We start from the raw sequence: 42,771 nt of genomic DNA, 5'->3' as shown, positions 1-42,771 counted from the left end.
ACGGCCGATCGTCGCCGGCAAGCTCGCCTATTACGCTGATCCTGAGTTCAAAGGGCTGTTCGATCCGGCATGAAGGATGATGCGATGAACGATGACGACGCGCCCATATGGCCCGATCCCGCCGACGAAGCCCATGCCGTCGAGCAAGCCAAACGGCTCCGCGACCAGGCCGCCAAGGGCGGCTTGCGGTTTGAAGCCTATTTGCCGCCCGAGCTGGCCCTGTGGCTGCTCGACAGGATTGAACAGGGAAAATTCCTCGACCCGTCCGAAGCCGTGTTCGTGATCCTGGGCGAGCATGAGGAGCTGGAACCCCATGCCGATCTGCGCCGGGAACTGTTCAAGCACAGAATCCAGGCCGCCGCCGACGATCCACGGCCGGGGATTTCGGGCGAGGAAATGTTGAAGCGGTTGCGCGAGAAGCGAAAAGAACCCCTGCCCGAACCCGCCATATGGGAAAAGCGGCCCCGGCGCTGACGCCAGCCCCCGGCCGGCCCGCTCTCATCATCTAGGGCCGTAGGGACGGCCGGGGGCGGGTTTATGGCCTGGATGCTTGCGAGATGATATCATCCTATATAAAATGCAGTCATTGACTGCTAGAAATAAGGAAGGATAGCATGGCGACTGTAACCGTAAGAAATTTGCCTGATGCGGTACATCGCGCGCTTCGCGTGCGTGCCGCCCACCATGGCCGTAGTACCGAGGCAGAAATCCGCGAGATTCTGGAATCCGCCGCCCGGCCGCCCGAGCGGATCAAGCTCGGTTCGTTGCTAGCGTCCATCGCACGCGAGGCCGGGGGCCTGACAGATGCCGAGGCCGAGCATTTCAACCAGCTCCGCGACAAGACGCCGGCCGAGCCGATGAGGTTCGAGTGATTATCCTCGACACCAACGTCATTTCCGAGCTGTGGAAGATCGAGCCGAATCCCAACGTGCTGACGTGGATCGACGCACAGGCCGTTGAAACGCTCTATCTGTCCACCATCACGGTGGCCGAGCTGCGTTATGGCCTTGCGACGATGCCTGAAGGCAAGCGCCGCTCGATCTACCAGGAACGGTTAGAACATGAGGTTTTGCCGGCCTTCGCAGGCCGCGTGCTGCCTTTCGATCTGGAAGCCTCTCAAGCCTATTCCGACTTGATGGCGAGAGCGAGGGCAAGAGGAAAAGCTATCGGCAAGGCAGATGGCTATATCGCCGCCACCGCCGCCGTTCATAGCTTGGTGGTCGCAACGCGCGACACCAGCCCTTTCCAAGCGGCGGAGCTGAACACCATCAATCCGTGGGAAGCCGAGCCATAAGGGACGGCCGGGGCCGGCTGTTTGCACGCTTACATGATTGCAGGAAATCATGATTTCTAATGCAACACCTCAATGCCGTGCCGACGAATGACGTGCAGCAAAGCCAGCGCCGGACCTTTGGCCTGCACCTCGCCGCATTCAAGGCGCGACACATAGTCGGGCGTCATATTGAGATAGCGACCGAACGCGACCTGACTAAGCTGCTCCTGTTCGCGCACAGCTCGCACCTCCGCACCCGTCATCGGCGTTTCGTTCGGAAAGGACTTTCCCCGAAAGTGCCGCATCGTGATCTTCTTGCTGCTCGCCTCGTCCATGATCCCAAGGCGGCGAGTCTTTGTGGCCGGCATATTCGGCTATCCTATTTCCGCATTTCTTTGGGATTGCGGAGTGGGTCAAACCACTGTTTGCCGTCTTTTTCACCGTGACACGGATTCCCGAAAGCACGGCTGGACGGTGCGTCGTCTATCGTTAGGTCGGTATTGCGCACGGCCGCGCGCTCGCGCCGGTGTTCCCGCTGCTTGAACGGCTTATCGCTTTCCGCCATCGAATATCCGCAGCCGGGATTTTTCCGCTTCGAACGGGCCATGTCTGCCTCTCAAGCTATCCTTCCCGGCCATCGGCTTTCCGGCTCGATTCCATACGCTTGCGCTCATCGGCAAGGCGTCGTCGAACCTGTTCGACACTTAGGCCCCGGCTCGGATCGGCCTTCAGCTCGTCATAGGCGGCAACGCCCTCAGTGCGCAGCCAAGTTTCAAGGGCCTCGTCATGCTCTGACATTTCAGCGTCCACATTCAGCGCGCATTTCGGCTTTGAACGCTTCGTTATCAAACGGCTCCGGTTCCCCGGATTCTTCGCCCGCAATCAAGGCGGCTTCCAATGCCTCCGCTCCAAGACGCTACGACGTCGCCTCATCCATGATCCCGAGGCGGCGCTGTGCGTCTGCCATTTTCGCGATCTCGCGGGCAAGGCGACTGGTCTTTGTCGTCATGCCCGATCCCTCTCACTCTCGATACGGGCCAACAGCTCGGCCCGCTGCCGTGCAATATCCTGCTTGATAACCGCGTGGGGTGTCCATTCGGTAGCAGGGTTGTCGGCCTCCTTTATAGCAGCCTCGATCTGCTCCCGAACCAATCGTCATGCGCCGCCGTGGTCACGCAACCGCCAGCGTCAAATGGCCGACCGGATCGGCGGCCGGCCTCACGGTGATTTCGATGTCGTAGCCAAGGCGATTCAAGCAGTCCATGAGCTTGCACTCGGACAGGCTGGTGAAATCGCCACGCATCATCCCCGACACCTTCGGCTCTGGGATGCCCATGCGTATCGCGGCCTCCTGCTGGCTCAACCCAAGAATACGCATCGCCTTTCTAATCTCGATTGTCAGGCCGGATTTCACCAGGAGCTTATCGGCATCAGGCAAGCCAAGATCGGCATAGACGTTGCCGGAGCCGCGATGAACCTCGACACCCTCAACGATCCGTTTTTCCATAAGGCGGCTAGGATTCGTCGTCGTCATCCTCGATCTCCGTCAAATCCCCTTCCCGCAAATCCGCCTCGTAATCCTGGCCGCCATAATAGACGCCGTGAATGACTACGGTGTCGGTCTCAACCTCGAACGCGATCGTCACGCGGCGACGGTATCCGACTGTCCGCAGACCAGGCCGAATGTCGTCACGCCGTGCGCCCCGATGTGGGAACGTCGAGAAGCCAAGGCAATATTGGTATATAGCCGTCGTGTATCGCTCGCCGATCACCGGCGCTGATTTGTCGCCAATGTCCTTGTGCAGCTTCACGAGCTGCGCTTCTGTCCTGGGCGAGAAGATCACGCGATGCGTCATGCCCTTACCGTGCCCTCTCCTGACGCTTGGTTTCGGCCTTCAGCGACGCCAACACCTGTTCGGGCGTTCGCCCCTTCGACGGGTCCGCCTTCATTTCGTCATAGGAGGCCGCAACTTCCGTACGTAGCCAGCCCTCAACTGCTTTATCGCGCGCCACCAAGGCGCGCAGCCCGTCGCGGATAACCTCGCTGTCGCTGGCATACTCACCGGACGACACCTTATTCTTGACCATCTGAGCCATTTCGTTCGGCAACGTAACGCTCAACTGTTGTGTGCTGCGCATGGGAATCTCCCGTCATTGATCGCACTCAATAGGATTAAACACTACCACCAAACAAGACGACCAGAAACAACGATCATTTATATATGCAATAGTGCACTTGTGCACAAATGCACTACCGATCCCCAAATTTTCGAGCAGCCCCTTCCCTGCTGTAAAGCTCGTCAATGGCGCGCTTGATGAGCTGCGAATTGTCGAGGTCGAGACGCGCCCGCAGAAGCGCCACCTTCTCAACGGTGTCACGGTCGAAATAGCCGCCGATATGTTTGAGGCCAGTCCTGCCGACCGTGCGGCGCTGCTCGATCTTCGCCGCCTCGACGGCGCTCGCGGCGGATTCGCCGTCCTCTTGCTCCGGAAGCTTCATCTTCGACAGGAAATCCTGTGCGGTTGCCTTCGTCTTCGCCATATCGTTCCTCACGCTCTCTTGTGCACGACTGCATTTGTGTTCAATTGCAGTTCTGCACAAACCCAATCCCAAAGAGCCTGAAGCTCGGCAGCCGCCTTCCCTTCCGGCTCCAACTCGCACGCGGTCACGCCTTCCCGGCTCGCATCCCGGTGTACCTTGAATCGATGGATCACGGCTGGAACCATCGGCAGCTTGACCGTCTCGAACACCTGGCGGGCAATCTCTTCCTCGGCGCGGCTGTTCGGCTGCGCCATCGTCAACACGGCGGCTGCCGGCTTGTCGCTGGCGCGCGCAAGGCGCGCGGTCCTGGGAAGCTGCTCGTATGCCTCAATGTCGGGCGCGCACGGCACCAGCACCAAATCGCAATATTCGACGGCGGCGGGGGCCTCGGTGCTTCTGGCGGGTGGTGTGTCGATGACGACAAGGTGGCATCCAGCTTCCTCCGCCTGCTTCAAACGCTTCGGCAAGTCGATCTCGGTCGCGAACCGAACGACGGGCAGGGCGTCATTGCGGCGCTCGGCCCATTGCGTCGTTGATTGCTGCGAGTCCATATCCAGCACGAGGACATTGAGGCCGGCTTTCACGCCTGCAACGCCAAGGGCTTTTGCGAGCGTCGATTTTCCGACGCCGCCCTTCTGCATGGCGATAGCTACGGTTTTCATGTGCAATACCGCATTTTTGCAAACGCTCCCTTGTGCACAATTGCAGGAGCGAACAATGTCATATCGCCTCGCTTCCGGTCAATCGAAAACAAACAATTGACGGAAATTGCAATTGTGCACACCTGCACAAGAGAGCACCAGCCTCGCCCCCGCCTCCCTCTCGAAAGCCCATGCGACGTTGGCCGCAGGCGCCAGCGTTGCGGGTTTGGTGGTGAGGGTGCCGTTCCCGGTCCGCCCTATAAGCGGACCGGAACCGCCGCAGGGCCGCGAAAGCGGCCCGAACAGCGGCGTCCGCTTATGTTTGCATAGCAATAATAGATTGAGATGGGGATTCAGTCTGCTTGGCGGACTCACGCTCCTGCAACGACTTTCCAAGGGCTGCGAGTGCCCGGCCTAGCGCCGTATCGCCCGCCTCGAACAGCGCCAGCTCATCGAGGGGCAGGGCCTTCCTGTAGGCGTCCAGCTCGGCCGCCCGCGCGGTCTGGGCGGCAACATGGTCGTCGGGCGGGGGAGGGGCCTTGCCGAAGCGCCCGAGAAGCCGCAGCGCCCTTTCCGGCAGGGACAGCCGGTAGGCGTTGCTCGCCTGCTGCACCTGGGGGCCTGATCCTTCGCGGCCGGTCGGCTCGTAGCGCCGCAGCCAGTCGAGAAAGCCATGTGCGCGCAGCGCCTTCAACGCCCGCACCACGGCGTCACGCGAGCGCCGCACCTTCCCCATGATGGTGTCGATCGACGGTTCCAGCCGGCCGGTGCGGAAATCGACCAGGTTCACGAAAAACTCCAGCACCTCGATCGCCACCGATCCGAGCGGGCCGGCGCGCTCGCCCTTCTGGCGCTCGGCCAGCTCGTAGCGTTTGGCGGCCAAAAGCACCTTCTGCACCTCCTGCCGGTTGGTCGGCCGCCATATGCGGACCTCGGAGCGGCCCTTGAAATGGCTATCCCGGCGAACCGGCGTCGGGCAGCGCGCCGGGGGAGGGGGCATGACCAGGCTGAATGCTCCCTGTCCCGATCCCCTGAGCGCTGCCCTGCGCTCATGGGCTAGGGTGGATAGTTCCCCGGCCTCGTCGTCGGAAAGTTGGCCCGCGCCGTGCCGGGTCCAGATTTCTCGCATGATTTCATCTAGCGCGTTTGCGCGCGCGCAGCCAATCGCGGCCGCGATTTGCGTCCTCAACATATGCCTCTCGTCCTTCTATTCGGAGGACATGACGACTGTGGACGGCAGGCACGGCTTTCCCGTTCCTGCAAGAATCAATCTTGCGGATTGGAGTGCTCTAGCGTAGATAAGGGGGAGAACACGTTGGCCTCCGATCTACGGTGTGTCTGACGGCCTATAAAACGCTCGACCGCGCCAACGGTCGGGCGTTTTGCCGTTATGCCCCTTGCTGCTTTTCGATAAGTAACCTCAGGGCTTCCTCGATGATGGGCGCGCGGGATGCCACGCCCCGTTCCTCCTTGATCCGGTCAAGTCGTGCGACCAGATCGGCGGGAAGATCGGTGTTCACATAGATGCGGCCAGCCGCCCGCAACCGCTCCCGATGGGCGGACACTCGTTCGCGGGTAGGTGGTCGTTCTGCGCGAGCCATTGTTACAGGAAACACCGATTCTCGGTGATTCTACAACCCCTTGAATCCAAGCCGCTGAAATTGCGCGGTTTGGGTCCTTCCCGCCGGCGCTGCCGGCTCACGATCTCGGCGCGACTCGGGCAGGCAAGATAAACATGCTTTCCTGTAAGCATGTAACCATCAGCCCCCTCCCGCAAACGACCCCTTCTTCGCGACTACAGTGATCAAAGACATCGTTATTCTCGAATATGAATTCGCGCCTTCAGAAGACTCTTCGCTGAATTTCCCGACATTGCCGGATTGGCGACGGGGGGCGAGCACCATCAGGACCCGGATAATAGCCTGCAATCAGCAGCCGTTCTTCGTCCGCCAAGCTTCGTAAGCCTTCTCGTGCTCTTCCTTGGTGCAGGGATAGAGGCCAATGATGCCGGCACCGTCAAGCACCTGTTCGAGAACGAAGGTCTCGTAGCTTTCCATGCGCATACATTCCTCGGCGATCTCCTCAGCAAGATGCGCGGGGATAACCATCACACCATCGCCATCGCCGACTAGGACGTCGCCGGGAAAGACGGCCACGTCACCGCAGGCGATCGGTACGTTGATGTCGAGCGCCTCATGCAGCGTCAGGTTGGTCGGTGCCGACGGATTGGCGCAATAGGCCGGCATGTCGAGCGCACCGATACCCTCGGCATCACGAAAGCCGCCATCGGACACGATGCCGGCAGCCCCACGCAGTGCAAGGCGGGTGACCAGGATCGACCCAGCCGTGGCGGCGCGAGCGTCCTTACGGGCGTCCATGACGAGGACATGGCCCACCGGGCAGGTTTCAATCGCAACGCGCTGCGGGTGGTCCGCATTGCGGAAGACGGTGATCGGATTGCGATCCTCGCGCGCCGGAATGTAGCGCAGCGTAAAGGCTTGACCGACCATATTCTCGGCCTTGTGGGAGACGGGAGAAACACCTTGGATAAACTGGTTGCGTAGGCCACGCTTGTAGAGAGCAGTGGCGATCGACGCGGTCGAGATTGCCTTGAACTTGGCGCGGATTGCGTCAGACAGGATGTAGTCGGTCATGCGTGGTCCTCAAAGATGTCGGGTTCATCGCGATGAGGCCCGAAGTTAGATTGCAGGAAATCGAAGCAGCCCTTAGGCGTCTTTTGCGCGAATGCCTAACTCAGACATGGCGTGGTCTACGAGATAGCCTGCAATCGGGATCGCCGAGGTCGCCGCCGGGGACGGCGCATTGCAGACATGAACGGTGCGCCACGTTCTCTTGATAAGGAAATCGTGTGCTAGCGATCCATCCGGCAGCACTGCCTGCGCCCGAATGCCGGCCGGGTGGGGCTCGAAGGCGTCGACGGAAATAGACGGGCAATAGCGCTGGCACAAGGCGGCATAGCGCCGCTCGCTGAGCGAGTTCACCATCTCCGTAATACCGGCCCTGAGATAGGTCCGCAGCAGGCGACGGAAGCCCTTATAGGCAGCGAGACCGCCCATATAGCGTAGATCGATGTCCGACTTACGGTATCCCTCCCGCGCGAGCGCCAGCACCGCGTTGGGGCCCACCGTCACGTAGCCGCCAATCATGCGGGTGAGGTGGATACCTAGAAAGGGCAAAGCCGGATCAGGCACGGGATAGATCAGGTGCCGCACGATATCATTGTATCGCGCATCGAGACGAAAGTACTCGCCGCGAAAGCTAATGATCCGAAAGTCGACGTCGACACCGCACAGGCGGGCGAGCCGGTCGGCCTCCAGCCCGGCACAGACGACAACTTGCCCGGCGCGCAGGACCCTGTCCTGTGTAACCACCACGACCTGATCCGCTTCTTCCCGGATATCGAGCACCTTGGCGGATCTGTGGACTTCGGAGCCCGACCTAGCTATGCCCGCCGCCATGGCCTCGGCGATGGCCGTGTAGCTGACGATGCCGGTATTCTTGACCAGCACGGCAGCCCGGCCAGTAACATTGGGCTCGCGCTCGCGTAACGCCACGGCATCAAGCCTCTCCAGCGGCAGCCCATTGTCAGTCCCCTGCTGATACAGCGTCTCCAGCCTGCCTAGCTCGTTGTCGTCGGTGGCGACGATCAGCTTTCCACAAAGCTCGAAGGGGATGCCCTCACGCTCGCAGAACTCGATCGTGGCGCGATGTCCCGCCTTACACAGGCGTTCCTTGAGGCTGCCTGGCCGGTAATAGATGCCGGCGTGGATCACCCCGCTATTGCGGCCCGTCTGATGCGCTGCGAGCGCCGGCTCCTTCTCCAACAGAACCACCCGCAGATCGCCGTTCCGCGACAGCAGCTCGCGACACAAGGCGAGCCCGACGACTCCGCCGCCAACAACGACGATATCTGCCCTCGTATCCGGCTTAGCCATTGTTCGCCTTACGCGCGCGGAGCTCGGTCAGCGTCGTTCGCGTGGTGATCTGCTCGACCTCGGTGACCACCTCAATTAGCGCGGCTCGCTTCGCAGCCACGGCCCGCTCGAATGCCGGGAAGAACGCCTCCGTGGTGCTAACCCGCTCGGCATATGCCCCCATCACTTGCCCCATGCCGACGAAATCGGGGTTAACGAGGTCGGTACCCGATACGCGGCCCGGATACTCGCGCTCCTGATGCATCCGGATGGTGCCGTAGCTGCTGTTGTTGAACAGAATGATGATCGGTTTTCCGCCATGCTGCATTGCTGTCGCGAGTTCCATGCCGCTCATCATAAATCCGCCGTCGCCGACGCAGCCGATCACTAGTCTATCAGGATACGTGATCGACGCCGCCACTGCGGCTGGCACTGCGTACCCCATGGATCCGCAGGTGGTACCGAGCTGCCGATTTGGCCGGCCGTAACGCAGGAAGCGTTGTGGCCAATGGGTATGGTTTCCCGCATCGAGGGTCAGGATGAAGTCCTCGGGTAGCCGGTCACCAAGGGCTGAAAGCACCTGCCCCATGTCCAGCCCGCCCGCCCCTTCCGGCGAGGCATTAGCACGGAGGAAGTCGGCGTTTGCCGCCTGCCGCCATGCGGTAAGTCGCTTTGTATCCAGCCACTTTGCGCCGCGCAGTGCTGACGCAAAGGCTTCGGGCGGCAGGTTCAAAGCGAGATCTGGCTGGTAGACGCGTCCCAATTCGTCGGCCCCTGGATGCACATGCACCAGCACTTGGCGGACCGAGGGCGGGAGTAGCGAGTAGCTCTGGGTCGTCATTTCGCCCAAACGAGCGCCGACTACCAACAACAGATCCGCATCCTTCACCCGCCGGATCAGTTCGACTGGTCCGGATGTTCCGAGGTCTCCAGCAAAATTGGGAGAGCGATTGTCGAAAACGTCCTGCCGCCGATACGATGTCGCCACCGGGAGGCCATTGGCCTCAGCGAAATGCCTGAAATCGTCGCAGGCCTGTCTGGTCCATCCCGAGCCGCCGACGATCGCAAGTGGCCGCTGGGCTGCGGACAGCCGCTCTCCTACCGCCCTCAATTGCTCCTCGGAAACCCCAAACGCGATGGGCTCGACACGCCTAGCGTCAGGTACGACGAGCTTCTCTGCAAGCACGTCCTCAGGAATCGCCAGTACCACCGGCCCCGGCCGCCCTGAAGTAGCTACACGGAAAGCCCGGGCGAGATATTCTGGAATGCGCTTGGCGCTGTCGATCTGGGCCACCCATTTCGCAACTCGCCCGAACATCTGCCGATAATCGATCTCCTGGAAGGCCTCGCGGTCCATCGTTCCACTGTCAACCTGCCCGATGAACAGTATCATCGGCGTCGAGTCCTGATGGGCGATGTGAACGCCGACCGCCGCATGGCACGCGCCGGGTCCGCGGGTGACGAAGCATATCCCCGGAAGATTGGTCAGCTTGCCGTAGGTCTCCGCCATGTTAGCAGCGCCCGCCTCGTGACGCGCATTGACGAGCGCGATTTCGTCGCGCCGATCATAGAGCGCATCGAGAACCGCAAGATAGCTCTCCCCCGGAACGCAAAACACACGGTCCGTACCATTGATGATCAGCTGATCGACGAGGATCTGACCGCCGGTTCGACTGCGTTCGGTCCCTTGCATTCGATCGATGTTTTCCAAAATTTTCATTAAAGCCTCTTCCTGGCCGATAAGTCACTCAACTTGTTGAGCCGGCACGTCAAGGACGGCATCCGGGCTCCCGGATGCGACGACATGACGGCGATTACTCAAGACGGTACGGCGCGGGTCTTGCTTCGGCCGACCGGTGGGTATCCACATCGATGCCGTCCAGTTGCAGCTGCTCGGCATAGTGACAGGCCACCTGTCCGGTTCCCCCAGCCAGCGTTCGCAGCTGCGGCTCCTCCTGGCGGCAGCGGTCGCTCGCGAAGGAGCAGCGGGTATGAAAGCGGCATCCGCTGGGAGGATGGGCGGGGCTGGGTGGATCCCCCTTGAGGATGGTTCGATACTGGCCTCGGAACACCTCCGTCGCCAAGGGCGGCATGACGACCAAGATCCTCGCGCTGACCGATGCGCTGGGCAATCTCGTGCGCTTCGACCTGCTGCCCGGCCATCGCTTCGACACGGTTGGCGTCGAGCCGCTGCTTGTGGGCATCAATTTCGGCGGCCTGATCGCTGACAAGGCCTTCGACAGCGACACCATCATTGCCGATCTCAACGAACGCGGCGCAAGGATCGTCATCTCACAGCATCAGCGCCGAACGCGGAAGCTGCCGCTTGATCGCGAACTCTACAAGTGGAGGCACCTGATCGAGAACTTCTTCTGCAAGCTCAAGGAGTTCAAGCGCATCGCAATGCGAGCCGACAAAACCGACCACAGCTTCAAAGCGATGATCTACCTTGCCGCCGCACTCATCAATTCCAGATGAACCCCCACAGGCCTGCATTAGTCCGGGTGACGATGAGGGCAATCCTAAAAGTTGTCAACCCTATTATCTTATAACATGTAAGGAGCGTGACGCTTTCCCTAGATGACGGTGCTTGCTGGCAGAAGCACCAAGAGAACACGGGGCACAAATCTTCCTCCACCAAGCTCTGCATGCTGCGACCTGCAACTGCCTACAGCGGCGAACAGACTACCATGCTCAACTTTTTGTTTCATGCTATAAGCTGGTATAATCAAAGTCGGCGAAGTGCCGAGCCTTGGAAACAAGCCGGAGTACTCAATGGTCGACGTGCAGCCAGACGGTCATTTCCACAACTTTGCCGCTGCAAAAAAACGTAAGCTCTCCGACGAAATTTATAACCAATTGATTCAACAAATCTCCGCGTCGGAGTACAAGGCGGGCGATCGGCTGCCCACCGAGGGTCAGCTCGCCGCTGCATTCAGGGTATCTCGCCCCGTCGTCCGCGAAGCGCTGCAGCGCTTGCAAGAAGACGCCATCATCTCCTCGCGCCGCGGCGCCGGAACATTCGTCAATCGACTACCACCCAGCGAAATAGGGGCCGGGCCGGCGCCGGTAAACTTGGCGCTCTATATGCGGACATTCGAGGTGCGGTTCTGTATCGAGCCGGAAATCTCGCGCTTAGCCGCCCGGCGGCGCACGAACGCGTCGCTGGCTTCGCTGTCCTCGGCGCTGGCCAAACTAGAGGCATCGCTGACCCAAGGCAGCGACAGCGCCGAAGCGGATTTCAATTTCCACCTCCAGATTGCACAGGCGACTCAGAACGAGCTGTTCACACAGTACCTGCTAGCGCTCAAGCACCACATGATCAGCTCGATCTCGATCATGACGCGCATAACGAGAATCCGCCCACGGGAGCGCAGTGCCAAGGTGTTCAGAGAACACCAAGATATCTTCGATGCCATCCTGGCTCGCGATGAGGACGGCGCGCGCACCTGCATGATGTACCATCTATGGCAGGTCCGAGGGCGCATAACCGACGCGTCGCGATAGCCTCGGAGGAGTTGCGGATCGATGATGCCGTCCTCCAAATCCGCCATTATCGAACCTGGTGTGGTCATCGTCAAATCAGTTCGATCCGGCTCCGGCCCCATTTGTGATTATGAACGCGAGCGGCAACTTCACAGGCAGTTTCCAACCATTATACTACGCACGCAGATGGGGCATAAAGGATCCATTCCGGAATCTCGGCATGGCAGAGCGTCACGCCGTAGAAGAACCGCAACGCGCACACCGTCTGGTTTAGGCCGGCCACAAGATTGAGGATCGTCATGTCATCAATCATGCGCCGACGAAGCGGGCTCAACTCGGCCATCTTTTGATCCTTCTCAAGATCGCGCTTCAATAGCCGTAATCCTTCAAAATAGAAGCGTCACCCGCAAACCGTCCCACCTAATGCCGCGTCAGCGGCCTCGTTCAATCCCTCATGATTCAAACCGCCAGAAAACCGCTCGAAGGTTGACGATTCATGTCCGTCAGCCGGCGGCGTGCTTGGCTCAGATGATAGCGCATGCAAGTCGCCGCGAGATCGCCGTTCCGCATGGCAATGGCCACGACGATCTGGCGGCATGACTTTCCGGCGCTCCGGGGATCCCAGTGACGTGAGACCGAGACTGGTGCTGATGAATCCCTTTATTTCGCTCCTGTCAGATGGAGTTACAAATTAGCTTGATAACTTTCCGGCTACTATCTAACCTTCCCCTGCTGACCGGAGCGAGGAGGAGGCAGGCGCACTGCCTCGCTTCGGCTGGAGGAGGAGCTTGCATGTTCGAGGACTTGATCTCCGCTGCGGCGAGGAACGGCCGGGCTTTGTCGATTGACCGCGGCCGTCAGCTGTTCGTCGACGATCTGCTGATCGACTTCACCTCGCTGGTGCGCAGCCACCATCGTCCGGCCGTCTCGGCCGACTCTCCTGTGATGCGGCCGGAAACGGCTCTCGAACGCAATAATGGCGTCATGCCGGCCACGGCCCTGTTCAGCGACGGTGTCTTTTTCGATCCCGAGGATCGCCTCTACAAGATGTGGTACATGGCGGGCTATGACGACGCGCTCGCCTACGCCCATAGCGCGGACGGCATACACTGGACGCGCCCGGACTTGGCGGGGCAGGCGGGCACCAATCGCGTTCTGCCCCATGTTCCAGGTTATCGCCGGAACGGCTGTACCGTGTGGCTGGATCATGAGGCCTCCAGCCGCGACGAGCGGTTCAAGGCTTTCCTCTATTATCGGCGCACCGATGGCCATTGGCCGCGCGGCAACCCCGATCCCCTTCCGACCGAGCCCGAAAAGGGTTACATCTACACGTCCCCCAACGGCACGGACTGGACCTTCCGCGGCCAGACCGGTCCCTGCGGTGACAACTCAGGCATGTTCTATAACGCACTTTCCGGGCAGTGGGTGTGGAGCATCCGCTCCAAGACCTGCAACTATGGGCGCTCACGCAGCTATGTCGCCCATCGTGACTTCGTCGCCGGGGCGAAGTGGACTTATGACGACATCAAGCTGCTGGGTACGGCCGATCGGTTCGATCGACCCGACCCGGGGCTGCACTGGCGGCCCGAGCTCTACAAGCTCGATTGCGTTGCTTATGAAAGCATCATGATCGGCCTGTTCGGCATTTATTTTGGCCCCCCCAATGAGGAGGCCTATGCCGCGGGCGTGCCCAAGACGCTCGATCTCTTTTTGGGGACTAGCCGCGACGGGTTCGACTGGCAGCGGCCGAGCCGGCAAGCCTTCCTGCGCTGCTCGCGCACGCCCGACACCTGGAATCGCGGCTATCTTCACGCCGCCGGCGGCATCTGCCTCGTCATCGGGGACACGCTGCGCTTCTATTTCACTGGCTTTTCCGGGGTATCGCCCGCCCAAGGCGGCGGTCCCTATGCCGATGCGACGATCGGCTACGCCACCCTGCGGCGAGACGGCTTCGCCTCGATGGACGGGCCAGGACGAACCATGCCCCTAGTCGGTATCCGGCAGATGATCGCCAAGGATGTCTCGCACGATCCCGCAGAGGCCCATCCTGGCCTGCTGATCACCAAACCGGTCGTGTTTTCCGGCAACTGGATGTTCGTTAACGCTGCCATCGCCAATGGCGGAAAGCTGCGTGTCGCGGTGCTCGACCCATCTGGCCGGCCCTTGGACGGCTTCGGCTTTGAGGATTGCGAGCCGCTGATCGCCGATTCCACCAAACAGGCGGTGCGCTGGCGCGTCGGGGCCGACTTGGCGGGGCTGGCGGGTCGACCATTGCGCTTCGCCTTCAGCCTCGATGCGGGCTCGCTCTACAGCTTCTGGGTCAGCACCGCGCCGAACGGCGCCAGTAACGGCTTCGTGGCGGCCGGTGGGCCTGGTTTTACTGGCGCAACCGATACGACCGGTAGCTAGGACTACCGGGATCTCACCGTCTGGCCCCATGCCCTGTGCGGGACGGGATCGAGAACAAAGGGGAAGGAACGGATGAAATACACATTTTTATTGTCGGTACTTTCGGTGGGCATGTTCGCGGGGATGGCGCAAGCGCAGGACAATCAGCTTGTGATCATATCTGCGAGCGCACACGAAACCGCCATGCGCGGTGTCGGCGCTGCCAACGGCGTGGACACGCTGGCTCCGTTCGAGGAGACGAACGGGGTGAGGATCATCATTAACGCCGTGCCCAGCGGCGAGGTGCAAGACGCCCTGCCGCGTCTCGGTACCCTCAACCGGTCGGTCGAGGATCTGATCTTCGTCTCACAGGGCACCGCCAATCCGCGCATCGCCGCCTTTCTCGAACCGCTCGACGACTATCTTTCCACCAAGCCGATAAAGGGCTTCCCGGACAACTGGATCAACGCCCCGGTCAAAGCTGGGACGATCAATGGCAAGCACTACCTGCTGCCCCTGCGCTGCGGCGTGTTCATCATGTGGAACAACACCCAGTTCATGGCTGAGCGCGGAATTGCGGCGCCGCCGAAGACGGCTGAAGAACTCTACGAGGCGGCCAAGCGCGGCACCTTCGAGAAACCCAATGGGGAAAAGGTCTTCGGCTTCGGCGTCCGTGGCATTATGAACCAGCTTCCGGGCACTCTCGCCACCTTCGCCGCCATGTTCGGCGGACAGATCGTCAGCGATACCGGCGAGGTGGTCGTGAACAGCCCCGCGGTCGTGGAAGGGGTCAACCTGCTGCGCCGCATGTACGTGGAGGGCTTGATGCCGCCGAACTGGTCTACTGTGGACGTGGATCAGCTTTTCACCGACGGGCGCCTCACCATGGTCATGGCCCCCGACAGCAACGGCACCCGCTATCTGAGCGGAGGCAATCTGGCGGCGGACAATATCCGCCCCTCCCATATCCCCCTGGCCGAAGCGGCCCGCACCGGCGAGCGGGACTATAGTGCCAGCAACATGTTCTACTGGGGTGTCGGCATCCTCAAGGGTTCGACCGACAAGGACATGGCCTATGACCTGCTGCGCCATCTGGCCTCAGCCAAGGTGGAGCAGCAGATGATCGTCAACGGCAACGCGCCATGCACCTATTCCACGCTCGCAAAAATGGGCGAGACGAATCCTGCGACCGCGGTCGGTGCCGATACCCTGGCCATCTCCGCCGCTCCGCTTCCGGGTCATCCCCGGCTCGGCCAAGCTACCGACCAGCTCGGCAAGGCGGTCCAGGAAATTGTCATCAATGGTGCCCCTGTCCAGGAAACGCTCGATCGGCTCGCCGCTGAGCTCAGGGAGACTTTGAATTAACCTGTCTGCAACATGGCCCGCTCGCCGCGAGACGGTGGGCGGGTCCGACCTCCGAGGAGCAAGTGAGACGAGATGCCGATGATCGACAGGCGGGGCCTTGCCCGCAGCCGCGGGACAGGGGACCGAGGCGGCCGCTGGTGGCGCCGGAATGGGCTGGCACTCGCGCTTCTCGCCCCAACCACTCTTTTGCTGGTCGCCTTCATAGTCGTGCCGGCGTTCAGCCTGCTGTGGACCGCGCTCACCGACTATTCGCCTGGCCTCGACCCGAATTTCGTAGGCATCCGCAACTTCGTCTCGCTTGTGGACAATCCCAGCTTCCAGGTCGTGGCGATCCGGAACATCGCCTATGTCGTGGTGGTGGTCAGCCTACAGCTGCTGGTTGGCCTGGGCATCGCTATCCTCCTCGACAATCAGCTGCCGCTCCGCGCACTGTGGATGGCTATCCTCATCGCTCCCTTTGCGGTTAGCCCGATTGTTGCGGTGGTGAGCTGGAAATATCTGCTCGATCCTTCCTACGGGCTAGCCAACTATATCTTCTCCGTGCTCGGCCTGCCTAGCGTGCCTTGGCTCGCCAATCCAGTCACCTCGATGATCGCGGTGGTGATCGTGGCTGTCTGGAAGGGATTTCCCTTCATCGCGATCATCCTCTTCGCCGCGCTGCGCTCGGTGCCCGTAGAGCTCAAGGAAGCGGCCCGGATTGATGGTGCCAGCACGTTCCAAATCTTCTGGTCGGTCAAGCTGCCGCTGATCGTGCCGGCGATCTCCATCGTTGCCCTGTTCGAGACGATCTTTGCGGTGCGCGAGTTCGACATCATCCAAACCATGACCGGCGGCGGGCCGGGAGGATCGACAGCCCTGTTCTCCCATTATCTGTACCGGACCGCCTTTGGTAACTTCGATTTCGGCATGGGCGCGGCCGTCGGCTGGATCATGCTGGCGGTGACGCTGGTGCTCGCCTTCGCCATCATCTGGCGCACCTATAAAAACATGTACGACACGCAGGGAAGCACCAAATGACCCGCAACCCGCTGGGCTGGCTTGGAATCTATTGTCTGCTGGCAGTGGCCGTGACGTGGGCCGCCTTTCCGATCGCCTTCATGGTCAGCGGCTCATTCAAGCCGCCCAACCTCATCTGGTCATATCCGCCCACGCTTGTTGCCCTGCCGACAACCACCAATTACGAGGCCATTTCGAGGCTCTTCCCCTCTTTCTGGCGACATCTGTGCAACAGCGTCGTGGTCACGCTGACCACGACCGTCATCACCATGGTCATGGCGTTAGGCGCGGCATTCGTTTTTTCTCGCCTGCGCTCGGGGTGGCTACGTTTTCCCGCCTTCCTGATGATCCTGGTCCGCATGTTCCCGCCAATCATCATTATCATCCCGCTGTTTCCGGTCTTCAATGCGCTGGGCTGGCTGGACACTCTGACGCCGCTCGTGATGGCGGGCGTCGCCTTCGCAATCAGCATCGCGACCCTGCTGCTCAAGACTTTCGTCGACGACGTCCCCGTAGAGCTCGAGGAAGCCGCGATGATCGATGGGGCCTCGCGCCTGGGCGCCTTTGTGCGGATCACCGTACCGCTAGTGATGCCCGCCGTGGCCGCCATCGCCCTCGTCGTTGCCATTGGTACCTGGAACGAATTCCTGTTCCCGCTGGTCTTTACGTCTTCAGCGGCGCGGACGGCGCCGGTCACTATCGCCATCGCCATCGACAATGAGGACGGGGTGGCGTGGGGCGCGGTGATGGCCATGGCCAGCGCTCATCTGGCGCCGGCCCTTGTCCTCGTGCTGCTGCTACACCGCCAGCTTATGCGAGTGATGACCGGCGGTGCAGTGAAGGGGTGAGGACCATGGATGGAGCAGCGGTCGCTATTCGGGCTGTCGGAGCATCTTGAGAAGCTGAGCAAAATCGGTGACCCGCTGGAGGTTCTGGAAGGACTGGGCTACGGCGACACCAGAACGGCGCAGCCGAGAACCGACCGCCAAATCTGATCCCGGAACTGTCCGGGAATTAGCGAAACCCGCAGGCGGCGCGCTCCGACGCTCAAAGGCGGCATCCTCGACCGACCGCAAACCCGCAATCCGGATCCAAAACCTAACCGTCCGCTCATTCCGCAAGGGTAATGCGGGTCTCCAGATGGTTCATTATGCTAGGTTATGTTTACAGCTGCGAAGGCCTCCCGGATTCTAGAGCTCAGTCAGTTTACCCTCAACCCGTTTGAGTCGAACAAATGCACCACACTCAGGTCTGGCGTCACCCTGATCTTGCTTCCTGGCTCTATGTTGATTCGTTCGCGAAAGATTCCGGTGATATGCTGCGTTCCGAGACGGCCAATGATTTGCGTTTCCGAGCCCGTCGGCTCCAGCACAACCACCTCGATTTCGAACCCGTTGTTTGCAAGATGCAGATGTTCAGGGCGTATGCCATAAATTGACGCGCTTGCTGGCGCATTCACGGAGGACAGCAGAATGCCGTCGGTTGTTCTGAAACTCCCATCGACAACTGAGCCTTTGATAAAGTTCATCGAAGGCGAACCGATGAAACCTGCAACAAATATATTGTGCGGTTTGTCGTAAAGATCAAGCGGAGACCCGATCTGTTCAATGACGCCGTCTTTCATCACCACGATTCTATCGGCCATGGTCATGGCTTCCACCTGATCATGGGTCACATAGATGGTGGTGGTCTTCAGCCTTTGATGCATCTCTTTGATCTCCGCCCGCATTTGTACGCGGAGCTTGGCATCAAGGTTAGAAAGAGGCTCGTCGAACAAGAAGACCTGCGGATCACGTACGATTGCGCGGCCCATTGCAACGCGCTGGCGCTGACCGCCCGAAAGTTGGCGAGGGCGGCGGTCTAGGAGCTTCTCGAGCCCTAATATGTGTGCGGCGCGGTCGACCTTCTGCTTGATCTCGGTCTTTGGTACTCCCTTCAGCTTCAGAGAAAAACTCATATTCTGCGCTACAGTCATGTGAGGATAAAGCGCGTAGTTTTGGAACACCATAGAGATATCACGGTCCTTTGGTGCTATCTCATTGACGACGCGGTTGCCGATACCGATCTCTCCCGCGCTGATATCTTCAAGGCCGGCGATCATACGCAGAAGCGTGGACTTGCCGCAGCCCGAAGGACCCACCAATACCACGAACTCGCCATCCTCAATGTCGACCGACACACCCTTCAGCGCTTCGACGTTTCCGTAGTATTTTCCAGCCTTGCTTATACTTACACTTGCCACGGATTTATCCCTACAATCACCAAGCGATACGATCGATGATCGTAGAAGGGTTATTCGAATCCGTCAATTTTGTGAGAAAGGAAGTGAGGGCAAGGGGTGATGCCTATTTGTAGACACGTACACGAATGCACAAACACAGTTCAGGTCGGAACAAGATCTGTTTCCGCAGACACGCTAAGTGTCTGAATCATAATGATCGGCGTGATTTCAGTGCCTTGCGAGCCTTCGGGTGAGCATGCGGATGTTTGCGATGAGGACCCATGCTTGAGCGGATTCGATGGATCGCTCGAAGTCCTTTGCCAGCCTTCGGCAACGGCCGAGCCAGGCGAAGGTTCGCTCGACGACCCATCGGCGTGGCAGGACCTCGAAGTCTTTGGCGCTGTCCGAGCGCTTGCTGATCTCCATTGTAAACTTGCCGATCTTTTGCAGGGCGCCGCCATCACCAGTTCATTGTTGATCGTGCGCAGCAATCCTTCGTCCTGCCAGCGCCAGAAGTATTTCTGCACCGTCGAGAATGGTGGGAAGTCCTTCGGCAGAAGCCGCCATGGCCCGCCCGACGACGCCATGTAAAGCAGCGCATTCACGACCTCGCGCAGGTCCGTCTTGCGGGGGCGGCCGATCCGGTTCGGCGTCGGCATCAGCGGCTCGACCAGCGCCCACTCCGCGTCCGTCAGGTCGCTTGCGTAGCGCCGGCAGCGCCGTTCATAGTGAGGGCAAGTGGTTTCGGTCCAGGGCATAATGATCTCCGTCGAATCTCAGCAATCCGACAGAATCATAACCAACTGAAATCACTCACCTCTTTTTGGAGCAGACACTAAGGCCGGACCGTGAACCTTCGTCGCGAACCCGCATGATGGTTTGCCGACTGGTCCTGACTTTCCGTGCGATGGCCGAAACGCTCATCCCCTTAGCGAGGTCGTCGTGAACATCCTGCTTCTGTTCGCTGGTAAGCGTTGAGGGGCGACCGAGGGCCTTGCCTTCCGATTTTGCGCGCTTGAGGCCGGACTGTGTCCGCTCAATCAGCAAATCCCGCTCGAACTGGGCGACAGCGTTGAGGACGTTCATGGTCATCGTGCCGGCCGAGCTGGTGAGGTCGGCCCCGCCGAGTGCGAGACAATAGACCTTCACACCTATTTCTGCGAGCACCTTGACGGTGGTGCTGACGTCGATCGCGTCGCGGCCGAGGCGGTCGAGTTTGGTCACGATGAGAATGTCGCCGGCCTCCAGCTTATCCATAAGCCGGGAAAAACCTCTGCGCCGCGCGATGGCGGTGTTGCCAGAAACCGTCTCGGTGGTGATCCGGCGCGGTTCGACTTGGAAGCCCGCGGCTTCGATTTCCTGAATCTGGTTTTCGGTGGTCTGCCCGATCGTGGAGACCCGGACATAGGCAAAGGTGCGTGACATGCGAGGTCAATCTCGTCCGAAAATGGTGTCCAAAACACCCCTACTGTTCGAAAGCCTGTCAAGATAATTTGTGGACAGGTTGTTTTACCCCTGTACGGAATCGTCCGTTTCCGGACATGCTGTCGCTGTCGTCGACGACGTCATCTATGCCCCGCCTGTTCCCACGGTTGCAAGCCATTACGCTCGAACTGCTCGCCAGTACAACCACCGTAAATTTGCCCCCAGGTGTGACCGGCGGCCCCTTTACGGCGGTGACGATTCGGATCTCAACCCTGACCTTGCAGGTTTCCCCACAAGACGGGCATTTCCGCTCGCCGGTCCATCGCCTGTGGCCGTCGAAACCGCACCGATCGCACTTAATTCGCGCCATGCCTCGTTCCTCTACTGCTGCGCCGGTGTCGGCACGGTGATGGTGCAGCTCTGATCCTTCTTCGCCTTCGCGGCCGCCTCGGCGCAGCTCGTGAGCGCGTCCCTGTTGGCGCGCACCAGGTTGCTCGCATCGACCACGCCGCGCCAGCCCTTGGGGTCGCCCGACTGCATGAGCGTGCTTCCCGCCGTCCACCGATCGGCGTTCATGGCGGTCGAGGCAACGGCCATATCGACCGATCCGGGCAGCACGCGCGGCGCGAACAGCGTCAACAGCACGCCGGCGGCCAGGCCGGCAGCTCCCGCGCCCCACAACCAACGATCCTGAATATGGCGCTCGCGCGCGCTGGCGACATGGCGGGCGAGATTGTTGGCGGTGCGCTCGAGGTCGGCCGCCTGTCGCCCGATGTGCTGCGCGGCGCTCCCCACCAGGCTCTCGCCGCCGCGCTCGAGCGCGCGGGCGTAATGTTCCGGGCCGTTGCGCAGCACCGGCGATTGCTCGACCGCCTCAAGGCGTTCACCGACATGGGCGAGCTGCTGGACGATGCGGCCGAGATCGGGTCCGTAGTCGGTCGGCTGCTGTAGTTTCTCAAGCTGGTCGAACGCCGTTTCCACGCCGCGCCGGATGACGGTCATTTCGCCGCCAAGGTCGCGGGTCAGCTTCTCCACCGATCGCCGCAACGCCTCGAACGCCTGGGCCGGGTCGCCGGCGTCCTCGGCCGGGGCCTGCGGCTCGAATCTCTCCCTGTCGTCCGTCATGGCGTCTCCCTACCGTTCAAGCCCCATGCTCCGGCCGCGCCCGCGCGTAAGGCTCTGCTCCATGCTGTGAGAGAGGCTTTCGCCCTGGCGGGTATGGCCGATGCCGAGGTCCTGCCGGCGATTGCGCAGGATGGATTCCACCTGCGGGTCGCGCTCAAGGACCTTGACCATGCCACGCATGACACCCTCGACTTTTTCGCGCACCTTGTCATGCTGCCAGCCGCGAAGCTGCCGGTGCTGTCCCTGTAGCTCCTGCCAGCGGTCCACGAAGCGGTCGGCCCTGACGTTCGGGTCCGCCAGCGCCGTGCGCTCCCGCTCCATGCCGGCCATGAGCTGCCCGACGCGATCCCGGCCGGAAAGCTCCGTCATGGCCCGCCGCGTGCCGGGGTCTTGTTCCAGCGCCGACGCCATGAGCGCCGCCGTTCCCGGCCGGGCCTGGTCGAGCCCAAGCCCCGCTGCGCGAATCTCGCGCTTTTGCGCTTCGAGGATGGGAACGCCCTGCCGCGCGTTGCGGTCGGCCGCATCGTATGCCCGCGCATAGCGGTCAACCGCGCGCTCCATGTCGGACGGCGGCCGCAAGCGCCCGCCCTGCCGATCCTGCGCCGGCGCCGACGCCAAGCCTTCTTCCCTTACCGGCCCGGCCGATGCCTCGCCGCGATCCTGGGAAGGCTGAGAGCGGGCGTTGAGCTTCAAGCCGTCGAACATGCCGCGCCGGGGCGTCTCGGCCGTCTGCGGCCGCTCCTGGGCCGGCGAAGCGCGGTCCTGCTGCGGACCTTCGGCCGTCCCTCCGCGCCCGAGCCGCAAGCCCGCGAACAGGCTGCGGCGGTGCTGCCGATCGCCGCCCCGATCCTGGGCGAGATCCCCGTGGGCGTCACGACACGAAAGTGATGAATCTGTCCGACATTTGAGAACGCATGAAGAACTCACGCCGGTTTGACGGTGGGTGCGGCTCATTTTTCGGCTTTGAGGGCTTCGTAGAGCGCGGTCTTGCCGATTTTCACACGCGCGGCGGCTTCGCGAACATTGAGGCCGGCAGCCAGATGCTGGCGGGCCTTAGCGAGCTTCTCCGGCGTGACGACAGCTTGCCGGCCTCCGCGCCGACCCCTTTCCTCTGCTGCCTGTAGTCCGGCGCGGGTTCTTTCCCGGATGAGATCGCGTTCGAACTGGGCCAGCGCCCCGAACAGATGGAAGACCAGGCGACCGCCGGGTGTCGTGGTGTCGATGTTTTCGGTGATAGATCGGAAGCCGACATCTTTGGCCTCCAATTCCGTGACGATCTCGATCAGGTGCTTCATCGATCGGCCCAGGCGATCGAGCTTCCAGACCGTAAGCGTGTCGCCGTCTCGGGCATAGCGCACAGCTTCGGCAAGCCCCGGCCGATCGGTTTTCACACCCGATGCCTTGTCTTCGAACAGCTTCTCGCAGCCCGCCTTGCGCAGCGCATCGAGTTGAAGCGCCGTATCCTGGTCGCCGGTGGATACCCTTGCGTAGCCGATCGAGGTCATGACGTGTGAGTTGTCCGCTTTCCCATTGAATTCGGACAATGTCCGGTTTGCCGTCGAATGGCAAGATTTACGGACGGAATCTGTGGAAGCCGCGAAACGACCGTTTCCCGGACAGGCATTTTCCACTTCGGTGCAGCGTCCGCGATGAAAGGGAGGGTGATGAATGGCTCGAAGAGCATTGCTGAGCGAAACATGGTGGTGCCAGGCAACAGCGCTCCCGGACGACGAAAGAGAGATCGCCAAACATTACACGCTGGACCAGTCGGATCTCGATTTGATCATGCGGCAGAACCGTGCAGCGAACCGCCTGGGTCTGGCCTGCGTTTTGGCGATTTTGCGTTTTCCAGGCAGGCCGCTCGCGGATGGTGAGATCCTGCCTTCCGGCGTCTTGCGGTTCCTGGCCCGGCAGATCGGCGCCGATCATCGCGAGATCGACCGATATTTCGAGCGCCCGCAGACACGCCGCGAGCACCTCGCCCTGCTTTTCGAGAAAATGAAGATGCGCCCATTTGCGCCTTCGGACGTGCGGGCACTGACCGGCTGGTTGACGCCGGCTGCGCAAACCCTGCGCCGGGCCGATGTTTTGGCGGATATGGTTGTGGAGGAATTGCGACGTCGGCGAATTCTCCTGCCGGCGCGCGGAGCACTCGAAGCCATCATCCACGTTGCAATCCGGCGTGGCATCCGCATCGCCCACCGGGCTCTGGCTGGCGGGCTTTCGGAAGGCCACAAACGTAACCTCCACAAACTTCTCGACCCGCGTGCGGGGACGAACGTGACCATCCTTGCTTGGGCGAGAACACCGGCATTGTCGCCTACCGCCATCAATCTCGACAGGATAGCTGAACGCGTTCAGCTTCTTCGGTCACTGAACCTGCCAATGGAATTGATGGAGCGCATTCCGGCCAAAGTTTTTGACGAACTCGCCGCAGAAGGGATGCGGATGAGCGCGCAGCATTCGCGCGACCTCAATCCCGAACGCCGGCACGCCGTGCTGGCAGCAACGGTCCTGCATCTTTCCCGCCATCTGACCGATTCCGCAATCGACGTGTTCAAAAAGCTAATCGGCGCCATGATGCGGCGAGCCGACAATCAGGCGACCGCCCGCATCACCCGTTCCGTCCGGGAGGTTCAGAAGCCGCTGAAGGACGTTTCGAAAGTTTGCCACGCAATCATCGAGGCCAGGCAGAAGGGCGAGGATATCGGCAGGTCGCTCGAAGCGGTCATTCAATGGCCGACCTTCACGACCAGTGTCCAAGCGGTCGACACGCTCATTGCCCCGGACATCATCGACGGCAAGATCGAAATGCTCCAGCGCTATCCGACAATCCGGAAAATGGCGCCGGAATTCCTGTCAACGTTCGTGTTTCGTGGCCACGCCGTGGCGGCGAATCTCCTGCGCGCGCTATCCATGGTCGCCGATCTGTACCGCAAAGGGAAAAGAGCGATACCCGACAGAGCTCCCATATCCTTTGCACCGAAAGGCTGGATGCCGCTCATCCTGCAGGATGGCAAGATCGATCGCAGGGCCTATGAACTCTGCCTGTTCAGCGAATTGAAACGCCGCCTCGATGCCGGCGATGTCTGGGTGGAGGGCGCGAAGCGATTCCAGTCCTTCGAGAGCTTCCTCATTCCCGCGCCGACATTCGAGCTGATGCGCGAGGAAGGTCCGCTTCCGGTCGCAGTCGATACCGATGTAGAAATCTATCTGAAGCAACAGCGCCAGACCTTGAACGACGGGCTGAGCGAGCTTTCCCGTCTGGCAGAAGCCGGTGAGCTCGACGATGTCGAATTGGCCGACGCGGGTTTCAGCATCACGCCGCACAAGGCCATGTTCCCGGACATCGCGAAGGCGCTGAAACCGAAGGTGGAAAACCGGCTGCCTGCCGTCCGCATCACCGACCTGCTGCTTGAGGTGGACGCCCGCACGGGATTTTCGAATGCGTTCACCCATCTGCGCACCGGGCGCACGGCCGACAACAAGCTTGCCCTGCTTACCGCCGTTCTGGCGGACGGCATCAACCTCGGACTCACCAGAATGGCGGATGTTTCCCCCGGGCTGACGATGCGCCAGCTCGCCTGGGCGCACGACTGGCATATCCGGGAGGAGGGTTACACCGGCGCGCATGCCATCCTCGTCAATGCCCAGAGGCAATTGCCTCTTGCAAGGCTGTGGGGCGACGGGACCACCTCATCCTCGGACGGGCAGTATTTTCCGGCGGGAGGGCACGCCGAGGCGATCGGCGATCTCAACGCCCGCTATGGCCCTAACCCCGGCGCCAAGTTTTATCGCTTCACCTCCGACCAGTATGGCGCTTTCCACATCATCGCCATGAACGCCAATGCGAGCGAGGCCATCTACGTTCTCGACGGTCTGCTCTATCATGGCAGCGATCTCGCCATCGAAACCCATTATGTCGACACCGGCGGGGTCAGCGACATGAGCTTCGCTCTTTGCCATCTTGTCGGGTTCCAGCTCGTGCCCCGGTTCCGCGGCCTCAAGGATCGCCGGCTCTATCTATTCCCGGGCGACACGCCTCCCGAAAACCTCGTACCGCTCGTCGGCGAACCCATCAACGTCGAACGGATCAAGGCAAACTGGGATGACATCCTGCGTCTCGTTACCACGATCCGTTCCGGGCAGGTGCGGCCTTCGACCTTGCTGGCGAAACTGTCCGCGTTCCCGCGCCAAAACGGACTGGCGCTCGCCTTGCGCGACATCGGACGCATCAATCGATCCATCTTCCTGCCGCAATGGTGGCAGAACCCTGAAATGCGCAGGAACGCCACCGCCGGCCTCAACAAGAGCGAGGCCCAGAACACCCTGGCCCGGGCGCTGTTCTTCAATCGGCTCGGAGAACTGCGGGACCGAACCTTCGAGAGCCAGTTCTACAGGGCGTCCGGGCTGAACCTGCTTATCAATGCCATCGTTTACTGGAACACATTATATCTCGAACCGACTTTCGCCGAGCTCAATCGCGAAGGCATTGCCACGCCTGCCGACGTGATCAAGCACATCACCCCGCTCGGATGGCAGCATATCAGCCTCACCGGCGACTACATCTGGACCCCGACTGACAGCCTCGACCTCAGGCCACTTCGGCGAGAAACGTCCATGCTGGCCGCTTGATCACTCTATGTTCTCAAATGTCGGACAGATTCACCACTTTCGTGTCGTGACGCCTGGCTGGGACTGGTGCCGAGTGAGCATTCGAGCGGCAGCACGACAAGGCGCGGACGCATTACGAAGATTGGCAATGCGTTGGCTCGCACCATGATGGTCGAGGCGAGTTGGTCCTAGTCAGTCGGTTAAAAATCCGCGGATGAGAGTATGACAAACCATCGATTCGGTCAGCATCTCCAGCACCGTGCACAGGCTATATCAATTGACCAACCAAGCGCAGGCGGGGTAGCTTAACCGTGTCCGGAAAACCTAAATCGCTCATGAGGGGTGTCATTTCGCCCCCTGAACCGCGCCGGGTCGATGTACCGGCATTGCGGGGTGACTCAGCCGCCCCAGCTTAGATGACCGAGGAAGTCTTGGGTCCGCTTCACAAGCGGTTGTTCGAATATCTGCACGGGCGGGCCCTGCTCGATGATCTGACCCTTGTCGAAAACTATGACCCAGTCGGCTACGCGGCGCGCGAAAGACATCTCATGGGTCACGACAACCATCGTCATGCCCTCCTGCGCCAGCTGTTTCATCACACCGAGGACTTCGCCAACCGTTTCGGGATCAAGCGCCGAGGTTGGCTCGTCGAACAGCATGACGCGGGGATCCATCGCAAGCGAGCGGGCGATTGCCACACGCTGCTGCTGCCCGCCGGATAGCTCGCTGGGATAGCTGCCCGACTTATGCAAGAGCCCGACCTTTCCGAGCAACATTTCGGCGCGATTCTTCGCCTTCTTTGCCGAGATCTTCATCACGGTGCGTGGTCCCACCATGACATTCTGAAGCGCCGTCATATGGGGAAACAGTTCGAAGCTCTGGAACACCATTCCCATGTGCCGACGGACGACCTTAGCCTTCTTCGGCTCGGAAGGAACGGTCTGCCCCTCGAAGAGGATCCGGCCGCCGGTGGGGATTTCAAGTGCGTTGGTGCAACGTAGCAGGGTCGTTTTCCCGGAGCCGGACGGTCCAATCAGACAGACGACCTCTCCCTTGTTAACGCGCCCGTTGACGCCGTTCAGCACCTGGACCGAGCCGAAGCTCTTGGCGACATCCACATACTGGATTATAGGGACTGCGTCCTGGTTCTTGCGCGCAGGCAGATCTGCAATCACTCGACGACTCCATATTTTCGGTTCAGGAAATCGGCGAGCTTCGCCTGCGGGTATCCCAATAGCCAATATATCACGGCCACCGCCGTGAGGATCTCGAGGACGCGGAATGTCTCGCCGCGGATGGCCGTGCCGACATAGCTCAACTCCACCACATTGATCACTGAGACCAGTGAAGTCGCTTTGAACAGTGAGACCCAGGTCGATGCCAGCACCGGGACAACGCGGCGGATCGCCTGCGGCAAGACAACCACGCGCGTCACCTGCCACTGACTCATGCCGAGTGCCAGACCTGCCTCTGACTGGCCGCGCCGTACGGAGTTTACACCAGCGCGGAAATTCTCGGCGTTGTAGGCAGCAATGCCGAGAACCAGCGCGGTTACACTAGTCGCGAAGTTGCCCATCCGCACTCCAAAGAAGATCGGAATCGCGTAGAAGACCCAGACAACAAGCAGTATCAGCGGGATGTTGCGAAAGAACTCGACAAAGAAGCCGCCGCACCAGCGCAGCACCGCGTTGCCGGATTGTCGCAGCATCATCACCGCGATCCCCAGCGGAATCGCTATCGCCATGGTCAATAGCGCGATGATGAAGGTAACGTAGACGCCGCCCAAGAGCTCCCAGCGATACTCCCATACAACCGACCAGTCGTATTTCATGAACGCCCCAGATGCGCGATGCGCCGGTAGATTATGTTGATCAGACGTGTGGTCGGGAACAGCAGGCAAAAATACAAGATGATGGCGATCGTGTAGAGTTCGACCGGCCGGTATATCTGCATCGCGAGAGCCTCCGAATTGCGCATGAGCTCGGGAACGGCAACCATAGATGCAATCGCTGTGTCCTTAATGACCACGGTAAGAAACGAGCCGTAGTTTGGCAACATTCGGATAAAGGCCTGCGGCAGTAGAATGCGGGTCAGAATCTCCCAGCCCGACATGCCAAGGGAGAGGCCGGCCTGCGTCTGGCCGCGACGAACGGAGGTGATGCCGGCGCGATACATCTCCGCGGCATAGGCTGACACCTGGATCGTCATCGCCAACAGCGCCGCCCAGAAAGGCGGCAGGGGCAGACCGATAAGAATGGGGACCGAGAAATAGATCCAGACAAGCACGGCCAGTTCGGGAATGGCGCGCATGGTATCTATATAGAAGGTCACTATTACGCTCAGCCACTTCGGGCCGTAGAGGCGCCCGATGGCTAGGACGAGCCCCGTCACCGTTGTCGTAACCGCGGTGGTCAGCGCCAATAGGACAGTGATCTCGAAACCGCTGAGAAGGAACGGCAGCTGGGATAATACTGAGAAATCAAACATCCGAAACGCTCTCAGAAAGCAGGCGACCGCTAGTCCGCCCGCCTTCCGAACCTATTTTAGAGACGCTATGGCACGCGCTTCTTCCGCGCTGAGCTCGGCCTTCATCGCGTCAGCTACAGCGCGAGTCCAAGCTAGGAATTCCGGCTGGTTCTTGTCGACTCCCATGCCCATATCAATCAGCTGCTCCTTGCTGTCCTGACAGTTATTCTCCCTCGGGAAAGCTATCACGTCCGGATTCTTCTTGAGCAGTACGCCCGCCGAGATCTTGTTGTAGGGACCCAGGTCGGCGTGGCCGGCTATGACCTCGGACAGGAAGTCCGTCACGCCACGCATGCGAGCGTTGGGGAGGCGCGCCTTCAGCCAAGGAAGATAGGGACCACCAGTGACATACACGATCTCCATGTCCGGCGAATTGAGTTCGTCGATCGAGGTGATATTAGCGAGCTTGGGATTGTCCTTACGCCCGATGAGGCAGTTGCTGGTGGTGGAATAGTTGATAAAATCAAGCACCTTCAGACGTTCGGGCGTCTCGCTGAGAGCGGTTATTGTTAGATCGACTTGGTTGGATGCCAGCACCGGAATGCGAGTCTCCGACGAAACCGGCACCTCCTGCAACTCCACGTTCAGGAGCTTAGCATACGTCTTGGCGAGCAGCCAAGCCGGCCCCCTCCAAGGCTCACCTTGTCCCTCGGTGTTCTGAATCAGCCACGGACTATTCGCCAAGACGCCGACGCGCAGAGCGCCAGCCTTCCTGATGGCGTCTACCCGCGCGCTGACGCCGGCAGCAGGGGGCTGCGGCAAATCTTGAGCTGCGGAGAAACCGCTGATCAAGACAAGGCTGAGTGCGCCAAGTGCGGCCAAGATTCTGCTTCTGTTCATTCGAATTTCCTCCCGAGATATCGTGGAACGATAAGCTTAAATTCCCGCTGTTATCGAATTTATTCTCAACTCTACGACACAATCGCAAAGTAGCGCGCCAAAGACGTCGATGTATGCGATCGAAATGTAAAAAGCCATTGACTTGCTACACCTGCAGCATTGCCAGACAGAGAGGATTGTCGACGCTCACATGCGCCCTGCCTTCAAGTCCATGCCCATCGGCGGACAGCCTGAGATGCGACACAGAATCCGATCGACGGTTGGCGACATAAAGATCGTCGCCGGCAAGATACATATGGCGCGGCCACGCCCCACCGCAGGGAACATCCGCGATCGCGCGCGGAATGGCGCCGTTCCCATCCAAGATCGTCACGACGTCGGGGCCACGATTGGCCACAACAATGTTGCCATTGGAAAGGGCGATGATCTCGGACGGCAGACATTCGCCTCCGATCTCTGCGTGCAGCAGAGAAGGCACCGCGGCATCGGAAGTAAGGCAGCTTACCGCCGAATCCAGCCACAGCCGACAGACCGTTGCATTCTTCTCCCCGGCCACGAAGACGGCGCCAGCCGACCCAAAGGCGACATGGCGCGGCCCCATGCCGGGCAGATCGACGCCGCCGCGCTCGACGAGTTCGCCGTCCGCACCACAGGCGAAGAGGGTGACCCGATCGCGGCCGATATCGGTCGCCACAACATGGCGCTGATCCGGCGTGAAGCGTGCTTGATGGAATCGGGTGCCGGCATGCTGACCGAATCGACGGACAGGCCCTTGCAACAGGCCGTTGGGAGCGACGCGGCAGGTCATGACGCAGCCGTCGCGCATGCTTGCCATAACAATCAGCGCGTGATCGGCGTCCAGTTCCAGATAGTTGATCCCGTTGGTACCGATTGGTGCGACGCCCTTCGCCTCCAGCGTCCCATCGGGGAGGCACCGCAGCACGCGGACATCAGCATCTGCGCGATTACTGGCAGCGTAAAGCAGCGACAATCTGGGATGGGTGGCAAGGAAGCCGGCTAGCACATCGCTCGCCAAGACCATGGGCGCCGGAACACCATCGTCGACCAGGGCCATGCAGGCAATACCCCCGGGCGATCTTTCGTCCGCCTCCATGGCGGCATAGAGATAGCGTATCATGGTATCCTTTCCTGCCGGGCCACGAAATAGGGCCGCTGATCGAGGCCAACGCCCAGACCCGGCAGCGGCCACTGGCGTCCGCCTGCAGACGCGACGACGTAATACTGGATAGGAAATGCGGTGTCGGTGAAGGCTGCCGGGATGGTGGCGATCCAGTTCGAGCTCGCGCGCGTCATCGCAACGGAACGGTGGGTTTCTGATTGATTGACGTGCCGGTATCGCAGGATGACCTCATCAACTGACACCTCGCCATCAAAGCCAATCTCCACCACCAGATCACGGCCGCGCATAAATGTGATGGGGCGGTGGACCACCTTAGCGGCGCGACGGAAATCTCGCGCCGGCGGCATCAATGCCTCGCCATAACCTCCATCTCGGGTGAACGCTTCGAGTTCCTCGACATGCCGGCGGATCTTCTCCTCACGCGACGCCCAGTTGCCACGCATGGTCAACGCGGCGCCGAAGATCAAGTCGTCGACATATGTCTCCTTTGAAATGGCGACGATACACCGCCAAGCTTCGAGCGCCTGCCGGGCTTGGTCAACGGCGTCGGCGTGCTGCCGTCCGTCGCCGGTGCGCAGGTAGAATTCGAAGGCCGTTGCGGCACGCAGCTTAGCGGCAAAGAATGCTCCTAGGCCGGCCAGTATCCTTGCGTCCGCGACAAGTTGGCGAGCCGCCCCGTTGACCGAGGACGCCGTCAGTACGTCGAGCGTCGCTTCGGAAAGCCCGGAAAGCCAGTCAGCAACCTCATGAGGGCCGTACCGCCAAGACGAGCGGCCCATGAGCGTATCGTCGACAAAATCCGCAACGCTGCTGAACAGTTCGGGATCAAGCGCGCTGACGGTCCCGATGCGAACTGGCCGCGGCCCCTCGCGATCGTACATGGTCGGCTCGCCGCCGACATAGGGAACGTCTTCGTAGATTTCGGGCCAGTACGATTTGTTGCCGGCGCCCGGCGCGTGGGCGGAGGTGACGAGAGGCAGAATCCGGCTTGCGCTCGCAATGGAACGGCCCAGCGGCGCCGAACCCGGCCCGTAGATCGACACGACATCCCGCTCGAACTCCACCGCATCCGCATTGGGGTTGTGGAGCATGCGACCCCAGACTCGGTAGTACAGTTCATATTTGCGCCAGTCTGGCGCCAACCCGGCAAAGCCATCACGGTAGCCGGACCGATCTGCGACCCGCTCGAGCGCCCAGCGTCCGCGAAAGCTGAGCGGCTCCATGATCTCGATGCCGGCGCTGCCGCAGAATGTCGCCTCACGACCATAAGCGGCCGCGAAGAGCGGATCGGCCCACAGCAAAAGCCGCTGCGTTCCGTGCCATATCCGGTGCACGACATCATAGTCGCGGCCCTCGGCGAGGAAGTCACCGTAGGAATAGCGCGTGAAGTTGCGGCTTCCCTTGGTCACCGCCATCAAGCCGCTGCCGACGCCCGGCACGCGCTCATGCTCCCGCACCGATGCGGCATGATAGGGCAAGGCAAGGTGCTCGCCCGAGAACTTGGTCGACACCACGATGGGAAGGCCTGCCCCCGCGAACACCGCAAGGGTCTCACGGTCAGCACCCTTGGAGTGAATGTCGACCTCGATTGGCCGCCCGCAGCCGCGAATGCCGTCGGCGAACCGCGACCAGAATGCCTTGCGCTGCCCATCCGGCACTCCACCCTCATAGTGAACCCGAAGTGTCAGGGCATTGATTTTAGGGCAAAGCCCTAGAAGGCGCTGGATCGCGACTGCACAATAGTCCGCGCGATTCTCGTCGGTAATGCCGGTCACCATATGACTGGCATCGGGGCTGTTGGGAAAATTTGCAGCCTGCTGCCACAGCGACAGCTGGAAAGTCAGGCCATGGCGTGCAGCTTCCTCCGCGATAAATTGCAGAGTTGCGAGATTATCGTCCCGCTCCTCACTCGAAAGGCCGTCGACGCGCACGTCGAAGCCAGGGACGTCAAACAAGAAGGGATAGATGAAACCGAGATAGGTGTCGGTCACGCCTTCGTCATGGCCGTAGTCATAGCCCAAGCCGAAGACGAGCGAAAAGCGATTGAAGCGGCAATTGGCAAGGTTCGCGAGATAGTCGCGCCAGAATGCGCGGTCGCGAAACCAGTCATAGTCATAGGCCTTGCTCACGAAGAGACGCGCAATGCCGCGTCGGCGGGCCCCGGGCGGCGGGGACCGGAATGTCTGCCTGAACACGTCGCGGAGATCGGCTCCGGACCGGACTCGATCACTCAACTCGAGGAGTCCAAGGCGCAATCCGCGCTCGTGAGCCGCGGTGATCATCAGCCCGATGCCCATGGCCTGGGGCGTGGCGATGAAATCATCTTCATCGAGATCGGGGGAAGTCTCGGCCAGATCGAGCGCGACTTCGTACTCCTCCGACACGTCGACAGAAGCCGCTGAGGTCAAGCGTGAAAGCTCCGCTCCCAGCCTCTTGACTGCGGCCTCGACCATGTCAGACCGGCTCTCGCCGCAATATCGGATCGACAACCTCACGCCCCGTACCCTCACTCACTCACCGAACGACGGTGGACCGGCCCCATGGATTGGACGAGCTGATATCACTGCCGTAATACATCGCCGGGAGTATCATGCCGCCATCAACGACGATCGAGATGCCGGTACAGAATGACGCTTCTTCCGAAATTAGGAAGGCGACCACGCGACCTATGTCCTCAGGAGTGCCATAGCGCTCCAAGGGAACGCGACGCGGATCGGGAGCTGTGTCGGTCGCGCGCGGCGCAGTCATGTAGCTGCTCTTCGGCAAGAGGATCGTGCCCGGCGCTACGCAGTTCACCCGTATGCCGTGGGGCGCAAACTCCAGGGCGAGCGAAGCGCTCGCCTGCTGCAGCGCGGCCTTCAAGCCACCGTAAATCGAACCGTCAGGATAGGCGCGCTGCGCCTTGACCGAGGTGATGTTGACGATGGCACCGTGCGTGCCGGAAGCGATCATGTGTTCGCCGATCCATTTGCTCAGGAGCAATGGCGCCCGAAAATTCACCGCGTAGACGGAATCGATGTCGTCCACATTCGCATCCTGAATGCGCGTGATGCAGCCTCTTCCAGCATTGTTCACAAGGACGTCGATCTTCCCGAGCTTCTCCACCGCCACGTCGGCGATCTTGCGTACGTCTTCAGGGCGGTGCGCGTCGATCTCAAGTGAATGCGCCTCCCTTCTATAGGTGCGCCGAACCTTCTCGACGACCTGGGCGGCTAAGTCGGCTTCGCCGCGATGGGAGATCAGGAGATCATAGCCGCGGCTGGCGAGCACGTAGGCGATACCCTCGCCGATACCCCGGTTTCCACCGGTTACAATGGCCGTCCTTCGTTCCGTCACCCGCTGCCTCCTATGCGTCCAAAAACGGCCCTTTGGCCGTCGCTCAAGCGCAGGCATATTGTGGACTTGGATCAAAGTTGTCAATAAACATTATTTTTTTAGGCTTGTAGATCACCTGAAAATGCACCATTTAAGCGTTAAATAGGATATATTGTAATTTCATTTTTCAATTAGGAGCACGACGTAAAAAATGATGTCCGTCACCATCAGGTCGAGCCTGAAGCAGGTCAGCACGGCGACGCTATGCACCTGCCTCTACAAGCGCGGGCTTCGTAACCAGTTCATCCAAGACGTACGGCCGCTCAGCAAGCCGGTCGAGAACATGGTGGGCGAGGCGTTCACACTTCGCTACATGCCTGCCCGCGAAGACCTGAATCAGCTGGTCGTCTTCCAAGACCCCACCCATCCTCAGCGCAAGGCCATCGAGGACTGCCCACCCGGCCATGTCATGGTAATAGACAGCCGAAAGGATGCGCGAGCCGCCTCCGCGGGGGGCATTCTTGTCGCGCGGCTGAAGCACCGGGGAGCAGCCGGCATCGTATCGGACGGCGGCTTCCGTGACACGGGCGAAATAGCGGCCAGCGGCTTTCCCACCTATCTGAACCGAGCTTCGGCCCCAACTAACCTCACGCTCCACCAAGCTATAGATATCAATGTCCCGATCGGCTGCGGAGACGTGCCGGTATGGCCGGGCGACGTCATCGTTGGCGATGCTGACGGCGTGGTGGTAATTCCGCTACATCTTGTTGGCGAGATCGCCGCAGAGGCGCTCGAAATGACCCATTACGAGAATTTCGTCATGCAGCAGGTCGTCGGTGGACGATCTATACTGGGGCTATATCCAGCCACCGATCCAGAGGTTATAGTCGCCTATCAGAGATGGCGGAAAGCACGTTCCTAAAGGGATCAGCCGCTTTGACCTCCGCTCTCGACATGGTAGAGAAGCGCTCAATGGTCGAAATTATGCATCCACAGACATACAGCGACGAGGAGTCGCGCGCGGTACACCTCGACCGGATAGTCCCAACTCGAAAACCCAGACTCGCTGACGACTTATATGGCCAGCTGCTGCTGGAGCTGTCGCGTTCCAAATACGAGATCGGAGCCCGCCTGCCGACCGAAGAGCAGCTGGCGAAGGCCTTTGCTGTTTCCCGTCCCATCGTGCGCGAGGCGCTCCGCCGGCTGCAGGAAGATGGCATTGTAAGCTCACGCCGCGGCGCCGGCACCTTTGTCAGCCGGACGCCGCCTGCCGAGGTAGGGGCCGAGCGCGGGCGTGACATCGCCTCCTTCATGCAGGCGTTTGAGGTTCGCGCCTGTCTTGAGCCCGAAGCCTGCCGGCTCGCCACCCGTCGCCGTACCCCAGCTACGGTAAGCGTCATAGCGCGCGCACTGGAGGATCTTGAGGCCGCAATGAAGTCGGGCGACGGAAATCCTGAAGCCGATTTTCGGTTTCACCTTTCGATCGCCCAGGCCACGCTGAACGATCTTTTCGTAGACCAGATCGTGGTGCTCAAGCCCACCATTATTGGGACGATTGCTATAACCTCTGAGATAACACGAGCCAGATCAGACGAGCGCCGAAAAAAGGTGTTCAGGGAGCATGTCGATATTTTCTCCGCGATCGAACGCGGCGATGAAGACCGCGCGAAGTCGTACATGCTCTATCATCTCGCCGAAGTTTGGAGCCGAATTACCGACACACACCGCTGATCTGGTCGGAACAGCCCAAAAGCTTCATCGGCTCCTCGGTGTTCAGTCCTGGCATTGAACCGCCCCACCCCGATCGGCGCCACAGACCTGGAAGCTTCGCTTGGCGAGGTCGATCGCCAAAATATGCACGTCTGACATGGTCTCCTCCTTCGAAAGCGCCGCACCGGCGCGGATGGCATCATACGACGCCGCTCCAAGGGGCATCCACAGCATCAGTTCAAAGAAGAGAGTACCTCCCTTTAGAGCATCGGGCGCAAAGCATGAATCGGGTGCTTCCGTTGTGCTGCAAGTTCTGATTCCATGGCCGCAGGAGGTGCGGATCATGGGAAAGCCTACTTCATCAGACCTTCGGGAACGGATCGTGCGGGGAGTGGCGTCGGGTCAATCGTACCGGGCGATGGCGGCGCGGTTTGAGGTTGCGCCATCGACGGCTGTTCGGATCCAGCAACGCTATCGCGCCACCGGTGTGGTTGCGCCGGCCAGGCAGGGTCGTCCCACCGGATCGGGTAAACTCGGGGCGCATCGGCGGGTTATCATCGACAAGGTGAAGGCTCAGCCCGACATCACCATGCCGGACCTTGCCGCTTGGCTGGAAGGGCAGCACGGTGTCACGGTCGATCTTTGCCCGATCTGCCAAAACTGCCCGTCTGAACTGCCCTCGGCATGTTCCATGAGTTGGGCACCACATCGTTTCAGGTTTGCCGAAACGATTGCAAATTGTTGAGTATTTCAGGCAAGATTCTCAGGCAAGCTCAAACCACTGCAATTGCCGTGAATTTACGGCTCCTGTGCCGGTTCGGACACAATGATCGTGCAGCTTTGCGTTTCGCCCGTCCTGGCCGCCGCTTCGCGGCACGCCGCCACCTCGGCCACGTTGGCCTCAATGAGCTGATCGGCATCGACAACCCGATTCCAGGCTTCTGCGTTGGCGAACTCCATCAAGGTCATGCCGGCCTGCCACGGCCTTTCCGCCATGATGAAGCTGGCAACACGGGGCGCAGCGGAAAACGGCAGTATTGCCGGCAGGAACAACGTCAACACGATGCCGGCTAGGACGCCGCCCGCGCCGACGATCCACAAGAGCCGGTTCTGAACATGACGCTGGCGCTCGCCGGCGACGTGTTCGGCCAGATCGTGCGCGACCCTCTGGAAATCGCGGCTCTCGTTCTGGAATTGCTGCGCGGCAGTCTTCACCAGGCTTTCGCCGCTGCGCTCGAGTGCTCGAGCGTAATGCTCCGGCCCATTGCGCAGGATGGGCGATTGTTCGAGGGCTTCAAGCCGCTCCCCGACATGGGCGAGATGCTGGACGACGCGGCCAAGATCGGGGCCGTAGTCGGTCGGCTGCTGGAACTTCTCGAACTGGTCGAAGGCTGCTTCCACCCCGCGCCGGATCACGGTCATTTCTGCGCCGAGCTGGCCGCCCTGCTTCTCGACCGTGCGCCGCAACGCCTCGAACGCGGCGGCCGGGTCGCCGGCGTCCTCGGGCGCGGCCGGTTCGAATTCTTCCCTGTCGTCGTCCGTCATGGTCCGATTCCCTGCAAGCCGAGAAACCGATAGAGCGCGAGGCTGACGGCGGCCATGTCCTCCGCGCTGAGCCGGCCGAACACCGGCCCCACCTTCGACCGAGGCAACGCAACTCCCCGATCGATCATCACTTGCGAGCGTTTGCGCAAGCCGTTGTCCGGCGTCGGCCTGATCGTCACCCGGAACAGCGGCCAGTCGTTCAACTCGCTGGTCAGGCGCAGGACGGTCACGGCGCTAAGCTCGGCAAAGGCGTCGTCCTGCACCACAAGCGCCGGGCGCGGCTTGCCGTAGTCGCCGCTGACGGCGATCGTCACCAGGTCGCCGCGTTTCATGCTTTCCAGTCGTCCGCGAAATCATCGGCGTCGAGCAGGGTTTCCAGTTCTCTGAGCGATTGCGCCTCGTCGCTGCCCGGATCGCGGGCACGCTCGGCGGCCGCCCGCGACTGCCGCCGAGCCTCGGCCTCGAACGCCTTGCGGTTGCGGCGCTCGACATAGGCGCGCATGAAATCTCGCAAGACCTGCGCGGCCGGCCGATCCTCGGCCTCTGCCGCCAGGGTGAAGGCGGCCTTCAAGGCAGGATCGATCCGAAAATTGACGCTATCGGACTTCGGATGCTGACTGACGCGGGGCATGACACCTCCTTGTGATGCGATTTGTATGTATAATGTAGTTGCATTTTGCGCTGCCAGCAAATCTATCGTTCAAGTCCGATGCTGCGGCCGCGCGTAAGGCTCTGTTCCAGCTCCCGCGAAACCCCCTCGCTCTGGCGCATGTGCTGGCCGATCCCAAGTTCCTGCCGGCGATTGCGCAGGATGGAATCAACCTGCGGGTCGCGTTCAAGGCTTTTGGCAAGGCCCTGCATCTGGCCTTCCACCTTGCCGCGCGCCTCGTCGTGCTGCCAACCGCGAAGCTGCTGGCGCTGCCCCTGTAGCTCCTGCCAGCGTTCAACGAAGCGGTCGGCTCTCACATTGGGGTCGGCCTGCATGGCGCGTTCGTGGTCCAGCCGCCCGATGACCTGGCCGACGCGCTCCCGGCCGGAAAGCTCGACCATGCTGCGCTGCATATCGGGGTCATAGCACAGCGCCGAACGCATCAGCTCCCGCGCTCCCGGCCGCGCCTGGTCGAGCTGCTGGCCGGCCTCGTGCAAGTCTTGGCGCTGCGCATCGAGGACCGGAAGCCCCTCGCGCCGCTGCCGGTGTGCCGATTCATAGGCGCGGGCGTAGCGGTCAACGGCCTGTTCAAGCGGCGACTGCCCCCGCGCCCGTTCGGCCAGCCGGTCGGGCGCCGGCCCCTCTGGCGCCAACGATCCCCGCAAGCTCCCTTCCCTTTCCGGCCGTTCTCCCGGCTCCTGGGAAGCCCCACGGCTGGCCCCACGACCAACATTGAGCCGCAACCCGTCGAACATACCGCGCCGCTGCTTCTCGGCCGGCTCTGGTCGCCCTTGGGGGCGCTCCTGGGCCAGCTCGTCGCGATCCGGCGCGGCCGGCCGCTCGGCCGACGCGCCCCGCGACAATTTCAGGCCCTCGAATCGGCTGCGGCGCTGCTGTCGATCACCGCCCCGATCCTGGGTAATATCCTCGCGCGGATCTGCACGAAGATCCTGCACGAGATCCGCGCCCTTGTTTTTCTCGACCGGGGAACGCAATCTATCCGTGCTCGCATCGCGGGCCTGGTCCTGGTCTTCCACCCCCCCGACGCCCAAAGAGGCCGGGACCGATCTTTCCGGCAGCGACAAGCCTTCGCGCTCCCGCTCTACACGTAGCCCGGCCGCGCGCTCGGCCGGAATCTCGATCTCGCTGCGGACGCCCAACGTCTCCGCAATCCCGCGCCGCTCGGCAAAGTCGCGGGTATAGTCGAGGGTGGTTTCCTTGACGCCCGATCGCGACAGCCGGGTTTCTAGCTGGCTATAGGCCAGCTCGCCGGCGTCCCGCACCTTCCACGCATGGCGTTCGACCATCTGGCCGTCTGGAAGCCGAACCGGCTCCGATCCGCGATGCTCAAGGCCGATCCTGTCCCCGATCTCGGGCGCGGCCTCCTTCATGGCTCGCTCAAGATCGACGCCCCATAGGGTGCGGCGCTCGCCCTTGTCGTTTTCCAGCGTCACGAAATAGCTGTCGCTCTTGCCGGGCTGTTGCTCATAGGGCGCGGCCCCATGCTCGACCAGCCGGCCCGCAGCCAACGTTTGGCCGGCATTGGTGAACTCGTCCTGTGCCGCGTAGAGCTGCACCCCGTCACGATGCCGGGTCATGGCGACATAGGTTAGATGCCGGTCCATCGTCCCCGACGCCAGCACATAGGAACGATCGACCGTCGCCCCCTGATTTTTGTGAATCGTCGTCGCATAGCCGTGGTCGATCGCCTGATAGTCGCCCATCGGCACGGAAACGCTGTCGCCCCGGTCCAGTGTGGCAATGATGCGTTCCGGCTCGACATGCTCGACCGTGCCGAGCATCCCGTTTTTCACGCCAAGGTCGCGGTTGTTCTCAAGGAACACGATGCGGTCGCCCGGCGCGAACTCCCGCTTGCCGTCATTGGTCTGGAAGGTCAGCGCGCCGGCGTCCGAGCCCACGGCGGGCACGTTGCCCTGCGCCAGCTCGCCCTGGTCCTGTAGCTCGGCCCTGATCGCGTCATTGATGGCCCGCACATCGGCCCGGCGATGCGCCATCGCAACGCGGGTGCCGTCCGGGCGCTCGTCGCGGTCGGCAAGGTAATCGCGCACGATCTGGCCGCACACGTCCTCGCCGGTTTCGGCAAAGCTGATGTTGCCGCGATCCCGATAGGCCGCCAGCCCCTCGGCCGTCCGGTGCGTGGCGAAGTCAACGGAAGCCTCCCGCTGCCAGTCCACGCGCTGCCGGCGAATCTCGGAAAGCTCGGCATGGCCGATTTCTTCTGCGATCGCCCGGAACGGTGCGCCGGCCCCGATCGCCTGTAGCTGCTCATGGTCGCCGACAAGGACGATCTTCGCCCCGCGCGCCTCGGCCTCGCCAACAAAGCGGGCGAGCTGGCGGCTCCCGACCATGCCCGCCTCGTCGATCACGAACACGTCGCCGCGGCAGAGTGCATAGCGGTCCCCACTATGTGGGTTCTCCCAACCGCGGGACCATGACGCGAGGGTGCGGCTCTGGATGCCGGAAGATTCCTCCAAGCCCTCGGCGGCCTTCCCCGACAGGGCCGCGCCGTGGACCGTGTAGCCCTCGGCCTCCCATGCCTCGCGCGCGGCGGCGAGCATGGTGGACTTGCCAGCGCCGGCGAAACCGACAACGGCCGCGATGCGCTCCCGGCCGGTGATATGCTCGATCGCCTGGCGCTGTTCGTCCGACAGCCGGGCGGAAGCATCGCTCGCAGCGGACTTGTCCCCGACGCTGCGCTGAATGGCGGCGTCTTGGCGCTCTATGGCGCGCTCGACATGCCGGCGATCGACGCCATGACCATGCGCCTCCTGCATCCGCTGCGCGCTCGCGATCATGCCGGATTCGATCCCGACCATTTCCCGCGTCGAATACCGCGCAAGCTCGATCTCCCCCGTTGCCGGGTCCCCCACTACGTGGGTCCGTTCCGGCTGAAGCTCGACCAGCGCCGGCGAGGCCATGACCTTCGCGAACGCGCCTTGGAACTCCTGCACATCGTCGTTGATGTAGCGATGCAGCGCCCGCGCAACGTCGTGCCGGTCGAACACGCTCTTTTCGCCGGTGATGAGGGTTAGAACCTGCTCGGGCTTCTCCCGGATGAGGTCCGCGTTGCGCCGAGCCGCATCCTCGTCCAGCCGCGCCCGGTCAACCTCCATGCCCTTGCGCTGCATCTGCGTGGCATGGACACCCATATGTTCGGTCGGCGCGATCTCAAGGCCGCGCTCCATGTGCGAACGATGGTCGATCCGAATATCTAGGCCGGCCATCGCAAGGCGCTCGTTGGCGATCCCCTCCCACCTCTGGCGAAGGTCGCGGAGCTGCATGTCGGTCGTCGGCAGGTCGTTCGCCAGCAGCCATTTGTTTTCGCGCTCAAGATAGGTCTTGTCGCCTAGCCCGCTCTCCGTCACCTGCCGCGTGGTCATAAGCACATGGGCATGGTGATTGCGAACGTCGCTCGCCTCGTGTGGCGCATGAATGGCGAAGTCCACGACCGCGCCGTAGCGGTTTGCCAATTCCTGCGCCAGCTCCCGCGTAGCCTCTAGCCGTTCCTCGGCCGACAGCTCATGCGGCAAGGCAACCTCAAATTCGCGGGCAACGCGCGCGTCCTTCCGCTTCTCGGCAAACTCGGCGGCGTTCCACAAGTCCGACCGATCCCGCGCCCAATCGGCATTGACGCTCTCGGGCAAGACGATCTCGGCATGTTCGACGCCCTGCTTTGCCCTGTAGTCGTGCGTGATGCCGTCGCGCTCGTTGGTCAGCTTCTCCCCGGCACGATAAGCCATCGAGGCGACGGCGCTACGGCCCTTCGCCCGCGAAACTGGCTTCATGCTGAAATGGTAGATGGCCAACCCGTTGCCTCGATCCTGTTTCGCCGTTTCCTGATAGCCTACCAGTCATCGGCGCGCTGAGTTACGCAGTAACTCGTAAGTGCGCCCTTCTCATCCACACTCACCGCCGACCGCTCCGTGATCTGCATCGACCCCAAGGGCGAGAATGCCAGGATCGCCGGCCGCGCCCGCCAGAAGTTCGGGCCGGTCCACGTCCTCGACCCCTTCGGCGTCACCGGCACGGCCTCGGCCGCCTTCAATCCGCTCGACATGCTCGACCCTTCCGGCCTCGATGCCGCCGAGGATGCCGCCACCCTGGCCGACGCCCTGGTCTATGACGATCCCGGCACCGCCGGCGAGGCGCATTGGAACGAGGAAGCCAAGGCGCTGATCGGCGGCCTGGTCCTCCATATCGCCGCTTGCGAGCCGCGCGACAGGCGGACCCTTGCAACCCTGCGCGAACACCTCACCCTCGCTCCTGAAGCCTTCGCGGCGCTCCTGAAGGCCATGCAGGCGTCCACGTCCGCCGGCGGCCTGGTCGCCCGCGCCGCCAATCGTCACCTCGGCAAGACCGCGAGGCGGCCGGCGTGCTCTCGGCCGCGCAGCGCCATACCCATTTCCTCGACTCGCCGCGCATGACCGCCGTGCTCGGCCGCTCCGACTTCGCCTTCCGCGACCTGAAGGTGCGCACCGGAACGGTGTTCCTCGTCCTGCCGCCCGATCGGCTGACCACATATTCGCGATGGCTGCGCCTGCTCGTCACCCAAAGCCTGATCGACATGGCCCGCACCTCCGCAAAGCCCGCCGCCAGCTCGTCCCCTGCCCCACTGGCTACGCCAGTGCTGTATTTGCTGGATGAGTTCGCCGCCCTCGGCCACCTCGCCCCCGTCGAGCGCGCTTTTGCCCTCATGGCCGGCTACGGCGTCCAGCTCTGGCCGATCCTGCAAGACGTTCACCAGCTCCGCGCCACATACGGACAGCGCGCCGGCACCTTCCTGTCGAACGCCGGCGTCCTGCAGGTGTTCGGCGTCAACGACCACGACAGCGCCCGCCTCGTCTCCGATCTGCTCGGCCAGGGAACCGCCGTGTTCCGGACGATGGGCCAGGCGCTCGATTCCGACAAGTCGGGGATCTCCTACGGCGAGCACCATTCCGGCCGGCCGCTGCTCACCCCCGATGAGGTCCGCAACCTGCCCCAAAATTTCGAACTGCTGTTCCTCGCCGGGCA

The 42,771-nt window shown here is 61.5% G+C and carries 43 protein-coding genes and 6 pseudogenes; 16 read left to right on the top strand and 33 right to left on the bottom strand.

The window, feature by feature from the left end:
* The first annotated feature begins 84 nt into the window (after positions 1–84).
* From KIO76_RS30605 to KIO76_RS30595, 3 genes are all read left to right on the top strand, one after another.
* The gene (locus KIO76_RS30605) at positions 85–474 is read left to right on the top strand and encodes a hypothetical protein (RefSeq protein ID WP_213327461.1); all 390 of its coding nucleotides are present in this window, start codon (positions 85–87) and stop codon (positions 472–474) included.
* A gap of 140 nt (positions 475–614) precedes the next feature.
* Complete coding sequence (locus tag KIO76_RS30600) at positions 615–872, top strand: FitA-like ribbon-helix-helix domain-containing protein (protein ID WP_213327460.1); 258 nt, start codon at positions 615–617, stop codon at positions 870–872.
* The gene (locus tag KIO76_RS30595) at positions 869–1,294 is read left to right on the top strand and encodes a type II toxin-antitoxin system VapC family toxin (RefSeq protein WP_213327459.1); all 426 of its coding nucleotides are present in this window, start codon (positions 869–871) and stop codon (positions 1,292–1,294) included. The genes KIO76_RS30600 and KIO76_RS30595 overlap by 4 nt, the downstream gene beginning before the upstream one ends.
* Positions 1,295–1,350: 56 nt before the next feature.
* Here the strand turns inward: KIO76_RS30595 and KIO76_RS30590 are convergent, their stop codons facing one another.
* The 15 genes and pseudogenes from KIO76_RS30590 to KIO76_RS30520 form a co-directional block, all read right to left on the bottom strand.
* Positions 1,351–1,641 carry a helix-turn-helix domain-containing protein gene (locus tag KIO76_RS30590; RefSeq protein WP_213327458.1) on the bottom strand — a complete coding sequence of 97 codons (291 nt, stop codon included), beginning with the start codon at positions 1,639–1,641 and terminating at the stop codon, positions 1,351–1,353.
* 11 nt (positions 1,642–1,652) lie between these two features.
* Complete coding sequence (locus KIO76_RS30585; RefSeq protein WP_213327457.1) at positions 1,653–1,880, bottom strand: hypothetical protein; 228 nt, start codon at positions 1,878–1,880, stop codon at positions 1,653–1,655.
* 14 nt (positions 1,881–1,894) lie between these two features.
* Complete coding sequence (locus KIO76_RS30580) at positions 1,895–2,071, bottom strand: hypothetical protein (RefSeq protein WP_213327456.1); 177 nt, start codon at positions 2,069–2,071, stop codon at positions 1,895–1,897.
* A 1-nt stretch (position 2,072) separates the two neighbouring features.
* Positions 2,073–2,174: pseudogene (locus KIO76_RS30575) on the bottom strand (type II toxin-antitoxin system ParD family antitoxin); the annotation flags it as partial.
* Between the two features lie 270 nt (positions 2,175–2,444).
* Complete coding sequence (locus tag KIO76_RS30570) at positions 2,445–2,807, bottom strand: helix-turn-helix domain-containing protein (protein WP_249730269.1); 363 nt, start codon at positions 2,805–2,807, stop codon at positions 2,445–2,447.
* Positions 2,788–3,129, bottom strand: a complete 342-nt coding sequence (locus tag KIO76_RS30565) for a type II toxin-antitoxin system RelE/ParE family toxin (RefSeq protein WP_213327455.1) — start codon at positions 3,127–3,129, stop codon at positions 2,788–2,790. The genes KIO76_RS30570 and KIO76_RS30565 overlap by 20 nt, the downstream gene beginning before the upstream one ends.
* 4 nt (positions 3,130–3,133) lie before the next feature.
* The gene (locus KIO76_RS30560; protein ID WP_213327454.1) at positions 3,134–3,412 is read right to left on the bottom strand and encodes a type II toxin-antitoxin system ParD family antitoxin; all 279 of its coding nucleotides are present in this window, start codon (positions 3,410–3,412) and stop codon (positions 3,134–3,136) included.
* 112 nt (positions 3,413–3,524) lie between these two features.
* Positions 3,525–3,815, bottom strand: a complete 291-nt coding sequence (locus KIO76_RS30555; protein WP_249730268.1) for a hypothetical protein — start codon at positions 3,813–3,815, stop codon at positions 3,525–3,527.
* Between the two features lie 8 nt (positions 3,816–3,823).
* Positions 3,824–4,477, bottom strand: coding sequence for an AAA family ATPase (locus KIO76_RS30550; protein ID WP_213327452.1), 654 nt, complete (start codon positions 4,475–4,477; stop codon positions 3,824–3,826).
* Positions 4,478–4,772: 295 nt separating this feature from the next.
* Positions 4,773–5,648: a helix-turn-helix domain-containing protein gene (locus KIO76_RS30545; RefSeq protein ID WP_213327451.1), complete on the bottom strand. Its 876-nt coding sequence runs from the start codon at positions 5,646–5,648 to the stop codon at positions 4,773–4,775.
* A 196-nt stretch (positions 5,649–5,844) separates the two neighbouring features.
* Positions 5,845–6,021, bottom strand: coding sequence for a ribbon-helix-helix protein, CopG family (locus KIO76_RS30540; RefSeq protein ID WP_291977407.1), 177 nt, complete (start codon positions 6,019–6,021; stop codon positions 5,845–5,847).
* Positions 6,022–6,384: 363 nt separating this feature from the next.
* Complete coding sequence (locus KIO76_RS30535) at positions 6,385–7,110, bottom strand: ribonuclease activity regulator RraA (protein ID WP_213327450.1); 726 nt, start codon at positions 7,108–7,110, stop codon at positions 6,385–6,387.
* Positions 7,111–7,182: 72 nt separating this feature from the next.
* Positions 7,183–8,412: an L-2-hydroxyglutarate dehydrogenase gene (gene lhgD / locus KIO76_RS30530; RefSeq protein ID WP_213327449.1), complete on the bottom strand. Its 1,230-nt coding sequence runs from the start codon at positions 8,410–8,412 to the stop codon at positions 7,183–7,185.
* On the bottom strand, positions 8,405–10,084 hold the full coding sequence (locus KIO76_RS30525) for a thiamine pyrophosphate-binding protein (protein ID WP_213327448.1): 1,680 nt from the start codon (positions 10,082–10,084) through the stop codon (positions 8,405–8,407). The genes lhgD and KIO76_RS30525 overlap by 8 nt, the downstream gene beginning before the upstream one ends.
* 121 nt (positions 10,085–10,205) lie before the next feature.
* Entirely contained in the window at positions 10,206–10,484 is a 279-nt protein-coding gene (locus tag KIO76_RS30520) for an oligopeptide/dipeptide ABC transporter ATP-binding protein (protein ID WP_213327447.1), read from the bottom strand.
* On the opposite strand from KIO76_RS30520, the pseudogene KIO76_RS30515 reads away from it, so the two are divergent.
* Positions 10,471–10,869 (top strand): annotated as a pseudogene (locus KIO76_RS30515) (transposase); the annotation flags it as partial. The gene KIO76_RS30520 and the pseudogene KIO76_RS30515 sit on opposite strands and share 14 nt — an antisense overlap.
* Before the next feature lie 297 nt (positions 10,870–11,166).
* Positions 11,167–11,898, top strand: coding sequence for a FadR/GntR family transcriptional regulator (locus KIO76_RS30510; RefSeq protein WP_213327445.1), 732 nt, complete (start codon positions 11,167–11,169; stop codon positions 11,896–11,898).
* 169 nt (positions 11,899–12,067) lie between these two features.
* Here the strand turns inward: KIO76_RS30510 and KIO76_RS30505 are convergent.
* Positions 12,068–12,220: pseudogene (locus KIO76_RS30505) on the bottom strand (tyrosine-type recombinase/integrase); the annotation flags it as partial.
* 449 nt (positions 12,221–12,669) lie between these two features.
* On the opposite strand from KIO76_RS30505, the gene KIO76_RS30500 reads away from it, so the two are divergent.
* The 5 genes from KIO76_RS30500 to KIO76_RS30480 all read left to right on the top strand — a co-directional run bounded on the left by KIO76_RS30500 (position 12,670) and on the right by KIO76_RS30480 (position 17,621).
* Entirely contained in the window at positions 12,670–14,286 is a 1,617-nt protein-coding gene (locus tag KIO76_RS30500; protein ID WP_213327444.1) for a hypothetical protein, read from the top strand.
* A 72-nt stretch (positions 14,287–14,358) separates the two neighbouring features.
* Positions 14,359–15,630 (top strand): ABC transporter substrate-binding protein, encoded by a 1,272-nt coding sequence (locus KIO76_RS30495; RefSeq protein ID WP_213327443.1) that lies wholly within the window; start codon positions 14,359–14,361, stop codon positions 15,628–15,630.
* Positions 15,631–15,708: 78 nt separating this feature from the next.
* Positions 15,709–16,647: a carbohydrate ABC transporter permease gene (locus tag KIO76_RS30490; protein ID WP_213327442.1), complete on the top strand. Its 939-nt coding sequence runs from the start codon at positions 15,709–15,711 to the stop codon at positions 16,645–16,647.
* Complete coding sequence (locus KIO76_RS30485; protein WP_213327441.1) at positions 16,644–17,474, top strand: carbohydrate ABC transporter permease; 831 nt, start codon at positions 16,644–16,646, stop codon at positions 17,472–17,474. The genes KIO76_RS30490 and KIO76_RS30485 overlap by 4 nt, the downstream gene beginning before the upstream one ends.
* A gap of 9 nt (positions 17,475–17,483) precedes the next feature.
* Complete coding sequence (locus KIO76_RS30480) at positions 17,484–17,621, top strand: hypothetical protein (RefSeq protein WP_213327440.1); 138 nt, start codon at positions 17,484–17,486, stop codon at positions 17,619–17,621.
* 206 nt (positions 17,622–17,827) lie between these two features.
* On the opposite strand, the gene KIO76_RS30475 is transcribed toward KIO76_RS30480, so the two are convergent.
* The 6 genes and pseudogenes from KIO76_RS30475 to KIO76_RS30450 all read right to left on the bottom strand — a co-directional run bounded on the left by KIO76_RS30475 (position 17,828) and on the right by KIO76_RS30450 (position 22,902).
* The gene (locus KIO76_RS30475) at positions 17,828–18,868 is read right to left on the bottom strand and encodes an ABC transporter ATP-binding protein (protein WP_213327439.1); all 1,041 of its coding nucleotides are present in this window, start codon (positions 18,866–18,868) and stop codon (positions 17,828–17,830) included.
* A 207-nt stretch (positions 18,869–19,075) separates the two neighbouring features.
* Positions 19,076–19,605 (bottom strand): annotated as a pseudogene (locus tag KIO76_RS30470) (transposase).
* 55 nt (positions 19,606–19,660) lie between these two features.
* Entirely contained in the window at positions 19,661–20,272 is a 612-nt protein-coding gene (locus tag KIO76_RS30465; RefSeq protein WP_213327438.1) for a recombinase family protein, read from the bottom strand.
* A 381-nt stretch (positions 20,273–20,653) separates the two neighbouring features.
* Positions 20,654–21,397, bottom strand: a complete 744-nt coding sequence (locus KIO76_RS30460) for a DUF6118 family protein (protein ID WP_213327437.1) — start codon at positions 21,395–21,397, stop codon at positions 20,654–20,656.
* A gap of 9 nt (positions 21,398–21,406) precedes the next feature.
* Entirely contained in the window at positions 21,407–22,351 is a 945-nt protein-coding gene (locus KIO76_RS31275) for a hypothetical protein (protein WP_249730266.1), read from the bottom strand.
* The gene (locus KIO76_RS30450; protein WP_213327436.1) at positions 22,348–22,902 is read right to left on the bottom strand and encodes a recombinase family protein; all 555 of its coding nucleotides are present in this window, start codon (positions 22,900–22,902) and stop codon (positions 22,348–22,350) included. Before KIO76_RS30450 ends, KIO76_RS31275 begins: the two co-directional genes overlap by 4 nt.
* A 163-nt stretch (positions 22,903–23,065) precedes the next feature.
* Here KIO76_RS30450 and KIO76_RS30445 point away from each other — a divergent pair, with 163 nt between their 5' ends.
* Complete coding sequence (locus tag KIO76_RS30445) at positions 23,066–26,032, top strand: Tn3 family transposase (protein WP_213327435.1); 2,967 nt, start codon at positions 23,066–23,068, stop codon at positions 26,030–26,032.
* Between the two features lie 51 nt (positions 26,033–26,083).
* Positions 26,084–26,200, top strand: a pseudogene (locus tag KIO76_RS30440) (transposase); the annotation flags it as partial.
* A 209-nt stretch (positions 26,201–26,409) separates the two neighbouring features.
* Here the strand turns inward: KIO76_RS30440 and KIO76_RS30435 are convergent.
* From KIO76_RS30435 to KIO76_RS30405, 7 genes are all read right to left on the bottom strand, one after another.
* The gene (locus tag KIO76_RS30435) at positions 26,410–27,141 is read right to left on the bottom strand and encodes an amino acid ABC transporter ATP-binding protein (RefSeq protein ID WP_213327463.1); all 732 of its coding nucleotides are present in this window, start codon (positions 27,139–27,141) and stop codon (positions 26,410–26,412) included.
* A gap of 41 nt (positions 27,142–27,182) precedes the next feature.
* Positions 27,183–27,842 (bottom strand): amino acid ABC transporter permease, encoded by a 660-nt coding sequence (locus tag KIO76_RS30430; protein ID WP_213327434.1) that lies wholly within the window; start codon positions 27,840–27,842, stop codon positions 27,183–27,185.
* Positions 27,839–28,498 carry an amino acid ABC transporter permease gene (locus tag KIO76_RS30425; protein WP_213327433.1) on the bottom strand — a complete coding sequence of 220 codons (660 nt, stop codon included), beginning with the start codon at positions 28,496–28,498 and terminating at the stop codon, positions 27,839–27,841. Before KIO76_RS30425 ends, KIO76_RS30430 begins: the two co-directional genes overlap by 4 nt.
* Before the next feature lie 51 nt (positions 28,499–28,549).
* A complete protein-coding gene (locus tag KIO76_RS30420; RefSeq protein WP_213327432.1) occupies positions 28,550–29,377 on the bottom strand; it encodes a substrate-binding periplasmic protein in 828 nt (275 codons plus the stop codon).
* Positions 29,378–29,522: 145 nt separating this feature from the next.
* A complete protein-coding gene (locus KIO76_RS30415) occupies positions 29,523–30,515 on the bottom strand; it encodes a lactonase family protein (protein WP_213327431.1) in 993 nt (330 codons plus the stop codon).
* The gene (locus KIO76_RS30410) at positions 30,512–32,926 is read right to left on the bottom strand and encodes a hypothetical protein (RefSeq protein ID WP_213327430.1); all 2,415 of its coding nucleotides are present in this window, start codon (positions 32,924–32,926) and stop codon (positions 30,512–30,514) included. The genes KIO76_RS30415 and KIO76_RS30410 overlap by 4 nt, the downstream gene beginning before the upstream one ends.
* 106 nt (positions 32,927–33,032) lie before the next feature.
* Complete coding sequence (locus KIO76_RS30405) at positions 33,033–33,854, bottom strand: SDR family NAD(P)-dependent oxidoreductase (protein ID WP_213327429.1); 822 nt, start codon at positions 33,852–33,854, stop codon at positions 33,033–33,035.
* Between the two features lie 190 nt (positions 33,855–34,044).
* On the opposite strand from KIO76_RS30405, the gene KIO76_RS30400 reads away from it, so the two are divergent.
* The 3 genes from KIO76_RS30400 to KIO76_RS31870 all read left to right on the top strand — a co-directional run bounded on the left by KIO76_RS30400 (position 34,045) and on the right by KIO76_RS31870 (position 36,288).
* A complete protein-coding gene (locus tag KIO76_RS30400) occupies positions 34,045–34,755 on the top strand; it encodes a ribonuclease activity regulator RraA (protein WP_213327428.1) in 711 nt (236 codons plus the stop codon).
* A gap of 50 nt (positions 34,756–34,805) precedes the next feature.
* A complete protein-coding gene (locus KIO76_RS30395) occupies positions 34,806–35,564 on the top strand; it encodes a FadR/GntR family transcriptional regulator (protein WP_249730264.1) in 759 nt (252 codons plus the stop codon).
* A gap of 136 nt (positions 35,565–35,700) precedes the next feature.
* Entirely contained in the window at positions 35,701–36,288 is a 588-nt protein-coding gene (locus tag KIO76_RS31870; protein WP_213327427.1) for a helix-turn-helix domain-containing protein, read from the top strand.
* Between the two features lie 53 nt (positions 36,289–36,341).
* Here the strand turns inward: KIO76_RS31870 and KIO76_RS30385 are convergent, their stop codons facing one another.
* The 4 genes from KIO76_RS30385 to traA form a co-directional block, all read right to left on the bottom strand.
* Entirely contained in the window at positions 36,342–37,088 is a 747-nt protein-coding gene (locus KIO76_RS30385; protein WP_213327426.1) for a DUF6118 family protein, read from the bottom strand.
* Entirely contained in the window at positions 37,085–37,420 is a 336-nt protein-coding gene (locus KIO76_RS30380) for a type II toxin-antitoxin system PemK/MazF family toxin (protein WP_213327425.1), read from the bottom strand. Before KIO76_RS30380 ends, KIO76_RS30385 begins: the two co-directional genes overlap by 4 nt.
* Complete coding sequence (locus KIO76_RS30375) at positions 37,417–37,719, bottom strand: hypothetical protein (protein ID WP_213327424.1); 303 nt, start codon at positions 37,717–37,719, stop codon at positions 37,417–37,419. Before KIO76_RS30375 ends, KIO76_RS30380 begins: the two co-directional genes overlap by 4 nt.
* 62 nt (positions 37,720–37,781) lie before the next feature.
* On the bottom strand, positions 37,782–41,564 hold the full coding sequence (traA, locus tag KIO76_RS30370) for a Ti-type conjugative transfer relaxase TraA (RefSeq protein WP_213327423.1): 3,783 nt from the start codon (positions 41,562–41,564) through the stop codon (positions 37,782–37,784).
* 99 nt (positions 41,565–41,663) lie between these two features.
* On the opposite strand from traA, the pseudogene KIO76_RS30365 reads away from it, so the two are divergent.
* Positions 41,664–42,771, top strand: a pseudogene (locus KIO76_RS30365) (type IV secretory system conjugative DNA transfer family protein); the annotation flags it as partial.

The sequence above is a fragment of the Chelatococcus sp. YT9 genome, assembly GCF_018398315.1.
In the GTDB taxonomy this organism is placed as follows: Bacteria; Pseudomonadota; Alphaproteobacteria; order Rhizobiales; family Beijerinckiaceae; genus Chelatococcus.
Note: the sequence above shows the minus strand (reverse complement) of the source record. Positions and strands in the feature narration are given on the sequence as shown.

Excerpts from the sequence above, each read along its gene's own strand:
- KIO76_RS30605 (WP_213327461.1), top strand. The coding sequence starts at position 85 with ATGAACGATGACGACGCGCCCATATGGCCCGATCCCGCCGACGAAGCC.
- KIO76_RS30600 (WP_213327460.1), top strand. The coding sequence starts at position 615 with ATGGCGACTGTAACCGTAAGAAATTTGCCTGATGCGGTACATCGCGCG.
- KIO76_RS30590 (WP_213327458.1), bottom strand. The coding sequence starts at position 1,641 with ATGCCGGCCACAAAGACTCGCCGCCTTGGGATCATGGACGAGGCGAGC.
- KIO76_RS30585 (WP_213327457.1), bottom strand. The coding sequence starts at position 1,880 with ATGGCCCGTTCGAAGCGGAAAAATCCCGGCTGCGGATATTCGATGGCG.
- KIO76_RS30580 (WP_213327456.1), bottom strand. The coding sequence starts at position 2,071 with ATGTCAGAGCATGACGAGGCCCTTGAAACTTGGCTGCGCACTGAGGGC.
- KIO76_RS30570 (WP_249730269.1), bottom strand. The coding sequence starts at position 2,807 with ATGACGACGACGAATCCTAGCCGCCTTATGGAAAAACGGATCGTTGAG.
- KIO76_RS30565 (WP_213327455.1), bottom strand. The coding sequence starts at position 3,129 with ATGACGCATCGCGTGATCTTCTCGCCCAGGACAGAAGCGCAGCTCGTG.
- KIO76_RS30560 (WP_213327454.1), bottom strand. The coding sequence starts at position 3,412 with ATGCGCAGCACACAACAGTTGAGCGTTACGTTGCCGAACGAAATGGCT.
- KIO76_RS30555 (WP_249730268.1), bottom strand. The coding sequence starts at position 3,815 with ATGGCGAAGACGAAGGCAACCGCACAGGATTTCCTGTCGAAGATGAAG.
- KIO76_RS30550 (WP_213327452.1), bottom strand. The coding sequence starts at position 4,477 with ATGAAAACCGTAGCTATCGCCATGCAGAAGGGCGGCGTCGGAAAATCG.
- KIO76_RS30545 (WP_213327451.1), bottom strand. The coding sequence starts at position 5,648 with ATGTTGAGGACGCAAATCGCGGCCGCGATTGGCTGCGCGCGCGCAAAC.
- KIO76_RS30535 (WP_213327450.1), bottom strand. The coding sequence starts at position 7,110 with ATGACCGACTACATCCTGTCTGACGCAATCCGCGCCAAGTTCAAGGCA.
- lhgD (WP_213327449.1), bottom strand. The coding sequence starts at position 8,412 with ATGGCTAAGCCGGATACGAGGGCAGATATCGTCGTTGTTGGCGGCGGA.
- KIO76_RS30525 (WP_213327448.1), bottom strand. The coding sequence starts at position 10,084 with ATGCAAGGGACCGAACGCAGTCGAACCGGCGGTCAGATCCTCGTCGAT.
- KIO76_RS30520 (WP_213327447.1), bottom strand. The coding sequence starts at position 10,484 with ATGCCGCCCTTGGCGACGGAGGTGTTCCGAGGCCAGTATCGAACCATC.
- KIO76_RS30510 (WP_213327445.1), top strand. The coding sequence starts at position 11,167 with ATGGTCGACGTGCAGCCAGACGGTCATTTCCACAACTTTGCCGCTGCA.
- KIO76_RS30500 (WP_213327444.1), top strand. The coding sequence starts at position 12,670 with ATGTTCGAGGACTTGATCTCCGCTGCGGCGAGGAACGGCCGGGCTTTG.
- KIO76_RS30495 (WP_213327443.1), top strand. The coding sequence starts at position 14,359 with ATGAAATACACATTTTTATTGTCGGTACTTTCGGTGGGCATGTTCGCG.
- KIO76_RS30490 (WP_213327442.1), top strand. The coding sequence starts at position 15,709 with ATGATCGACAGGCGGGGCCTTGCCCGCAGCCGCGGGACAGGGGACCGA.
- KIO76_RS30485 (WP_213327441.1), top strand. The coding sequence starts at position 16,644 with ATGACCCGCAACCCGCTGGGCTGGCTTGGAATCTATTGTCTGCTGGCA.
- KIO76_RS30480 (WP_213327440.1), top strand. The coding sequence starts at position 17,484 with ATGGAGCAGCGGTCGCTATTCGGGCTGTCGGAGCATCTTGAGAAGCTG.
- KIO76_RS30465 (WP_213327438.1), bottom strand. The coding sequence starts at position 20,272 with ATGTCACGCACCTTTGCCTATGTCCGGGTCTCCACGATCGGGCAGACC.
- KIO76_RS30460 (WP_213327437.1), bottom strand. The coding sequence starts at position 21,397 with ATGACGGACGACAGGGAGAGATTCGAGCCGCAGGCCCCGGCCGAGGAC.
- KIO76_RS31275 (WP_249730266.1), bottom strand. The coding sequence starts at position 22,351 with ATGAGCCGCACCCACCGTCAAACCGGCGTGAGTTCTTCATGCGTTCTC.
- KIO76_RS30450 (WP_213327436.1), bottom strand. The coding sequence starts at position 22,902 with ATGACCTCGATCGGCTACGCAAGGGTATCCACCGGCGACCAGGATACG.
- KIO76_RS30445 (WP_213327435.1), top strand. The coding sequence starts at position 23,066 with ATGGCTCGAAGAGCATTGCTGAGCGAAACATGGTGGTGCCAGGCAACA.
- KIO76_RS30430 (WP_213327434.1), bottom strand. The coding sequence starts at position 27,842 with ATGAAATACGACTGGTCGGTTGTATGGGAGTATCGCTGGGAGCTCTTG.
- KIO76_RS30425 (WP_213327433.1), bottom strand. The coding sequence starts at position 28,498 with ATGTTTGATTTCTCAGTATTATCCCAGCTGCCGTTCCTTCTCAGCGGT.
- KIO76_RS30420 (WP_213327432.1), bottom strand. The coding sequence starts at position 29,377 with ATGAACAGAAGCAGAATCTTGGCCGCACTTGGCGCACTCAGCCTTGTC.
- KIO76_RS30415 (WP_213327431.1), bottom strand. The coding sequence starts at position 30,515 with ATGATACGCTATCTCTATGCCGCCATGGAGGCGGACGAAAGATCGCCC.
- KIO76_RS30400 (WP_213327428.1), top strand. The coding sequence starts at position 34,045 with ATGATGTCCGTCACCATCAGGTCGAGCCTGAAGCAGGTCAGCACGGCG.
- KIO76_RS30395 (WP_249730264.1), top strand. The coding sequence starts at position 34,806 with ATGGTCGAAATTATGCATCCACAGACATACAGCGACGAGGAGTCGCGC.
- KIO76_RS31870 (WP_213327427.1), top strand. The coding sequence starts at position 35,701 with ATGGTCTCCTCCTTCGAAAGCGCCGCACCGGCGCGGATGGCATCATAC.
- KIO76_RS30385 (WP_213327426.1), bottom strand. The coding sequence starts at position 37,088 with ATGACGGACGACGACAGGGAAGAATTCGAACCGGCCGCGCCCGAGGAC.
- KIO76_RS30380 (WP_213327425.1), bottom strand. The coding sequence starts at position 37,420 with ATGAAACGCGGCGACCTGGTGACGATCGCCGTCAGCGGCGACTACGGC.
- KIO76_RS30375 (WP_213327424.1), bottom strand. The coding sequence starts at position 37,719 with ATGCCCCGCGTCAGTCAGCATCCGAAGTCCGATAGCGTCAATTTTCGG.